The sequence below is a fragment of the Anoxynatronum sibiricum genome (assembly GCF_039414295.1).
Lineage (GTDB): Bacteria > Bacillota > Clostridia > Peptostreptococcales > Tindalliaceae > Anoxynatronum > Anoxynatronum sibiricum.
In genome coordinates this window covers 1-46,488 of sequence record NZ_JBCITM010000025.1, presented here as the reverse complement: position 1 = coordinate 46,488, position 46,488 = coordinate 1, and the positions used below count along the sequence as shown (strand labels likewise).

Annotated in this window: 41 protein-coding genes; 25 read left to right on the top strand and 16 right to left on the bottom strand. The window is 48.4% G+C overall.

The window, feature by feature from the left end; translation table 11 throughout:
* Window positions 1-265: 265 nt before the first annotated feature.
* Window positions 266-1,243, bottom strand: coding sequence for an NAD(P)-dependent oxidoreductase (locus AAIG11_RS16250; RefSeq protein WP_343187287.1), 978 nt, complete (start codon window positions 1,241-1,243; stop codon window positions 266-268).
* 159 nt (window positions 1,244-1,402) lie between these two features.
* On the opposite strand from AAIG11_RS16250, the gene AAIG11_RS16245 reads away from it, so the two are divergent.
* Together AAIG11_RS16245 and AAIG11_RS16240 are read left to right on the top strand one after the other, a co-directional pair.
* Window positions 1,403-2,287, top strand: coding sequence for a LysR family transcriptional regulator (locus AAIG11_RS16245; RefSeq protein ID WP_343187286.1), 885 nt, complete (start codon window positions 1,403-1,405; stop codon window positions 2,285-2,287).
* Window positions 2,288-2,774: 487 nt separating this feature from the next.
* Window positions 2,775-3,938, top strand: coding sequence for a mandelate racemase/muconate lactonizing enzyme family protein (locus tag AAIG11_RS16240; protein WP_343187285.1), 1,164 nt, complete (start codon window positions 2,775-2,777; stop codon window positions 3,936-3,938).
* Between the two features lie 17 nt (window positions 3,939-3,955).
* Here the strand turns inward: AAIG11_RS16240 and AAIG11_RS16235 are convergent, their stop codons facing one another.
* Window positions 3,956-4,855: a LysR family transcriptional regulator gene (locus AAIG11_RS16235; protein ID WP_343187284.1), complete on the bottom strand. Its 900-nt coding sequence runs from the start codon at window positions 4,853-4,855 to the stop codon at window positions 3,956-3,958.
* A gap of 259 nt (window positions 4,856-5,114) precedes the next feature.
* Between AAIG11_RS16235 and AAIG11_RS16230 the strand changes: the two genes are divergently transcribed.
* From AAIG11_RS16230 to AAIG11_RS16175, 12 genes are all read left to right on the top strand, one after another.
* Window positions 5,115-6,254 carry a pyridoxal-phosphate-dependent aminotransferase family protein gene (locus tag AAIG11_RS16230; protein ID WP_343187283.1) on the top strand — a complete coding sequence of 380 codons (1,140 nt, stop codon included), beginning with the start codon at window positions 5,115-5,117 and terminating at the stop codon, window positions 6,252-6,254.
* 52 nt (window positions 6,255-6,306) lie between these two features.
* Window positions 6,307-7,356 (top strand): tripartite tricarboxylate transporter substrate-binding protein, encoded by a 1,050-nt coding sequence (locus AAIG11_RS16225; protein WP_343187282.1) that lies wholly within the window; start codon window positions 6,307-6,309, stop codon window positions 7,354-7,356.
* Window positions 7,357-7,494: 138 nt separating this feature from the next.
* The gene (locus AAIG11_RS16220) at window positions 7,495-7,989 is read left to right on the top strand and encodes a tripartite tricarboxylate transporter TctB family protein (RefSeq protein WP_343187281.1); all 495 of its coding nucleotides are present in this window, start codon (window positions 7,495-7,497) and stop codon (window positions 7,987-7,989) included.
* Between the two features lie 15 nt (window positions 7,990-8,004).
* Window positions 8,005-9,519 (top strand): tripartite tricarboxylate transporter permease, encoded by a 1,515-nt coding sequence (locus AAIG11_RS16215; protein WP_343187280.1) that lies wholly within the window; start codon window positions 8,005-8,007, stop codon window positions 9,517-9,519.
* Window positions 9,520-9,563: 44 nt separating this feature from the next.
* Window positions 9,564-10,652 (top strand): AbrB family transcriptional regulator, encoded by a 1,089-nt coding sequence (locus tag AAIG11_RS16210; protein WP_343187279.1) that lies wholly within the window; start codon window positions 9,564-9,566, stop codon window positions 10,650-10,652.
* 267 nt (window positions 10,653-10,919) lie between these two features.
* Window positions 10,920-12,107, top strand: coding sequence for an NAD(P)-dependent malic enzyme (locus AAIG11_RS16205; protein ID WP_425499433.1), 1,188 nt, complete (start codon window positions 10,920-10,922; stop codon window positions 12,105-12,107).
* Between the two features lie 154 nt (window positions 12,108-12,261).
* The gene (locus tag AAIG11_RS16200) at window positions 12,262-13,863 is read left to right on the top strand and encodes a methyl-accepting chemotaxis protein (RefSeq protein ID WP_343187278.1); all 1,602 of its coding nucleotides are present in this window, start codon (window positions 12,262-12,264) and stop codon (window positions 13,861-13,863) included.
* 257 nt (window positions 13,864-14,120) lie between these two features.
* On the top strand, window positions 14,121-16,100 hold the full coding sequence (locus AAIG11_RS16195) for a sigma 54-interacting transcriptional regulator (protein WP_343187277.1): 1,980 nt from the start codon (window positions 14,121-14,123) through the stop codon (window positions 16,098-16,100).
* Window positions 16,093-18,027 (top strand): sigma-54 interaction domain-containing protein, encoded by a 1,935-nt coding sequence (locus tag AAIG11_RS16190; protein WP_343187276.1) that lies wholly within the window; start codon window positions 16,093-16,095, stop codon window positions 18,025-18,027. The genes AAIG11_RS16195 and AAIG11_RS16190 overlap by 8 nt, the downstream gene beginning before the upstream one ends.
* A 276-nt stretch (window positions 18,028-18,303) precedes the next feature.
* Window positions 18,304-19,644 (top strand): 2-hydroxycarboxylate transporter family protein, encoded by a 1,341-nt coding sequence (locus tag AAIG11_RS16185; protein ID WP_343187275.1) that lies wholly within the window; start codon window positions 18,304-18,306, stop codon window positions 19,642-19,644.
* 99 nt (window positions 19,645-19,743) lie between these two features.
* Entirely contained in the window at window positions 19,744-21,018 is a 1,275-nt protein-coding gene (locus AAIG11_RS16180) for a 3-isopropylmalate dehydratase large subunit (RefSeq protein ID WP_343187274.1), read from the top strand.
* Complete coding sequence (locus AAIG11_RS16175) at window positions 21,015-21,521, top strand: 3-isopropylmalate dehydratase small subunit (RefSeq protein ID WP_343187273.1); 507 nt, start codon at window positions 21,015-21,017, stop codon at window positions 21,519-21,521. The genes AAIG11_RS16180 and AAIG11_RS16175 overlap by 4 nt, the downstream gene beginning before the upstream one ends.
* A gap of 66 nt (window positions 21,522-21,587) precedes the next feature.
* Here AAIG11_RS16175 and AAIG11_RS16170 read toward each other — a convergent pair whose 3' ends face one another.
* The 4 genes from AAIG11_RS16170 to AAIG11_RS16155 are packed head-to-tail and all read right to left on the bottom strand — an operon-like array spanning window position 21,588 to window position 24,323.
* On the bottom strand, window positions 21,588-22,295 hold the full coding sequence (locus AAIG11_RS16170) for an FAD-dependent oxidoreductase (protein ID WP_343187272.1): 708 nt from the start codon (window positions 22,293-22,295) through the stop codon (window positions 21,588-21,590).
* Between the two features lie 16 nt (window positions 22,296-22,311).
* Entirely contained in the window at window positions 22,312-22,986 is a 675-nt protein-coding gene (locus tag AAIG11_RS16165; RefSeq protein WP_343187271.1) for a YidC/Oxa1 family membrane protein insertase, read from the bottom strand.
* Window positions 22,987-23,031: 45 nt separating this feature from the next.
* Window positions 23,032-23,898, bottom strand: a complete 867-nt coding sequence (locus tag AAIG11_RS16160) for an SDR family oxidoreductase (protein ID WP_343187270.1) — start codon at window positions 23,896-23,898, stop codon at window positions 23,032-23,034.
* Complete coding sequence (locus tag AAIG11_RS16155; RefSeq protein WP_343187269.1) at window positions 23,895-24,323, bottom strand: MarR family winged helix-turn-helix transcriptional regulator; 429 nt, start codon at window positions 24,321-24,323, stop codon at window positions 23,895-23,897. Before AAIG11_RS16155 ends, AAIG11_RS16160 begins: the two co-directional genes overlap by 4 nt.
* Before the next feature lie 145 nt (window positions 24,324-24,468).
* Here AAIG11_RS16155 and AAIG11_RS16150 point away from each other — a divergent pair, with 145 nt between their 5' ends.
* Complete coding sequence (locus AAIG11_RS16150) at window positions 24,469-26,124, top strand: NAD(P)/FAD-dependent oxidoreductase (protein ID WP_343187268.1); 1,656 nt, start codon at window positions 24,469-24,471, stop codon at window positions 26,122-26,124.
* Between the two features lie 176 nt (window positions 26,125-26,300).
* Window positions 26,301-26,474, top strand: coding sequence for a hypothetical protein (locus AAIG11_RS16145; RefSeq protein ID WP_343187267.1), 174 nt, complete (start codon window positions 26,301-26,303; stop codon window positions 26,472-26,474).
* A gap of 106 nt (window positions 26,475-26,580) precedes the next feature.
* Here the strand turns inward: AAIG11_RS16145 and rsiV are convergent, their stop codons facing one another.
* From rsiV to AAIG11_RS16130, 3 genes are all read right to left on the bottom strand, one after another.
* Window positions 26,581-27,480 carry an anti-sigma-V factor RsiV gene (gene rsiV, locus AAIG11_RS16140; protein ID WP_343187266.1) on the bottom strand — a complete coding sequence of 300 codons (900 nt, stop codon included), beginning with the start codon at window positions 27,478-27,480 and terminating at the stop codon, window positions 26,581-26,583.
* Window positions 27,480-27,977, bottom strand: a complete 498-nt coding sequence (gene sigV / locus AAIG11_RS16135) for an RNA polymerase sigma factor SigV (RefSeq protein ID WP_343187265.1) — start codon at window positions 27,975-27,977, stop codon at window positions 27,480-27,482. The genes rsiV and sigV overlap by 1 nt, the downstream gene beginning before the upstream one ends.
* A 175-nt stretch (window positions 27,978-28,152) precedes the next feature.
* Window positions 28,153-29,508 carry a DUF2812 domain-containing protein gene (locus tag AAIG11_RS16130; protein WP_343187264.1) on the bottom strand — a complete coding sequence of 452 codons (1,356 nt, stop codon included), beginning with the start codon at window positions 29,506-29,508 and terminating at the stop codon, window positions 28,153-28,155.
* Window positions 29,509-29,859: 351 nt separating this feature from the next.
* On the opposite strand from AAIG11_RS16130, the gene AAIG11_RS16125 reads away from it, so the two are divergent.
* From AAIG11_RS16125 to AAIG11_RS16090, 8 genes are all read left to right on the top strand, one after another.
* Window positions 29,860-30,084, top strand: a complete 225-nt coding sequence (locus AAIG11_RS16125) for a YdbC family protein (RefSeq protein ID WP_343187263.1) — start codon at window positions 29,860-29,862, stop codon at window positions 30,082-30,084.
* A 36-nt stretch (window positions 30,085-30,120) separates the two neighbouring features.
* On the top strand, window positions 30,121-32,067 hold the full coding sequence (locus AAIG11_RS16120; protein WP_343187262.1) for an ABC transporter substrate-binding protein: 1,947 nt from the start codon (window positions 30,121-30,123) through the stop codon (window positions 32,065-32,067).
* A complete protein-coding gene (locus AAIG11_RS16115; protein ID WP_343187261.1) occupies window positions 32,064-32,852 on the top strand; it encodes a Na-translocating system protein MpsC family protein in 789 nt (262 codons plus the stop codon). Before AAIG11_RS16120 ends, AAIG11_RS16115 begins: the two co-directional genes overlap by 4 nt.
* Window positions 32,853-33,225: 373 nt before the next feature.
* On the top strand, window positions 33,226-34,590 hold the full coding sequence (locus AAIG11_RS16110; protein ID WP_343187260.1) for a uracil-xanthine permease family protein: 1,365 nt from the start codon (window positions 33,226-33,228) through the stop codon (window positions 34,588-34,590).
* A 3-nt stretch (window positions 34,591-34,593) separates the two neighbouring features.
* Window positions 34,594-35,433, top strand: coding sequence for an FAD binding domain-containing protein (locus tag AAIG11_RS16105; protein WP_343187259.1), 840 nt, complete (start codon window positions 34,594-34,596; stop codon window positions 35,431-35,433).
* Window positions 35,430-36,005: a (2Fe-2S)-binding protein gene (locus tag AAIG11_RS16100; protein WP_343187258.1), complete on the top strand. Its 576-nt coding sequence runs from the start codon at window positions 35,430-35,432 to the stop codon at window positions 36,003-36,005. The genes AAIG11_RS16105 and AAIG11_RS16100 overlap by 4 nt, the downstream gene beginning before the upstream one ends.
* Window positions 36,002-38,320 (top strand): xanthine dehydrogenase family protein molybdopterin-binding subunit, encoded by a 2,319-nt coding sequence (locus AAIG11_RS16095; protein WP_343187257.1) that lies wholly within the window; start codon window positions 36,002-36,004, stop codon window positions 38,318-38,320. Before AAIG11_RS16100 ends, AAIG11_RS16095 begins: the two co-directional genes overlap by 4 nt.
* Window positions 38,321-38,478: 158 nt before the next feature.
* On the top strand, window positions 38,479-38,940 hold the full coding sequence (locus AAIG11_RS16090; RefSeq protein WP_343187256.1) for a flavodoxin family protein: 462 nt from the start codon (window positions 38,479-38,481) through the stop codon (window positions 38,938-38,940).
* 116 nt (window positions 38,941-39,056) lie between these two features.
* On the opposite strand, the gene AAIG11_RS16085 is transcribed toward AAIG11_RS16090, so the two are convergent.
* The 7 genes from AAIG11_RS16085 to AAIG11_RS16055 form a co-directional block, all read right to left on the bottom strand.
* Window positions 39,057-39,857: an ABC transporter permease gene (locus tag AAIG11_RS16085; RefSeq protein WP_343187255.1), complete on the bottom strand. Its 801-nt coding sequence runs from the start codon at window positions 39,855-39,857 to the stop codon at window positions 39,057-39,059.
* Window positions 39,850-40,500 carry an ABC transporter ATP-binding protein gene (locus AAIG11_RS16080; protein ID WP_343187254.1) on the bottom strand — a complete coding sequence of 217 codons (651 nt, stop codon included), beginning with the start codon at window positions 40,498-40,500 and terminating at the stop codon, window positions 39,850-39,852. Before AAIG11_RS16080 ends, AAIG11_RS16085 begins: the two co-directional genes overlap by 8 nt.
* Window positions 40,487-40,810 carry a PadR family transcriptional regulator gene (locus AAIG11_RS16075; RefSeq protein WP_343187288.1) on the bottom strand — a complete coding sequence of 108 codons (324 nt, stop codon included), beginning with the start codon at window positions 40,808-40,810 and terminating at the stop codon, window positions 40,487-40,489. Before AAIG11_RS16075 ends, AAIG11_RS16080 begins: the two co-directional genes overlap by 14 nt.
* 357 nt (window positions 40,811-41,167) lie before the next feature.
* A complete protein-coding gene (locus AAIG11_RS16070; RefSeq protein ID WP_343187253.1) occupies window positions 41,168-42,019 on the bottom strand; it encodes a methyl-accepting chemotaxis protein in 852 nt (283 codons plus the stop codon).
* Between the two features lie 69 nt (window positions 42,020-42,088).
* Complete coding sequence (locus AAIG11_RS16065) at window positions 42,089-43,384, bottom strand: TRAP transporter large permease (RefSeq protein WP_343187252.1); 1,296 nt, start codon at window positions 43,382-43,384, stop codon at window positions 42,089-42,091.
* Window positions 43,377-43,880 (bottom strand): TRAP transporter small permease, encoded by a 504-nt coding sequence (locus AAIG11_RS16060; RefSeq protein ID WP_343187251.1) that lies wholly within the window; start codon window positions 43,878-43,880, stop codon window positions 43,377-43,379. The genes AAIG11_RS16065 and AAIG11_RS16060 overlap by 8 nt, the downstream gene beginning before the upstream one ends.
* Before the next feature lie 104 nt (window positions 43,881-43,984).
* Window positions 43,985-45,073: a TRAP transporter substrate-binding protein gene (locus AAIG11_RS16055; RefSeq protein ID WP_343187250.1), complete on the bottom strand. Its 1,089-nt coding sequence runs from the start codon at window positions 45,071-45,073 to the stop codon at window positions 43,985-43,987.
* A 479-nt stretch (window positions 45,074-45,552) separates the two neighbouring features.
* Between AAIG11_RS16055 and AAIG11_RS16050 the strand changes: the two genes are divergently transcribed.
* Window positions 45,553-46,242: a TetR/AcrR family transcriptional regulator gene (locus AAIG11_RS16050; protein WP_343187249.1), complete on the top strand. Its 690-nt coding sequence runs from the start codon at window positions 45,553-45,555 to the stop codon at window positions 46,240-46,242.
* The last annotated feature ends 246 nt before the right edge of the window (window positions 46,243-46,488 follow it).

The window sequence follows — 46,488 nt, the reverse complement described above, 5'->3', positions numbered from 1 at the left end:
ATCGCCACTATCCTTGATAATAGAGGATAGGAATACCTTTCTCAAAGCAATATCACCCCTCAAAACTGATTCTAAGCGCAAAAAAGCCATGTTTCATCTCTAAAACATGACTTTTTCGACAACCTCAGGACAGCTCAGTTTGAGCTGTCCTTTATTTTTTTGCGATTATCAATCCATGCCCCGGCCAGTTATGACTGCTGCTTCGTGGTGTATAAAAAGTATCCATTGATAGCATTTGGATGGACATATACTGATTTCCTATTTTCTAATTACGTACCGGACTGGGAGAAATTATCACATTTTCAGGTTTTTCATTGATATAAGCTGTCACATTCCCGATGGCAATTTCTGCCCGCCGAACCATGGATTCCGCTGTGGCAAAAGCGTAATGAGGGGTCAGCAGGGCATTCGTTGCCTTGAGAAGCGGATAATCATTGGGAAGGGGCGGCTCCATGTCAAACACATCAATACCGGCACCGGCGATTTGTCCTTTGTTTAGCGCGTCTGCAAGAGCCTGGTTATCTACAATGGGACCCCGTGCGCAATTAATCAGTAAAGATGTGGGCTTCATTAAAGCAAGTTTCTCGCCAGATAGAACTCCCTTAGTATCGGGGGTCAGCGGTAAATGGAGGGTAACGATGTCGCTTTCAGATATAACCTGATCAAACTCTTTGTACTGAATGCCCATTTGGAGACCTTGCTGTTTAATGGAGGGGTTATATCCCAGAATCGGGCATCCAAAAGCTTGGAAGAGGGCGGCCGTTTGAAGACCAATGCGTCCGGTGCCGATAACACCCACGATTTTACCCCTTAGCTCATTCCCGATCAGCCCAGCAATAGTCCCTGAAGTGCGTGTGGCCATGTTGGCAGCATTGATGTTTCGCAACAGGTTCAGGGTTAGACCCAAAACAAGTTCTGCCACAGAATGGTTGCTGTAACCGGCAGCGTTGCATACAGTGATTCCCCTTTCCCTGATGTCATTAAGGCCACCCAAATGATCAATGCCGGTAAAAGCCACAGAAATCATTTTTAGGTTTTTGGATGCTTCAATAACGCTGGCGGGAAAGGGCTGATTCGCTATCACCAGTATATCGGCATCAGCACATCGAAGTATCAGTTCATCTGTCGAGGCGGCGGCTTGGTCATAAGCAATGACGGTATACCCCTGATTTTGAAGTGGTGTCATCAAACGTTGAAGAGCTTGCGGGTGGATACTCAGTGGTTCAACTATTTTGATCATCATCATGGATCACTCCTTAATATGATTTAGAACTATTCAAACGTGCAATAAATTGAATGTTTGAATAATTTATACGCCTATGATATCATGAAAAGAACCATAATAGAAATACATGTTTGGAATAGATAGCATTCCTAAAAAGAATAGATTGGGGTGTGGATAATGGAACTGCGTCAGCTTGAGTACTTTGTGGAAGTGGTAAAAGAAGAGAGTTTTACTCGTGCCTCGCGGCGTTTGATGGTCAGCCAGCCTGCCATTAGCAAAACAATCAGAAGTATGGAAGAAGAACTGGGAGTGATATTGCTCAATCGGACTTCCAGAAAAATCGATTTGACAGATGCCGGATGTGCCATTTACGAAAAAGCCAGAAATGTACTGATCAGCATGGAACAATTGACGGATAATCTTGATCAAGTTTCACAACTCAAGAAAGGAAGTATTCATATCGGTATTCCTCCGGTGGTGGGTGCAGGGTTTTTCCCAGAGGTGATCAGCCGATTTAAAGACCGGTACCCGGGGATTGAAATACAGCTTATGGAAGTGGGGACCAAAAGTATTGAGCACGGTGTTATTGATGGAACGCTTGATGTTGGCGTTATTTGCAGCCTTCCTGCTGCTGATGATAAGTTTGACAGATTTTTGTTGATGAGTGATCCAATACTGTTGGTTATGCATCGCGACCACCCCCTTGGAAAAGAAAAAAGAAATGTTTCTTTTAGAGAGCTGACAAAAGAATCCTTTGTTATCTATCGCAGGGATTTTTCTCTTCATGATCGGATTCTGAGTCAATGTGAACAGGCTGGGTTTTCTCCCAAGATCGTTTGCGAAAGTTCTCAGCGGGATTTCATGACAGAGATGGTTGCGACCGGACTGGGCATTGCATTTTTACCCAAAAGAGTCTGCGGGAACCTTGACCCACTAAGATTCAAAACGCTTCCCATTGAAGGTGAACCTCTGTCTCTCGACTTATCCCTGATCTGGAAAAGAGACAAGTATGTGTCTCATGCTGCCAGAGAGTGGTTGCGATTTGTCAAAGATTCATTTTGAGTGACTTAATAAACCTGCCATAGCTACGATTTAAGCCACGATCCAATAACTGACAGTTAGTGATGGAAATGTCGAAAGCCAGAGCCCGGTCAAAGACCGGGCTCTGGCTAGTTAATTTATTTTTTAAAACAAGTCATCGAAATAGCGTATTATGCAAATGGATAATGATGGGCTATAGTATCGGTAATGATAATTGTGGTACAGAAACTGACGAGGCAGCAAAAATACAAATCATACCAAAAGAATAAAACGATGATTTTCGATCGGGATGTGTGATGCTTCACAAAAAAAGAAAACGTTTTCCGGTCGCAATAAGCCTGCGTCCTGTCAATAAGCAGGTGGGGATACAAATCGTCAAAGTGCTTGACTGTGAAATGGGTCGTATATTGGAAGTATGGTGATGAAGATCATGATGACTGAATGATTTTCGAAGTTGAGTGAAAGATAAATTTCAGATGAATTTATTTCATACAGAAGGTGGGAGTCGATGATGAAGATTCGCGATGTGCAAACGATTTTTCTTGCAAAACATCTTTATGTTCGTGTCACAACAGATAACGGACTGGAAGGGATTGGTGAATGTGGCACCTGGGGTTTTCTTGAAGCCTCAGCCGGTGCTGTGGAAGTGTTTCGCGAGTACCTGATTGGTAAAGATCCTTTAAAAATTGAATACCATTGGCAGTATCTGTACCAGAGTTTTTGTTTTAGAGGTGCTGCCATCGTAGGAGCCCTGGGGGCCATTGATATTGCCCTGTGGGATATCGCAGGAAAGTACTATGGTGTTCCTGTCTACCGTCTGTTGGGCGGTGGAGATCGTTGTCGTGATAAACTTCGGGCTTATTGTCATGTGAAGTCGCCATCAATTGAGGAGCATATTCGATTGATTCAGGAGGCTAAAAAGAAAGGATTTACGGCGGTGGGGCATCTAAATCCTTATCTCGATCCGCCAAAGGGTGAGGTTGCACCGGTGAAACCATACGCCAAAAGGGTGTCGGAAGCCATCGAACATGTCAGGCAGTTTCGGGAAGTGGCGGGGAATGACATGGATCTTTGCCTGGAAATTCACCGGCGCCTTGATATGGCGGAGGCAGTGGCTTTGGCCAGGGGCGTGGAGGAGTTTCATCCTTTCTTTTTCGAAGATCCTCTTATGCCGGATAACATAGACACCATGGGCATTCTGGCCGGAAAAATACCCATCGCCATTGCAACGGGTGAACGATTTATCAGTATTCAGGATTTTGCCATGTTATTTGTTCGAAATGGTGCGCAGTTTGCCAGGGTATCGGTGTGTGCCATCGGCGGGCTGACACCATCCAAAAAGATCGCATCCATGGCAGAGGCCTTTGGCATTCGCGTTGTGCCCCATAACCCGGGAAACTTGAGTCCGATTAGCACGGCTGCCTGTGTTCAGTTTGCCGCATCCATTCAGAACTTTGCCATTCAGGAGATTCCTGCTGATGATGGAGAGGGCCTGAAAGCGGAAATGGTGCAGACGGATGTTCGGGTGGAGAATGGGTATGTGATGATTCCTGATTCGCCAGGAATTGGAGCCTCACTGAGGAACGGCGTCGCCGACCATCCGAAATATGCTTATGCGGTACGAAAAGCAAAAGCCACCGTGCTGGACGACGGCTCCTGTGGCAATCGATGATGAGGTGACTCTCCAGACTAAGAGCGTGTAATGAACTCTTGGGCGAATGTGGTAAACTTCTGGATTTCACCGAATAGATAACGAGCTTTGTTGTTGATGTGCTTCTCTTTTTTCCAGACCATAAAAACGGTTTGCCGGGGAAGATCTTTTACAGGAATCATCACAAGATCTGGGAAAAGCTTGGCGACGCCATCAAAGACAAAGGCGCCCACCTTGCCACCCTCCACAAGGGTTTGAATCGTGTGGATTTGACTGGAATAAAGGATGATATTGGGTCGAATGCCAGCGTCTTCAAAAATGTTGTCGATGTAGGTATTATGCTTTGAGCCGCTTCGGAACATTACCAGAGGCAGATCCTTCAGCAGTTCAGCGGTAATAACTTTTTCCTGGGCCAGGGGGTGGTGAGGGGAAACGCACAACACAATGTCAACTTCTTGTAGTGGCAGGTAATTCACTTGATTGTTCTCAATGTGAACGGTGTTGGCCAGAATGATGTCATAGCGCTCGTCCACCACGCCCAGCATATTGTTTCGCGAGCCGGACTCAATGATCTGGATATTGGATGAAGGATACCGTTCTACATAAGCCATATACAGTGGAATAAAGGCGAAGGTGCCGGAGATGGGAGGCACGGCAATACGCAGGTGCTTCTGAGTCTGGCCCAGATCCAGCATATTTTGCTCCAGCGCATAGGTTTGGCCCAGAATTTTATTGATATTTTTAAGAAAATACTCTCCCTCGCTGGTGAGAATCAATCGTTGTTTCACCCTGGAAAAAAGACTGACCCCAAATTCATCTTCAAGATCCCGAATGGCAAAGGAAATACTTGATTGAGACACGTGCAACATCTGAGCTGCTTTGGTCACACTATTATGAAGACATACAGCCTGGAAGTATTCCAGTTGAAAAAGTTTCATTCTCTCCACCTCTCCTGGACGAGCTGCCGATGCTGCAGAAAGCAGCGGGGCGCATGTGACAGTTTTCAACGAAAAGGGATACCTGTCAGGGTTAGTATACACAGAGTCATCATTCGAAGCAAGCTCATCACGATGGAAATCGAGACTGATGGCGAATGAAGTTTGTTTGTGGATGAAAGAAATCAAGGAAATGAGCAAAAGCTCACAGGCAGTCATGCTAAGAATATTAAAAACAAAAAATCAACAGGGAGTGTTAATAATGAACAATCGAAAGCTTGTGATGATACCAGGACCTACCCCTGTCGTCCGATCCATTCAGGATCAGATGGGGCGTGAGACGATGGCTTTTGGAGATCCTCGATTTGTGAGTGATTTTAAAGAACTGTTGGCTGATTTAAAAACCATGTGGCATACAACGGGTGAGGTTTTTGTTGTGGCGGGGACGGGAACCATGGCCATGGAAATGGCAGTGGCTAACACACTCAAAAAGGGTGACGATGTGCTGGTTGTCTCGCATGGTTACTTTGGCGACAGATTTATTGAAATCTGTGAGCGAAAGGGGTTTGTCGTGGATGTGCTGGCCAGTGAGTGGGGATCAATTGTACCGGTTTCTGATATTGAAGCGAAGTTGAAAGAAAAGAATTATAAGGCCATCACAGTCAGTCATGTGGATACGTCAACGGGAGTCAAAGCACCGATTGATGAAATAGGAAAGATGATGAAGCAGTATGAAGACACACTTTTCATTGTGGATGGCGTCTGTGCCACCGCGGGAGAAGCGGAGTATGTGGATGAGATGAACATTGACATTTTGTTCACCGGCACCCAGAAAGCTTTTGGGGTTTCACCGGGGCTTGCCATTCTCTGGGCAGGGCCAAAAGCGTTGGCGCGTCGTGAGAGTTTGGGCAGTATACCGGAGTACTATATTGATTTTTATAAATGGCTGCCTGTGATGCATGATCCATCCAAATACTTTGCCACACCAGCGGTGAATCTGATCTGGGCCTTGAAAGAATCAGTGCGGCTCATCAAGGAAGAAGGTTTGGAAACCCGCTATCAACGCCATGAAAAAGTTGGCAAAGCGCTGCAAAAATCTCTTGAAGCCATGGGCTTTAAAGTGCTGGCTGATCGTGAATATCGAGCCTCAACACTTTCAAATCTGATTTATCCAGACGGGATCAACGACGCTGATTTCAGGAGCAAGCTATATGAGGAAGGTGTTATGGTTGCTGGAGGCCTTGGTGCCTATGCCGGTAAGATGTTTCGCCTGGGGCATATGGGGAACATCGATATGCATGACTTGGTTTCTGTTGTTTCAGCAGTTGAAAGAACGATGATTCGATTAGGTGCGGGCGTTGAGCCCGGAAAGGGGGTTGGCATATTAAGCATGGAACTATGATCAATCAAAAGAAGCGCTTAATCTGTTAAACTAATATCGGGGAGGAAAAATAATGAAAAAGAGATTACTAAAATGGATGACTGTCGTACTGATGCTGACCCTTGTTTTAACTGGATGTTCACAGCCTGCACCTGAACCTGCACCACAACAGGAACCGACCGCGGAAACACCTGCAGAAGAGACAACTGAAACTGCTGAAGTAATGGAAGAGTGGCCATTGAACCAGTTGACCATCATCGTACCCTATAGCCCTGGAGGAACCAATGATCGACAGGCGCGGGCACTGGCCCCTTACATTCAGCAGGAATTAGGGGTGCCGGTTATTGTTGAAAACCGTGAAGGCGGCGGCACGACTGTAGCTTACAATACCCATATGCAACAGGACCCAGCTGACGGTTCTCACATTATCTTTGGTCAGTTCAATGCATTTGTAACAGCCATTATTCGGGGAGCTTATGAGTACGATGATTTTCCCAATATGGGGAGCATGTCCAATGGGCATCGAATTATAGCAGTGAACCCCGAGTTTTCGCCTTTCGAAGATTTTGAAGACTTTCTGAAAAAAGTGGAAGCAAACCCCGGCGGTTACACCCAGCCAGTGGGTGCAGGATGGGGACTGGTATTTGATGAAGTACTGAGTGAAGTTGGCTTAACAACTCGCTCAGTGCCCTATGATGGCGGTGGTGCTGCAAGGGTAGCTTTCATGGCAGGAGATATTGATTTTTATGTGACTGATTATGAAAGCATGGTTTCCATCATGGAACCGGGAAGCTTTGAGGCGCTTGCACTGCTTTCAGACACATCGCCTTATGACCATATGCCGATTGCCAATGAACTGCTGGAAGCGTTGGGTTATGATATTCGTTTTCCGAATATGATTTCTCCTCGAAACTTTCAGGTAAAGCGCCAGTTCATGGAGGATTATCCTGATCGATTTGATTTTCTTTCTGAGGCACTGGTACGAGCAGCCAATCACCCGGCTTTTGCTGAGCAAATGAAGAGTGAAGGTTACATTTTTGAGCCGGCCATGCGGGAAGAGTCTGAGCATTTGTTCAGAGAAGTGTATGAAGCAGCACGTCAGTTTGAAGAAGCATTTAAATAATCAGAAGGTTCGTTTGATCAAATGAAGAAGTGGTTGCAGTCTCTGGGTTGGTCAAAGGGAGCTTGGCTGCAACCACTCTTTAAGAGCTGGATGAGGGTTTTCATGAAGAAAGGAATCTGAATGTAAGAGGTGCGACGAATGAAAAAAAAGATCACAGATATGATGGTTCTCGTCATTATAGGCGGCTTTAGCATGGCATACTTCAATGATATCAGCAGATTGGCACAACGGGAAAAATTGGTGGTACAAGGGTTGATGGCGGTTGTTTTAGTGCTTTGGGTGGTGCAGGCAGTTCGCTTGTTCATCGAAATCAGGAAGTCGGTGTCAGACAATAAAAGCCCGCAGACTCAACAAAACAAAGAAACAAAGCAGATTCACAACCAACCAACGATGAAAGAATTGATGGCTAACAAGCAAGTGCTGCTGATTATTCTAGCGGCGATTTACATGATCGTCTTCCCTTTTATTGGATTTTTTGTAACTTCCTTTATCTTTGTTTTGGCAGTGAATCTACTAATGGGAACCAAAAGCAAACTCCAGCTTTTTGCCATACCAACAGGACTTTTGATTTTTGTGTATATCCTTTTTATTCTTATTTTCAAAGTGAGATTGCCTGCAGGCATTTTCATTTAATGGGAGGCGTCGTTCATGAACTTTATTAATTCGGCGGCAATGATGGATGGATTGACCATGATCCTTAACTGGCAAGTACTCGCAGCCATTTTTTTAGGACTGGTAGTCGGAATATGTCTTGGCGGAATCCCGGGAATAAAGGGAACCACCGGCATTGCCATACTATTGCCCTTTGTGTATTTTTTTGACCCCATCATCAGTATTATGTTCCTGTCATCCATTTATACAGGATCTGGATACGGGGGAGGGGTAACGGCGGTTCTTTTGGGGATTCCAGGGTCTTCCGGTGGTGTTGCCACGGTGTTTGATGGCTATGAAATGACGCAAAACGGCAGGCAAAACGAAGCCTTGGGAATTGGACTCATGAGTTCGGCCATCGGATGTCTGGTTAGCTATGTTTTTGTCCTGTTCACCATCCAGTCCATTGGTAAAATTGTCCTGAAATTTGGGCCGGCAGAAATCCTGATGGTCATCTTTTTTGCAATTGCCATCATTGGATTATTGAAAGGCGATTTGTTCAAATCATTACTAATGGGCTCCTTCGGGTTGTTGTTAGGGACAATAGGATCAACAGCTTATGGGTCTCCGCGAGGAACCTTCGGTATTTTTGAACTGTATGAAGGAATATCGTTGGCCCCCATGACTGTTGGCGTATTGGCACTGTCTCAGATTCTGATGATTATCAATAAAAAGAACATTTTTCGTGAAGACGCTATTGTTCAAACAGAGTTCGCTGATATCCTAAAGGGGTTCAAGTTTCCTTTCAGTGATAAAATCAATGCGATACGTTCAGCACTGGCAGGCATTATTATTGGATTGCTGCCAGCAGCAGGTTCAGGGATTGCCGCAACGGTAAGCTATGGATTTGCTCAGAACTACTCGAAGAATAAAGAGAACTTCGGAAAAGGAGAACCTGCCGGTCTTGTGGCGGCAGAAACCAGCAATAACGCTGCTGAAGGAGGAGCCATGGCCACGATGATGGCTTTTGGAATCCCTGGCTCCGGAGCCTCAGCTCTGATCATGGCGGCTTTCCTGATGGTGGGGTTGGTACCTGGGCCATACCTGATGCGGGAAAATATGGATATTGCTTATGCGGTGATCTGGGGAAATATTATTACAGCTTTTTTCCTGGTAGCGGCAGGACTCATTTTCATCAAGTACTTCAGTAAAATTGTTTTTGTTCCGACTCAAATTCTGTCATCCATTGTAATTGTTTTAGCGGTGGTGGGAGCATTCTCCATGCGCCATTTATACATCGACATTTACATTTTGGGAATCTTTACTGTCTTTGCGTTTTTGCTGCGGCTGGCTGATTATTCGGTGTTGGCCCTGGTGCTTGGATTTATCCTGGGCAATGGTATGGACAGAGAAATGACCCGAACCATTACCATGTACAGTGGTCGATATGAGGTGCTGTTGCAGCGCCCGGTGTTTGTTCTTCTGGCATTATTAAACCTTGCTGTGCTCCTGACGCCTCTCTTTAAGTTGGTTTATCGTAAAATAAAGAGTTCTGCAGAGATGACACAGTAACAGTTGAAACATTGCTTGAAAAATTTCAGAAGCGGTGATTGGAAATGACTGACATTCCAGTGTTGATGGGCATATGTTTAATGGGTTATTTAATCGCTTTTATACTGGGTTTGCCAGCTCCAGGTTTGTTTGGGCCGATGTTGACAGTGCTGATGTGCCGAGGGATGGGAGTGGAGACGGCGGTACTTCCCGGAACCACAGTCGTTGCGATGCAAATGCTGCTGGGTGTTTATATTGGTGTCGGCATCAACCGGAAATCGTTAAACCAGTTGAAATCGATGGTTCAACCGGTCATTGCCATCAGTGTCTGGGTTTTTACCACCACTTTTATCATGGGGTTGATTCTTGGGAAGCTTACGGGTGAAGATCTGATGACGACTGTATTGAGTGTAGCACCTGCCGGAGTGTCAGAAATTTCCATGCTTGCCATTTCCATTGATGCCAATACAGCATATGTCGGTTTCTTTCAACTAAGTCGATTCTTACTGACCCTCTGGCTTTATCCGCTGCTTGTCACAAGAATGATCAATGAATCAAAGCATGTGTTTTGTCTGAAGTCATACAGGCGATTCATCCAGCATAAAATCAAACAGGTTTTACGATGGCGATATCTCCTTTTAGGAAAGTGTGTGCCGTTACCAGAGCTGGTGCGCACACTCTTTCCCATTTTTGTGGGGATCATTGGAGGGTGGGGTGCGCTGAAGTTAAAAGTTCCTGCAGGGCCGCTAATTGGTTCTTTTCTGGCTGTTGCTCTGGTATCATTGAAGAGCGAGGGTCTCAACAGACCCCCTATGCAATTACGGTTAATACTTCAAATGGGAATGGGTGCTACCATTGGAAACAGTATGGCAGGAAGCAGTCACCTGGTAAATGCTGAGTTAGCGGTTTTGACGGGATTGTTTTCGATTTTCATCATTTTCAGCTCCATGGGAGTATACCTTGTCCTCAGACGCATCACACAATGGGAAAAAACAACATGTCTTCTGGCAGCCGCGCCTGCAGGCACCATGGTGATGACGCTCTTGGCAGATGAGTTACAGGCGAATGCTCTGATTGTCAGTCTGATGCATCTGGCGAGACAGTTAACCGTGAAAATCATCATTGTACCATTGGTGCTTGTTTTTTTGTTATAATAAAAACATTATGAAACGGCAAGTTTCAAAATGTACACGCGGGGTGTCTGCTATTTCGTGACAAGGGCGGAAAGATCGGAGAATTCCGCCTGCTGTTGACTTGGCATGAGAATTGCTTACTATCCATATGCATGAGGATTTCGCATCGCGTGCTGCGCTGAATGTGAAAGGGTGCTCAGCAGTATAATGTCTTTAGGCGTAACAGACAGTTCAATAAGCAACTGCTGGTGTTGGGGTTATTAGTCAAAAGAGAATGGAGGAATAGACTTGAATTACAATCAATTATCTTTGGAGATGCACGAGAAACTGGTTGGAAAAATTGCGGTTATCAGCAAAACACCCGTCAACACAAAAGAAGATTTGTCAATCGCTTATACACCGGGGGTGGCAGAACCCTGTAAAAGGATTGAAGCTAATCCGGAAGAGGTTTACCGGTATACCGCCAAATCAAACCTGATTGCTGTGGTCAGTAATGGAACAGCGGTACTGGGTCTGGGCAACATCGGGGCTGCAGCCTCCATTCCCGTGATGGAAGGAAAATGTGTGCTGTTCAAGGAGTTTGGTAATGTAGAAGCCTTTCCCATTTGCCTTGATACAGAAGATCCAGAAGAAGTGGTGCGCATTGTGAAGGCCATGGAGCCTGTTTTCGGTGGTATCAACCTGGAAGACATTGCAGCACCCGCCTGCTTCGAAATCGAAGAAAAGCTGAAAAAGGTCCTGAATATCCCGGTGTTCCATGACGATCAGCACGGCACTGCCATTGTCACTGTGGCGGCAGTGGTGAATGCCCTGAAGCTGACTGGTAAAAAGATGAGTGATATCACAGCTGTTATCAACGGATCCGGGGCCGCTGGCAATTCCATTGCCGGTATGCTGACAGAAATGGGCATTGGAGACCTCCTGATGTGCGATCGCAAGGGAATCATTTCACGAAACCGACCAGACCTTGATCCATACAAAAAGAAACTCTCACAGACAACCAATAAAAACAACCTGGAGGGTACGCTTACAGATGCCATGAAGGGCGCCGACATTTTCATTGGCGTGTCTGCTCCCAATGTGGTGACCAAGGACATGGTGCGGTCCATGAATGAGAAGGCTATTGTGTTACCCATGGCCAACCCCATACCAGAAATTATGCCGGAGGAAGCGCGGGAGGCAGGGGCCTACATCATCGGCACCGGCCGGTCCGATTTCCCTAATCAGGTGAATAACGTGCTGGCTTTTCCCGGGGTATTTCGTGGAGCTTTGGATGTTCGTGCATCAGACATCAATGAAGCCATGAAAATTGCCGCCGCCAAAGCCTTGGCAGATGCCGTAGGGGATAAGCTGAGTGTGGATATGATTCTGCCACTTCCCTTTGACACTGGGTATATGGAGCAGGTGGCTCAAGCCGTGAAACAGGCTGCCATAGAGTCTGGTGTGGCGCGCATCAATTTTAACAATCAAGAATGAGGATAATGATCAGATAAAAATCTCTTTCATGCAAACTACGCCGCAGTCACAGAAATGCAATGTCTGCGGTGTAGTTTGTGTGTGAAAATATTCTGTTTATACGTCTATCCATTGATCATCAACGGCAAGGAAAGTTGAAAAGGAGTGTGATACATTGCGTGATTTTATCAATCGTTGGAAATTAATCACTTATACGATGATTGTATTGATTGTAGTTCTATTGGAACAGCTCGTACCAGAGATGACTCGCCTTCGCTTGAATTACCTATTGATTGTGGGGCTGATTATAGGAGTTGAAATATGGGAAGGAAAGAAACAGTCAGCCAAAATGAAGCCTGTGATTGATGCTGTTGAAGGTATTGCAAAAGGCAAACTGACAACCACTCTGAAAATTGGTGATCACACAACAAAAAACCTTCTGGAAATCCAAAAAAGTATGATGAAAATTATCAGTCAATATCAAATGGATAACCGTCATACGCATCAACTAGCGTCTGAAATACAGAAAATACGGAAAAAGTTCAAGGAAATAGCACTAATCTACTATACTGATAGTACCGGTCAACAGCTGTTTTCGTCTTTAGGAGATCAGCTGGTAAACAATGGAGACCGGGACTTTTTCAAAAAGGCTCAGAGTAGTGGACGACCTCAGATTTCTGATATGTTGGTATCAAAGGCGACGGGAAAACTAGCCATAGTCATTGCGGTACCCTATACTAGAAATACTGAATTTGCCGGGATTTTTGGTGCCACCATTGATATTCAGGCTGTTAGCTCAAGGGAAGAAAAGCTTCAAAATGCAATTATTGGAAGCGTTGAGAGTTTAAGAATACTTGTGAACCATGTGGACAAAGCAGTAGAGCATGTGTATCATGCTGCTGAAACGCTCACTACCATTACTCAACAATCAGCCCAGGCATCAGAAAACATTGCTTATTCAACAGTTAAAGTAAACGAAGGAGTAGTGGATCAGAACAACGTCATCAATGATATCTCTGATGTGACCGCTAAACTGGCAGGTGAGATTCATCAAATTCACGAGACGACACTGACTGTTCAAAAAAATAGTCAAGAGATGAGCTGTTATGCAGACCAGGGACAGAAAAAAGTGCAAGTTACAATACAGGGAATGACTGAGTTGGAACACAGCAGCCAGAAATTAACACAAACCCTGAACCATATTTCAAATAATTCCAATCGTATGGACATGATTACCAAAAGTATACAGAGCATATCAGAACAAACAAATTTGCTGGCTCTTAATGCCGCCATAGAAGCTGCAAGAGCAGGAGATGCGGGAAAAGGCTTTGCTGTTGTAGCTCAGGAGGTCAGAAAGCTGTCGGAAGATGTTGGTGAATCAAGCCAACAAGTGAATGAACTAATTCAAAAAATGCAAAGCGATATTGCAGAAGCGCATTCGGTGGTCATATCTGATGGCGAACTGGTAAAGAGTAACCGCGAGCAGATTCATCATATGGGAGAATCTTTGGTACAGATTCTGGAAAAATCAAATCTGGTAAAAGAAAACCTGGTTGCTGTGACTGCATCTATCAGTAAAGAAGTGGACTTCAGCAGACAGGTTGCAAAGTCTGCGTCTATTATCGAAAATAAAAGCCAGGCAATTGTGGAAGAAATACACAGTGTTTCTGCAGCTACACAAGAACAGACTTCATCATTGGAAGAGATTGCCTCTTCAAGTGCACAACTTCGGGAACTGGCAGAAGATTTGAATCAACGCATTTCAACCTTTCAATAATGTGGAACTGAGTGAGTGTCTGATAGCAGATGCTAAAGCACCAAACCTCAGATGTTATTGAGAGGTAAAAATATGTTAGAATACAATCATTATGCTGACGATGTGTCAGTGGAAACTGCAAACAAACCATAGAACAAGTTTTTGATGATACAAGCAATTTAAACTCTCAACGAAGTGGAAGCCTGAACTTTTTCAGTCACTAAGTACTGGAACTCTGATAAGAGATGAAAGTGTGCGAAGAATGGTCGAATGATATAGTGGAATACACTCTATTTTCAAATGAAGAAAGCTGCAAGAAAGTGGTGGCATTCGTGAACAGGAAAATCTATTACCTTGCCCCCTATGAAGAAATGATTTCACTGGCCAAAGAAGTGTTGCGGGAGTATCGGGATATTGAGATTATCCACGGACTTCTCTCCCAAGGACTCCAAAAAGCCATGGAACTGGAACGCAGGGGCATGGCGGATGTGTTTATTGCCAGAGGCGGTACAGCAAACCTTCTAAAATCTCAGGGAATCAAAAGCCCAATTGTGGAGATGCAAATTTCCATTTTTGATGTGATTCGTGCTGCCATGGAAGCGCGCCAAGTTGATCAACGGATTGGCTTGGTGGGCTTTCCTGGCATGTTTTGTCAGCTGGATGTGGTGGAAGCAACTTTGAACGTGACCTTTGAAGTGCTTCCCTTGCAGGTGGAAGAAGACATCGAAGGAGCTTTTGACCTGATTCAGCAAAAGCAAATGAATGTGTTGGTGGGTGGTGTGATTTGCTGTAAGGAAGCTGCTCACAGGGGGATACCCAGCTTTTTAATTAAAACAGGAAAAGAAGCCATTCTTTCAGCTGGGCTTGAAGCCTTGCGTTTATCGGAAATCAAGCGGCGGGAAGAGTCAGAAAACCAGCAGATTCATGCCATCATGGATTGTGCCAATGAAGGGATCATGACGGTGGATCCCCAGGGAAGGGTGGCTATCTGCAATCGGGCTGCTGCAGAGATCATCGGGTTAAAGCCTTATGAGATTATTGGAAGAAGTGCGTCGGAGTTCAGTGATCACAACGTGATTCAGGAAGTCATGAAAAGTAAACAGATGAAGCTTGGCATGATGACTAAAATGAATCAAGCCCAGGTACTAACCAACCATGTTCCCATCCTTTTAGGGGAAGAAGTGGCCGGGGTGGTATCTACCTTTCAGAATGTGACTAAAATTCTGGAATATGAGGAAATGATCCGAGAAGAGCTTAGACCCAGATCCAATGCGGCCAGGTACACTTTTGATGATATCACAGGTAACAGCCAAATCATTCGTCAGACGATGGAAAAGGCCCGAAAATACGCACGCTCGGATGCCAGCGTGCTGATATTGGGAGAAAGCGGCACTGGAAAAGAAATGATGGCACAGGCCATTCACCAGAAAAGTCGCCACCGGGAAGGCCCCTTTGTGGCGGTCAACTGTGCGGCGCTACCGGCAACTCTTCTGGAAAGCGAGCTTTTTGGTTATGAAGAAGGAGCTTTCACAGGTGCGCGAAAAGGCGGGCAAAAGGGTCTTTTTTGCCAGGCTGATGGGGGAACCATCTTTCTCGATGAAATCTCGGAGATACCCCCAAACCTGCAAATGCAGCTTCTACGCGTTCTACAGGAAAAAGAAGTGCGGCCTGTGGGTGGTTCCAGGCTGCAGCCGGTAAAGGTGCGGGTAATCGCTGCAAGCAATCGGGATCTGAAGACAATGGCCAGAGAAGGACACTTCCGCCAGGACCTGTATTACCGCCTGAATGTCCTGCACCTACAACTGCCTCCCCTGCGCCACCGGCTGGAAGACATGAAAGCTCTCCTCACAGCCATGGAGAAAAAACGAAGCAGTCGGACTGTCACAGGTCCATCTCTGACTGAGCGATTGAGTTCGGGAGCCATTCGGCGGTTGAAGGACTACGACTGGCCAGGCAATATCCGTGAGCTGGAGAACATGGTGGAACGGCTGCTCCTTTACGCTCCCCAAGATTCTGAAATAGACGATCAACTGCTGAGCCTGGTGATGGAAACACCCCAGGTCGCTTCGCATGCGTTATCCAGCAGCGAAATGATACAACTCACCGGTACGTTGAAAGACATGGAACGCCAGATTATCTGTACCGTACTGGAACGGGAGGGCGGCAGTGCCACGCAGGCGGCTAAGCGACTGGGTACCAGCCGAACCAATATATGGCGCAGCGTTAAGGAAAATCAGGAGGGCGTACTTCATGAATAGACACCTTGCACTACTGGCCACCAGCCCCGATTTTATGGAACTGATCCGCCAACAGGGTTCGCTGTCGGACATTGGCATCCAGCCGTTCCTAATCCAACAGAAGGGGCAAGTACCCAGAGAGATGATGGAACGCTCGTCAAAATGGGAAGCCATTTTATATGAAGGGCCTGATGCAGAAGAAGTTCAGCGTTTATTTCACATTCCTGTGATTCAGCTGCAGGTGGATGATTGCACCATTATGGAAGAGCTTTACAGGGCCAGCCTTACAGCCGACTCGATTGCCATGTTTTTTGAGCGCAAAAGGCACCTGGCAGTCGACCTGATTGAAGAGCTGCTGGGAATCCGATTTCGAGAAGTGCTTATCAGGAAAGGGCCTAACAACGAATTGATGTTTCGAACATTGGCAGCCCAGCAGATTGAGCTGATTGTGACGGAAGCGTGCTACGCCCATGAGGCTGCAGCATACGGTTTTCAGGTAAGAACCTATCACTGTGGCCTGAAGGCGCTGGAGAGAGGCTTGGAAGAAGCCGCAAAAGCGGTGGAGGTACGGCGAAAGGAACAGTATCAGAAAGAGTATGTGAGTGCCGTGCTGAACTACGCTCAGGAAGGAATTGTTGCCGTAGATGAAAATGGCTGCATCACGGCAGTAAACCCGGTGGCGGCAACGGTTTTTGGTATCGGTGGACAGCAGCTGCTGGGGAAAAAGGCAGTGGATCATCTGCCCAATACCCGTATGAACCAAGTCATTCAAACCGGTGAGCCAGAGCTGGGAAAGCTGCAGGCAATCGGTGGTAACCGAACCATACTCGTCAACCGGGTGCCGATTCTCCATAACAGCACTGTTAAGGGCGCGGTGTCCACTTTCAAAGATATCACCCGCATTCAGGAGCTGGAACAACAGATTCGATCCAGTTTATATCTCAAGGGCCATTATGCCCGGTATGAGCTGAAGGACATCATCGGCCAGTCAGAGCGTATCCGGGAGGTAACTACCAAAATTCGCCTCTATGCAGCCTCCAGGGCCACAGTGCTGATCTCAGGAGAAAGCGGCACCGGTAAAGAACTGGCGGCTCACTGCCTGCATCAGTTGAGTGATCGGGCACAGGGACCATTTGTGGCCGTTAACTGTGCCACCATTCAGGAGAGCCTCATGGAAAGTGAGTTTTTCGGGTATGAAGAAGGTGCCTTCACAGGTGCTGCCAAAGGAGGAAAAAAGGGGCTCTTTGCACTGGCTCATGGGGGAACTATATTTTTGGATGAGATTGACGGCATCAGTGAGCAGATACAGCTGCGGCTGTTGCGCGTACTGCAGGAACGAGAAATCCGACCGGTTGGTTCCGCCAAAATCCTACCTGTGGATGTGCGGGTCATTGCAGCCACCAACTCACATATGAGTCAACGGGTTCGAAAGGGGCAGTTTCGAGGGGACCTGTACTATCGACTCAATACCCTGGAAATTGAGATGCCGCCCCTGCGTGACCGGCGTGAAGATATTCCCCTGCTGGTGGATTTCTTTATGAAGAAACACGGCAACCAGTTCCAGCCCCAGGAGATGCCGCTTAACGAGACGAAAGAACGCACACCCAACAGTTGCAAGATCACTTTGGGAGGGATGGAGTTGCTAAAAAATTTCTGGTGGGAAGGCAATGTGCGTGAGCTGGAAAATACCATGGAGCGCCTGGTAGCGCTGATGCCGGAGGATGGGCACATCGACCGGGAACTGGTGGCGGAAGCCCTGGAAGGGAGAATCGGCTGGGAAAGTGGAAACGGGGTTACGATTCCCCTGGAAGGCACGCTGGCTGATCTGAAACGACAGATTATTAAGGAAACGTTAATGCAGCATCATGGATACCGAAAAAAAACAGCTGAGCAACTGGGGATTTCGCCCGTCCATCTTTCGCGGCTGCTCAAACAGATGAACTGCTAAAGGCAGTTGCCTATTAACAGAATGGAACGGAGGGTTACAAAATGTAGCCCTCTGTTCTGTTTTTGTTGAAGCCGACGGCTGAAGTCCGCCAATGGAGCCAAAGATGAAATTGGCACGGGATTTGCAATTGATAGGTGCGATACAGGGAACGATCAATGATGCCACATAATCAGAAAATCGCAAAGGAAAGGAGGAAGAGGGTTCACGTCTAACTGCAAGACCGGACTTATTATCACTGGAACCAAAGAAAACATATTTTAAAGGAGGATTATGAACATGAATGAACAGGCTGTTATCAATGAAAAAAACATTCAGGAAGCTGCACAACTGGAAAGCAAAGCTTACACCATTATTGGGTTCCCTGTACCCCTCTTTGCAGTGCTGGCTGCCGTGACCCTGGCTGCCATCATGACCGGACGTCTTCCCGGGGGAATGATTGGGGCCTTTGCCTCTATGATCATCTTAGGGGCCATCTTCTTTGAAATTGGTACCCACACCCCTATTGTGAACACCTATCTGGGAGGTGGAGCCATTGTCTGTATCTTTGGCAGTGCCGCATTGGTCCACTACAACATACTGCCTGAAGCAACCGTAGAGACCATGTCAGTCTTTATGCGCGGCGGTGGCTTCCTGGATTTTTACATTGCAGCTCTTATCACCGGCAGTATATTGGGAATGAATCGCAAGCTCCTCATTAAAGCTTCCGTTCGATATTTGCCAGCCATTCTGGGTGGCGTTATTGCCGCCATGGGAGCTGCTGCTGTGGTGGGAGCTGCCATCGGATTTGGAGCAAAAGAAGCCATGCTTTTCATCGCTTTGCCCATCATGGGAGGAGGCATGGGAGCTGGTGCCGTGCCACTATCCCAGATTTTCGCCCAACCGTTGAATCTGGAGCCCGAAGGTGTGTTGTCAATCATGGTGCCAGCACTTGCGATGGGGAATGCAGTTTCCATTGTGGCTGCCGGCTTACTGAACAAACTGGGTAAAAACAAACCCAGTCTATCAGGCGAAGGAGAACTAATGATCGCAAAAAATGATGTGGCAGAAAAAGAAATTGTCCCGGAAAAAGAACTGCCGCTTGATATTAAGCTTATGGGAATGGGAATGCTGATGGCTACTGTGTTCTTCACCTGGGGTAACTTCCTTGGCAAATTTATCCCCGCTGTCCACCCCTACGCACTAATGATTATTACAGTTGCTGTTTTTAAAGCTTTTGGATGGCTTCCCCATAAGTACGAATCTGCTGCCAATCAGTGGTTTCGTTTCATCATGGGCTACACGACGGGTGCTCTTCTAGTGGGTATTGGAATTGCTTTCACAAATCTGGGGCAAATCATTGAAGCCTTCACCATTCAGTACATTATTCTTGTCGTCGTTGTAGTGATTGCCGCTATTCTGGGCTCTGGTTTTGTGGGCCGTCTCATGGGCTTCTATCCCATCGAATCCTCCATTACAGCAGGCCTTTGTATGGCTAATATGGGCGGTACAGGAGACGTGGCCGTGCTGTCAGCAGCAGATCGGATGATACTGATGCCTTTTGCGCAGATTTCATCCCGCATTGGCGGAGCCTTTATGTTGATTCTGGCCAGTTTCCTCATCAACTTGTTCCTCCGCTGATCAGTCCCACAAGCTGTGACCCGGCAAAGGACAAGAGACAATCAAAAGGCCGGGTCTGCATCATTTTTGATATACTGAATCTACCAATGAACTGAGAGGATGAACAACATGCATGCCATTGAAAAAATCATGGCGCGGGCTGCGGGGGAACCCCAGGTCAAAGCCGGAGAGATTGTAACAGTGAAGGTGGATTTCGCCGAAGTCAACGACCTTTACCTTCAGACGATCTACTCTTTCAGGGAAATGGGGGGCACCAGGGTATGGGATCCGGAAAAAATTTGTTTTGTCTTTGATCATTATGCTCCTGCGCCCACCATTCGATCTGCCCAGATTCACAAAGAAATGCGGGAGTTTGTCAGGGAACAGGGTCTCACTCACCACTTCGACATCAATACGGGTGTTTGTCACCAAGTGATGCCAGAGGCCGGCATTGTGCGGCCGGGAATGATTTTGGTGGCTACAGACTCCCATACCACCACCCATGGAGCTTTTGGCGCTTTCGGCACCGGGGTGGGTGCCACAGACATGGCCACCATTCTCATTTCAGGGGAAATGTGGATGCGGGTACCGGAAGTGATGAAAATAGAAATCAACGGCGTGCTGCCACAGGGAACTTTGGCCAAGGATGTGATACTTCATGTCATGGGCCAGCTGGGGGCCAGTGCCGCTGTGTACAAGGCCATTGAGTTTTGCGGCACCTATGTGGAAGGCTTAGGCGTCAGCGATCGGATGGTACTGTGCAACATGGCGGTGGAAATGGGCGCCAAAACCGCTTTTATGGTTCCCAACGAAGCCGTTCTTAGTTATGTGAGCCAGCGCTATGGCACTGACTTTAAAGTGCCTGTCACCGATGACGACTTTGAATACCCGGTAAGCCATGTGTTTGATGTGAATGGTCTGTCGCCTCAACTGGCAGTGCCTCACCGGGTGGATCATGTAATGCCCATTGACCAGGTGGAAGAAGTGCCAGTTCACCAGGCTTTCATAGGCTCCTGTACCGGTGGAAGGCTGGAAGACATTGCTGTTGCAGCTGATTTACTTCGTGGCAAAAAGATTCATCCCGACTGCCGTCTGGTACTGATTCCTGCTTCCAGCGAAGTGTTCCTTGAAGCCAATAGGAAGGGCTACATTGAAGATTTGATGAGAGCCGGGGCCACCATTTCCACTCCAGGCTGCGGGCCTTGTCTGGGAGCGCATGAAGGGGTTATTGCCGAGGGAGAAGTGTGCATCTCTGCCACCAATCGGAACTTTCCTGGCCGCATGGGCAGCACCGGCGGTGCCATTTACCTGGGATCACCTGCGGTAGCAGCTGTTTCAGCCCTTATGGGGAAACTGACAGATCCGCGAAAACATTGGGGAGGTGAATCTGCATGAAGCTTGACAAAGGCACCGTTCACATCGTGGGTGACCACATAGACACAGACCAGATATATCCGGGGCGGTACATTGAAATCACCAACCCGGCAGAGATTTCAGACCACTGCCTGGAAGGGGTGGACCCCTCTCTGCGAGGGCGCATGAAACCTGGAGACTTTGTAGTGGCCGGTCAGAACTTTGGCTGTGGTTCCAGCCGGGAGCATGCGGCCATCACTTTGCTTCATTCAGGCGTGGGGGCAGTGGTGGCGGAATCATTCGCTCGGATTTTTTACCGAAACGCCATTAATCTGGGGCTGCCGGCTATTGTTTGTCCGGGTGTTTCTCAAAAGGTGACTGATGGGGATGAAATATCACTGGACGTTGCCGAAGGCCTGCTGATTAATCACAGTACCGGAGAAACGCTGAAATGTGAACAGCTTTCAACGTATGTGATGGAGATATTATCAAACGGTGGAATCAAACCGCTTTTTCGAAAAAGACTGTTGGAAAAAAATGACTGATACTCAGATGAAAAAGAAGAGCAGCCAGTGATCACCACTGGCTGTTCCTTTTTCTTTCATAGTTGTTCAATAGCCTATAAAGACATCTTTCTTAATGTGAATTCGTTTGACACCACCTTTTTTAAGAGCTGTTTCAATGGCGGTGACCATCGATTTAGGGCCCACAAGATAGTAATCAGCGTTATTGCCATGGGTTGATACAAATGTCTGAATCTCGTGAAGCATATTCTCTCTTTCAGTTGGATATGCGATCGTGAGAGAAGAGTTTTGAATGATGTCCTCCACTTCTTTGCGATATAGAAAATCTTGCTTACTGTCCATGTGTATCAAATGGTTTACGTATGACAACGGTTCCATCTGTGAAGCCAGTTCTATAATCATTGGCCTGTATGGTGTGATTCCAATTCCGCCAGCAATAAACAAATGAGGTATTTGATTATGGATATAGAGCGATCCGATGGGACCTCTCATTATTAGTGACATCCCTGGTTCGAAATCAAAAAGCACTTTTTTGAATTCGCTTGGATGACTGGTAATGTGCATGGAAATCTTAATATGTCCTTCTGATGGAGCTGAAGCAATACTGAAGGCTCGGGTGGGTTTTCTGATACGTTTATGTTTTATCGTAAAAATCCCATGTTGACCAGCTTTCCAAAAAATCTCGTTTCTGGTTTCGAAAACAAATGTATAGATATCACCCGATTCCTTATATTTCTCCTTCAAAAATAGCTGATGTTTAGTGAACATGGGCAAAAAGTCGCTTAATTTAATCATGGTCCTTAACCTCCATTCATGGGTGGCTGGCAGTTTTAGTTTGCGTGAAGATGAAGTGGTTTAAAACTCTTTGCTGGAAAAGCTGAAATATATTGCCGGTGACCCAGTATAAAGTTAAACCTGCTGGAAAGCTGCGACTCCACCAGAAAATCATAAATGACATCATAACTGGAAGGATGGAAAGCATTGAGCGATCTTTTGATGTTGATGTTGAAGAGGCTGATTGGCTTGAAAAAAAGGTGGTTAGTCCGGCTAATATGGGAAAAATCCACGGGTCAGGCAAGAATAAATCCCGCACCCACAGAAAGTGGGTCTGAAGCAAGGTAGAAACTGATGTTGCAGAAAACACATATATTTCGGGGCTTCGCAAAACAGTAAACAGCCCCAGAACAATGGGCATTTGAATAATGAGGGGCAAACATCCGCTAAATGGATTAATGTGTTGTTCTTTGTATAACTCCATTGTTTTTTGACTGAGAATTTCCTGATCATGTTTGTATTTTTCCTGAATCATTTTCATTTTTGGTTGTAATAACTTTGTTTCTTGTGTTGACTTTGATTGAAGAAAGGCCAACGGAACCATAAGAAGTTTCATCAAAAGCGTAAAAAGAATGATCGCAACACCATAATTTCCAACAAGGTGATAGATTACACGAAGCAACTGACCCAATAATTGTCCCAAGTAATTCAATGAAAGACCTCCTGAAATCCATTTCGAGTAGATGCATTTAACGCATCAAGTATTAACTCTTTCAAATATGTCCTGATTTGACTGTGCAAACTCCCGAAATGTGCGGGGCTGCTGATTGGTTAACCGAAAGAAGTCATCAGTTATATGCTTTGCTGTTCCCAAACGAGTCATTAAATAAAGTGCAACTGTCACATGAACATACGCTTTCGGAATATTGCGTTGTTGAATATAATGATTGCGATACTTCAAAATACTTGGCTTGACATACTTGATGGTTCTTCCTGACACTTGGCTGAGGATTTCGGCTATTTCATAGTAGCTTAGCGATTCACTTCCGGTGATGGTATGGGTTGTGTTCTGATATTGATTATATTGTTGCAGAAGAGTTGCGGCACTAAGACCTATATCTTCTGCATCAATGAAGCTGGTTCGACTATTTCCTGCCGGAACAAATATTTCATTTTTCTCCTGAATCTCTTTGGAATGAATACCACTTAGATTTTGCATGAAAAAGCCTGGCCGCAGATGTGCAAAAGGAAGTCCGACATGTTCAATATACTTCTCAATCTTGTGATGTGGTGGCAGGGGATTGCTTTCAACTCCCATGAGGGAAAGGAAGCAGACCATCTGAATGTTTTCTTTTTTCATTGCATCAATAAAAGGATACAGGTCTTCAGGTTTACCCAAATGTGGCGGTCGCATCAGAAAAACTCTGTTAATGCCTTTCAAAGCTTCTGAAAAAGTATGTTGATCCTGAAAGTCCAGCATGACAAAATCGACTTTTCCCCCGAACTCAGTTTTCAGACGCTTAATATTTGTGCCAGCGGCCACTGTGGGCAGTCCCATTTGAAGCAGTGATTTTACGACATACTTGCCAACATTGCCGGATGCACCTGTCACCAGTATCTTCATTTTGATCTCTCCATACTGAGAACTTGATTTGATCTCTCCAGAAGTTCTATGAGACAAGCAAAATCGATTTCACCAAGCTCATCTCGAAGCAGTTCGATCATGCGAAAATATTCCTTATGAGTCTTGTCTACCAGATCTGAGCCTTTGTTGGTTAACGAAATAAAATAACTTCTTCGATCTTCATGAGAGATATTTTTTGTCAAATACTCTTTTTTGACGAGTTCGTTAATAATAGTGGTGACAGAGGGTTTGGCCATTTGAAAGAAATGGCTGACCATCAAGGGGGTCACTGGATGATCTTGTTGATGAACAAAAATTAAGACGCCCATCTCGCTTGAGCGAATAGGAAGATTTTTCTTTAAAACCATCTGCAGTCTGCAAAATAGAGCGATTGTATCGGCAGCAATTCTAATTTCATTCTTCATGTAGACGCACTCCTTATTTATTTAGTTAGCTTAACTAACTATATAATATCACGGAATTATTATTTGTCAATAGCAATCCAATAATGTTTCCCTTGACTGTCGACATAAAACACTTACAATAAAAGCAGTAGTCACTGGACAATGAGTGGATACAACGCGTACAGATAACCCGCACCACGCCGCTCTGGAAAGGAATGAAACCATGCTGCGCATTCAAAACCTAAAAATCCCGGCGAAGCAGCCCCAGGATCTGAAAGAGGCTATCCTGAAGTTGCTCCGCCTTTCTGAAAAAGACCTGATCAGCTGGCGAATCCACAAGCGTTCGGTGGATGCCCGGCGTAAAGACCGTATTCAACTGGTGTACCAGGTGGATATCCAAGTGACCGATGAAAAAAAGGTGTTAAAGCGGTCGCCCAAATCCACTGTCATCCCCTGCCCACCGTCACCTGAGCTGGCGGTGGTGAAGGGAAGTCACCGGTTGGATCACCCGCCGGTGGTGATTGGGGCCGGCCCTGCCGGACTTTTCGCTGCTCTTATGCTGGCACAACAGGGCTATCAGCCCCTGGTGCTGGAAAAAGGGCAGTCTGTGCCGGAGCGGGTACAAGAGGTGTACCGTTTCTGGAAAGAGGGAGTTCTCAACCCAGAGTCCAATGTTCAGTTTGGCGAGGGGGGAGCCGGCACCTTTTCCGACGGCAAGCTCACCACCCGCATCAACGATCCCCGGTGTCACTGGGTGCTGCAGGCCCTGGCAGCAAACGGGGCACCTGAAGAGATTCTCTATGACAGCAAGCCCCACATTGGCACCGACCAGCTGCGGCAGGTGGTGGTGAACATTCGGAAAAACATCGAAAACCTGGGGGGGAGGGTACTTTTTGACCATGAGGTGGATGGCCTGCTAATGAAATCCGGCAGGGTCACAGGCATCACTCTTAAAAAGAGGGAACCACTGGAAGCTACGGTGGTTATTGCTGCCATGGGACACAGTGCCCGCGACCTGTTCCAGCGTTTTCACCAACAGGGAGTTCCCATGGAAGCCAAACCCTTTTCCATCGGCGTGCGCATTGAACATCCCCAGGCCTTCATCAACGCCATTCAGTATGGGCCGGAAGCCGCCAGCCTGCCGGTTCTGGGAGCGGCAGACTACCGGTTGTCTTGGCATCACCCCCAGGGAAGAGGAGCTTACAGTTTTTGCATGTGTCCCGGCGGCCAGGTGGTGGCCTCCGCCTCCGAAATCGGCGGCGTGGTCACCAATGGCATGAGCGCCCATGGGCGAAAAGGCAAGAATGCCAACAGCGCTTTGCTGGTATCGGTGACTCCTGCCGATTTTCATGAAGCGCATCCCTTGGCAGGCATTGCCTTTCAGAGATACTGGGAAACCAAAGCCTTTGAAATGGGAGGCGGCACCTATCAGGCGCCGGCTCAGCGGGTGGAAGATTTTCTGGCAGGCCGAATCTCCCGGGAACCGGGGAGTGTGCGCCCCACTTACCGCCCGGGTGTAGTGATGGCTGATTTGAACCAGTGCCTGCCAGACTATGTAACCACAGTACTTCAGGAAGCCCTGAAGGCCTGGGATCGCTCCATGAAAGGCTTTGCTCTGGCAGATGCTCTGCTCACCGGTGTTGAAACTCGAAGTTCTTCCCCTGTCCGTGTGTTACGGGGCGAAGACCACGAAAGTGCAGTGGGGGGCCTCTACCCTGCGGGAGAAGGCTGTGGCTACGCCGGGGGTATTATGTCGGCGGCGGTGGATGGTCTGAAAACTGCAGAAGCTGTCATGAAGCGATATCATATGTCAATTGAATGAGCATTTTTCCGTTGAGAGGGTATGAATCAATTATTAGTAAATCGCGGAGGTGAAAACCCATGAATCTGGTCATTTCTGACAAACTGGCAGCCTATATAAAAAAGAAGCATATCAATGCCCTGACGGTACAGCAGGTGGAAGTGAAGAATTGCTGACTGGCGCCCAATCTTCCCTCGGTGAGTGAAGGCGAACCCCAGGATTCATCCAAATTCAACAAGTTCGATGTCGACGGAATCACTGTCTACTTTAATCGCAACATTGTCTTCAACAAAGAAACTGTCAAATTGGATATACGCCGCTACCTGTTCACCCATGAAATCTTTGTGGAAGGTGTGGACATTGCCTATTAGAAAGGACTATCAGAAAAGGAACTGTTTCAATTGTTTTAGAAACAGTCCCTTTTTCGATTGCTTAGTGTCAGTTCTCAAGAAAGATGATCATTGGTTTCGACGTGTTTTACCTGACGTATACATCGCTTACCAATAGATTTTGCAAAAGTTCTGAAGGAATGGTGAACTCAATCATCCCCATATACCCAGGGGCTACTTCATACTTATCGAAGGAAATCACCAGTTGATGATCTTCGGTCAGGTAGAAATTTTGATTGGGGTCGATGGTTTCAAAGAGCTGCATGGAAGGTTCTTCCCCAATTCCTTCCACCCAGTAGATCATATCGGGATCTGCCTCATGTGCTGCGATCATTTGGGACTTGATGGACTCGCTGATGACGTGAACATAGTCATCACCAGTGAAAAGGCTGGGCAACGTGATGAAGGTTTCTTCGATTTTATCGATGTTGTCATAACGATAAACAGTGGAAGAAGATCCAACGATAATCTCCACATAGCGACCAATGGTGAGAAGACGCTCTGTGTCGGTTTTCACCTCATATCCGCTGGTCACTCCCAGGTGACCACCCCCGTTTTCCTCGATTTCTTTCATGCCTTCCACAAATTCCATATAGAGGGTCTTAAGCTCCGTGGCATACTTGTCGTTTAAGGCTAGTTCCAGGTCTTTATTGTTGAGTCCCTCAATTTCGGGAGCTGAAAGCGCTGCATGATAGCCATTTTCTTCGAAGTGGTACTCGCGCAAGGTCAACACCCGGACAACATGACGCACCACTGGCACTTCTGAAAGGGCACTGGCAAAGGCTGGGCTGGTGTTTAAGGTGAGGGTCAGCAGCAGTAATAAAGAAGCGGCAACGCCGATGGTCCTTTGAAGTTGGATACGCAAACGTTTTTGCTGCTGTTGCTTACGGGCATCAGAAAGCCCATTTCTAACGCTCCATTCCAGTTCATCAGGAATGGGAGTGTCAAGATAAGCTTGTCTAAGGTCATCGATAGTGTTGTTTTTCATTATTGAACCTCCTCGGCGTCGATTTCCAATCGAAGCAGTTTCAGCGATCGGTATAAACGTGTTTTAATGGTGCTGACATTTTCTTGAAGCACCTCAGCAATTTCTGCCAGCTTCAAATCCTCAAAGAACCGGAGAACAATTACACTTCGGTACTCCTCGGGCAACTGTTCCAGGGCCTGATTGACATCAAAATTGGAATAGTGATCAACGGCACCCGTGTCAAGTTGGCAGAGCAACTGTTCATCCATGACCACCATTCGCTTTCGCTTTCGCAGAAAGTCCAGCGAGGTGTTGATGATAATGCGACAGTACCAGGATTTAACTTGAGCAGTGTCCCGCAGGGAATCCACTGACAACAGTGCCTTGCAGGCAGATTCCTGGATAATATCCAGAGCATCCTCCTGATTTTTTACATAGCTGAATGCCAGTCGGTAGTGCATCTGTCGGTCCTCCAGCAGATAAGTTTCAATCATTTTATCCTTGGTTTTATTAGCCATTCCAGGTGATGACTCCCTTCATAAGCGTTGGTGTACACCGTATTGTCAGACATCTTACAGACGTGGTTCTCTGGCGAATAGTTTGGTGCATTGATAAAAAACATACAAAAGCGCAGAAACAGGTCGGATGTTTCTGCGCTGAGCTATTCAGTGGTGATCTGGTGATAAGCTTGAATCAGGAGAGTGTTTCCAAATACGCTTTTAAAAGTTCATGAACATGTGGATCCCTTACATCCATGTTCAATGTCAACTGAACCACATAAGTTCCCTGGTGAATGATGAGGGTGCCCCCTGTAGACCCGTCGGGGGCATGATATACAGGGATCATATAGGTGGCATGGCAGGCTTCGGGAAAATCCGCCTCGGCAGATGCCAGTTGGGGGTTAAAGATGCGGTCATCATTAAGTGTCATTCGGTAAAGCTGTGATGCGATTCTGGAACTTCGGGCCTCAGACACAGCCAGGCGCATGTTCAGCTGCGGGCTGGTTTCATGATATTCTTGTTGATGAGGCACCAGCAGGCTTGATTGCCGGTGATAGTCAGCATGAGTGACGGTGGAGGTGACCCCAAAATCTTCCAAAGTGAGCAGGGTTAGATCTTCCGGGGGCGGCGTCGGTGAGTCGGCAGGCAACGAACGACGAAGGGTCACATGGGAAGTGGCTGTGACCACCAGAAAAACAGTGAGAACAACCAGGACCGTTTTGACTGCCGCATCCATTTTTTTGCCGGCAAAATACCGGCGCACCCCTAAAGCGGCTCCCATGGCAAGGAACAAGGGAAGCAACCCAAAGAGAATCTGGCGGCCGTCTTCCTGAAGTACCTGCACCAAAAGAGTTGCCGTAACCGATAAAACCACCAGGGAGGCCAGCAGGTAAGCAGTATTTTGAAGGAGTACCATCACTGGTGACCGCCGCCGGGGGTAGGATGCCACTGATGATCCCTGTCGAATGCGACGAAGGATGAGCAGGTTGGCTGTGATCTTGGCAGCAAAAAACAGCAGGAACAGGGGAAACCATACCATGATCAACAGACCGGCATTGGTGCGTAAAATCCAGGAGGACAGGGGCAGCATGCGAGAGCCGTTAAACAGGTTCAACAGAAGCAGTGCCCCAAAGCTGAAGGTTTCCAGCTTCAGCTGGGAAGCAATATTGCCCATTTGAAAAGAACGGCAGAGGGAATCTGTAGCCGGTGGGTCTATTTTGTTGGAGACTGAGTCGGGCATGGCTGCTTCTTCAGCCTGTCGGTAAAAAACCTGCAAGTTATATTTGGAGACCGCCAATTGCCAGCCGCTCATCTCCGCCTGTTGGATGTATGCTTGGGTTTTGCGTTTATCAAACCCTTCAAAAACCAATGATTCAGGGTATACAGCTATGCCAAAGGTAAGTTTTCGGGGAGGAACTCTTTTGTAAATGGCAATGCCGCCTATCATTCGGTGAATCATCCACCCATGGCGGGCCATATGGGCGAATCGATCTTCCATTTCTGCCCAATCAGCGGCGTTGAGAGTAAACAGGTGCAATTTTGTGTCCATCAAATGCTCCTTCCGGGATGTCAAAGAATCACTGGGATTAAGAAGTTTCAACAGAGAAAGACAATTGAAGCCTATCACTTTTCCATCCATCATGCAACCGTCGAAAAGTCTTTAAAATGAAGGCTTGCACATCAAAAGACTAAATGATCAGCCGGGGTTGAAGGAGTTTACTCTTTTTTGTCGAATGAGTGAATGGTGGTGCGTAATCCTCAACGGTTATTCACAATGGGAGATGGGCCTGCAGGCAATTAGTGACATGAATGACAGCCGCAGGCATCACACGAAGCAGATTCAAAAGAAATCAATCAACACCTTGTGTGAATGGAACTATCCAAGAAGGAGGCGAAATCAATGGCAGAAATCAAATATGAGATTACGGAACATCTGGGACTGATCGGAGAGGGCAGCAAAGGCTGGACAAAAGAATTGAATTTGGTGAGCTGGAATGACCGATCCCCCAAGTATGACCTGCGGGACTGGGCCCCTGAGCATGCCAAAATGGGCAAAGGCATCACCCTGACACAAGAGGAACTGAAATCACTGCGGGAGTTGCTGAACCAACTGGAGCTGGATTAACAGGCCTGCCGCTTACGAAATGGAGGCAGAGAATTCATGCGCTCAAAACCAACCATTTTAGCAGTTGCTATTTCCCTGGTGTGCCTGCTGAACATAACGATGATCAATGCATCTGCCACTGGGGGAACACTGCCGCAGGCGGCCCCTCTCAGGCCGGTCACCCTGCAGCTGCGCTGGGAGCCCCAGTTTCAGTTTGCGGGATATTACGCTGCTTTGTGGCAGGGGTATTACGCTGATGCCGGGCTGGATGTTACCATACGCTCTGCCTTTGATGAAAATGGAGAAGTGCGGCAGGCCACTGAAGAAGTGCAGTCCGGCAGGGCAGATTTTGGTGTGGGAGCGGTGGACATTTTGATGGCCAATGAACAGGGGGAAGCTCTTTCGGTGGTGGCAGCCATTTTTCAGCGGAGTGCCGTGGCCTATTATCGGCTGGAAGAAACCCGCATGACCACACTGGTGGATTTACTGGATCTCACCGTCGCCCGCCGACACCACGACCTGCTGGATGTGGAGCTGCAGGCCATGCTCATTGCTGAAGGCATCGATCCCGGACAACTCCCATACACGGAAAAAAGCGGCAGCTTTACCTTGGAAGACCTCACCACCGGTCGTTATGAGGTGGTACCCGTATACCTGGGCAGTCTTCTGATGGAAGCCCGCAGAGCCGGTGTCCCTGTGGCAGCACTGCGTCCGCTGGATTACGGCATCGATTTTTATGGTGACTCGCTTTTTGCCACCACCCGGCTCACCCGGGACGATCCAGAGCTGGTGGAGGCTTTTCGCCAGGCCACTCTGAAAGGATGGCGGCATGCCCTGAATAATCCTGAAGAAATGGCAAAAGCCATGACGGATGTTTTCCAGAACTCCCTGGCTGGCAATGGTGATGAGGCTGGCGACCATCGGTTTTTTCATGCCAGTGAACTGTTGTCCTACAACCGGTTTCAGGCCCAACAGGTGCTGGAACTCACCTATTATCCGGTGGTGGAAGTGGGCAACCTTCATCCCTTTCGATGGGAACAGACCCATCAGGCCCTCACTAGGCTGGGGCTCCTCTCAGAACCCCTTGACCTGTCTCAGTTTATCTTCGATTACAGCCGTCTGCAACAGGAAAAACAGGAACATCAGCAACAATTGCTCCGGGTACTCACACTGGTGGGGTTTCTGGTACTCACCGGATTTTTGCTGGTGACCATCACTTCCCGCAGTGCCGCCCGACGTCTTGAGAAGTTGTTCCAACAGGAACGGGAGGAAAATCAGCGAAAAGAAGCCTTTATGCTCTACCAGGCCCGCATGGCTGCCATGGGAGAAATGGTGACACACATTGCTCACCAGTGGCGGCAGCCGCTGAACAACCTGGGGCTGGTGCTGGGCAATCTGGAAGATGCTTTCTGGCACGGCGAACTGGATGAAAGTCACATGATTCAATCCATGGATAAAAGCCGTAAACTCATTGGCCGCATGTCCGGCACCATTGACGATTTTATGCAATTTGCCAATCCCACCACACAGGGGGAGGCATTTCGGGTGATGGAAGCAGTGGAGGAAGTGCTTGATCTGATGGAAGACCGTTTCCTGCTTCACAAAATTCAGGTGACCACAGAGGCCGATGAAAATCTACGTGCCTGGGGATACCGCAATCAGTTTTCCCAGGCGGCGTTCAACCTCATTGCCAATGCGGTGGATGCTTTGGTGGAAAAACAGATCTCTCAGCGAAAAATCCACATCACCATTGACAACGATACCCCCTGGGTGGCCGTGAGTATTGCCGACACTGGCGGCGGCATTCCAGCAACCATCGCCGACCGTATTTTTGAGCCCTACTTCAGTACCAAGCCTCAAAAGCAGGGAACCGGTCTGGGTCTCTACATGACCAAAACCATTGTGGAGAACAGCCTCAAAGGCACCCTCCGCTGGGAAAACAGCACCCAGGGAGCCGTCATGACCATCCGGATTCCTGAAGAGAAGGGAGCAGTTAACGCATGACAACTGAGAAATCAGCCTCACCGGCAGCCTTAAACCGGCTCCATGTGCTCTATGTGGAAGACGACAGTGATACCCGCCAGGAACTGGCCCTCTACCTGAAACGGCGAGTGGGCCGTCTTCGACTGGCTGCCAATGGTTTGGAAGCCTTAAAGGCGGTGGAAGAGCAGCCGCCACAACTGATCATCACCGACCTAAAAATGCCTGAAATGGATGGGCTGTCCATGGTGCGGCGGTTGCGCCAGACGGGACTGGAGATTCCGGTGATCATCACCTCAGCCCTTTCCGACAGCGACACCATCATTGAAGCCGTCGGTGTGGGCATTGTCCGGTACGTGGTGAAACCCATTCAGCTGGAAGAACTGCTGGAGCAGATGCATCAGGTGGCTCGGGAGATCATCAAAAAGGAAAAATGCCTGGTGGTGCTGGGGGAAAGGTGTCTGGCCAACGGTGACGAGCTGGCAGAAATGGAGATGAAAATCAAAGGGGAAATGGCCCGGTTCATGAAACAAAACACCGGCAAAGGCCCCCGGGATCTTCACGTTTCTCTGACCGCCGGCAGTATTGAGATTCGTGCCAGGGGATGTCTCACCCGTCTGGAAGAGGGAATCTTGGTGAATCGACGGCATCACAGCCTGGTGGACTATCACCGGCGCCTTTTTTACACCGAAAATCAGCAGACGCTGGTGAAGAACTTGTCCCAGGTGGCGGGCTGTTCCCTGCGCCTTGACGAAGTGGTCTGCGACAGCCGAAAAGACCAGGAAAAACTGGTTTTTGCCATCCTGTAGCCAGCGAATTTCGTAAAAGTAGATGTGTAGATTTTTTTAGAGCAGGAGACACTGTTGTTAATATTGCATCATGGTTTGGGTTATGATAAAATGTATTTGGAAACTTAAGAAAATTCACCCCGGCAGGACGCCAAGCCTGCTGCGGGCAATGAATCTCCCAAGCAGTTACAACTGAACATGCGGACGGCAGTGACCGGAGATCAGAAAACATGACGCTCCAGGTGGCCGGCACGAGGAGGGGAAACCCTCGTTTTGTGCTGGCCTTTTTATTTGCCTGGATTCCAGCGCTTGAGGCGGCACAAGCCAGCAGTCATGGAAGAAGGAAAGAAGCGACGCGTGAAAAAACATGCATGAAAAAAAGGAGGAGCAACAAATGGAAAAAGCCGTCAACAACGCAGCGCCCCGCAGCACCTCTGTTTTTGATCTGAACGGTGTCCCTGCTTTGGGAAAAGCCGTTCCCCTGGGTCTTCAGCACGTACTGGCCATGATTGTGGGTAACGTGACCCCGGCCATCATCATTGCCGGTGTGGTGGGTCTGAATTCTGCCGACCGCACGCTGCTGGTGCAGTGTGCCATGTTCATTGCGGGTATTGCCACCCTGCTGCAGCTGTACCCCATTGGTAAAGTGGGTTCAGGTCTTCCGGTGATCATGGGCGTCAGCTTTGCCTACGTGCCCACCATCATCGCCATTGGTTCCCAGTACGGCATTGCCGGTATTTTTGGTGCCCAGCTGGTGGGTGGATGTGTCGCCGTTCTGGTGGGAATCTTCATCAAGCATGTGCGCAAATATTTTCCTCCCCTGGTGGCGGGAACTGTGGTGTTCACCATTGGCCTGTCCCTCTACCCCATCGCCATCAACTACATCGCCGGAGGCGTGGGATCCCCCACTTATGGCTCATACACCAATTGGGCAGTGGCCATCATCACCCTGTCAGTGGTACTGTTTTGCAATCAGTTTGCAAAAGGATATTTCAAATTGGCTTCCATTTTGGTAGGCATCGCTGTAGGCTATGTCATCGCCATCTTACTGAATCTGGTGAGCTTTGCTCCTGTGGCAGAAGCCGCCTGGTTTGCCCTTCCCCGACCCCTTCACTTTGGCATCGAATTTTATCCGCCGGCCATTCTCAGCATGGTCATCATGTACATTGTTAACTCAGTTCAGGCCGTGGGCGATCTTTCAGCCACCACGGTGGGTGGTATGGGTCGGGAAGTCACTGACAGAGAACTTTCCGGCGGGATTGTGGGTAACGGGGTTTCCAGCATTGTGGCTTCTTTCTTTGGGGGGCTGCCCACTGCCACCTACAGCCAGAACGTGGGCATTGTGGCCATGACGAAAGTGGTCAGTCGTTTCGTACTGGGCATTGCCGCTGCCTTCATTCTGTTGGCAGGTTTTGTGCCCAAATTTGGAGCCGTGATGACCACCATTCCCCAGAGTGTGCTGGGAGGTGCCACCATCACCGTTTTTGCCATGATCACCATGACAGGTATCAAACTGATTATTCAGGATGAACTTTCTGGACGCAACATGGCCATTGTGGGCCTGGCAGTGGCCATGGGCATTGGTATCACCCAGGTGCCCCAGTCACTGGAACTCTTCCCTGACTGGGTGATGATGGTCTTTGGGCGTTCAGCCGTGGTCATCGCCACCATCGTGGCCTTTACCCTGAACCTGATTTTGCCCCAAAAAACCCTGGCAGACGAACAACAGGAAAGAAAAGAGATGGAACAGGAGGGATAGTGTATGATCACCGTTAAAAACGTGATAACCCCCTCAACAACGGCTGAAGCCTTTGAAGCCCTGCAGCAGAACCGCTTCGCCACGCTGCTGGGGGGCGGTGCCTTTCTGCGGATGGGCAGCAAGAACATCACCACCCTCATTGACCTCTCCCGGTGTGGGCTTCACTGCATCACAGAACATGATGACCACTGGGAAATCGGTGCCGCGGTGACTTTGGGTGAACTGGAACAGCACCGGGAGCTGAACCGGCTGTACGCCGGCCTCCCGGCCGCCGCCGTCAGGGAAATTGTGGGAGTGCAGCTGCGCAATGTGGTGACGGTGGGTGCCAGTGTCTACGCCCGGTACGGATTTTCCGATCTGATCACCGGCCTCTTGGCTCTGCCGGTGAAGGTGCGGCTGCATCAGGCAGGGGAAATGCCGCTGGAGACTTTTTTAGAGCAGGGAGCCGGCGGGAAAGATGTGCTGGAAGCCATTACTATTGAAAAAGAAAGCTGTCGAAGCGGATTTGCTTCGCTGCGCAAAACTGCTGGCGATTACGCCCTTCTCAATGCGGCGGCAGCGGTGGTCAATGGAAAGCTGCGCATCAGTGTGGGAGCCCGGCCCCGCCGGGCAGCGCTGGCTCACAGTGCCATGGCCTTTCTGAAAGAGACAGCGGCGACCCTCAATGAATCTTCACAGATGATCTGGACTGAAGAAGTCATTCAGCAGGCCGCAGAAACCGCCGCCGGGGAGTTGGTTTTCGGTACCAACAGCCGGAGCACCAGTGAATACCGGCAGCATCTTTGCCGGGTACTGGTAGCCCGGGTGCTTAGGGCTTGCAATGAAGGAGGTGGTCGGTCATGAAATTGAATACCACCATCAACGGTGTTGCCAAAATCCTTGAAATCTCCCCCGATGCCTATCTGGTGGATGTGCTAAGGGAAAACGGCTGCCTGGGAGTGCGCCAGGCCTGTGACACCGGCAACTGCGGTGTCTGTACCGTTCATCTGGATGGCCGGGCGGTGCTCTCCTGTGTGCTGCTGGCGGTGAAAGCTGAAGGGCGGGAAATCACCACCATAGAAGGTGTGCCCGAGGCAGCCGTTGCCATTGCCAGCTGTTTTGTGGCAGAAGGGGCAGACCAGTGCGGTTATTGCACCAGTGGCACTGTGATGAACATCCTCTATCTGGAATCCCTGGTGGCACAGCCCACAGAAGCAGAGATCATGCACCATCTAAAAGGAAATTTATGCCGCTGTACCGGCTACGCCAGCCAGCTGCGGGCCATCAAGGCCTACTTCGCAGCCAAAGCCGGCAGGGAAAACCTGCTGCCAGATGAAGCCGGTGCCAAACATGCTGAAAACACCTGCGCTGTGGCTGCTGACAATGTGCCAGGGGCAGCACGCCCGATTTCTGGAGAAGGGAAGGTGACCCCATGACGCTGAAAATTGTAAAACAAAGCCTGCCAAAAATGGACGGCATGAGCCTGGTCACCGGCAAAGGCGTGTATACCGACGACCTGACTCCCCGGGATGCACTGGTGGTGCGGGTGCTGCGCAGCCCCCATGCCCATGCCCGCATTTCCCGCATCGATAAAACCCGGGCAGAAAAAGTGCCGGGGGTGGTCTGTGTCCTCACCCACGAAGACGTGATTCGAAAGCCCTTTACCCGGGCAGGGCAAAGCTACCCGGAACTGTCGCCCCACGATAAGTTTTTGTTGGATGCCACCGTGCGTCACGTGGGAGACGATGTGGCCATCGTGGCAGCGGAGACTCTCCAGGCGGCGGAAAAAGCCATGAAGCTCATCAAAGTCACCTACGAGCCACTGCCCCTGGTGCTGGACATGGAAACCGCCGACAGCCAGCCACCCATCCACCCCGAACCGGAAATATTGGCAAAAGCCAGCTTCGGGTTTGACCCCCGGCGAAACATCGCCGGCACCGTTGCCTTTGAACTGGGACAGGTGGATGAAGTGATGCCGGACTGTGACCTGGTGACCACCCATACCTACCGCACTCAGGGACAGGCCCAGGCCATGATGGAAACCCAGCGCACTTTCACCTATCTGGATGTTTACGGGCGTCTGGTGGTGGTCAGCTCCACCCAAATTCCCTTCCATGTGCGGCGCATACTGGCCAATGCCCTGGACCTACCCGCCTCCCGCATACGGGTGATCAAGCCCCGAATTGGCGGCGGCTTTGGCTCCAAACAAACGGTCCATTCAGAGTTTTACCCTGCCCTCATCACCATGAAAACCGGCCGGCCGGCAAAAATCGTCTACACCCGCCGGGAAGTATTTCGGGGAACCACCTCACGCCACGCCATGACGTTTACCATCACCCTGGGAGCCTCCCGGGATGGCACTCTTAAGGCCATTGACATGAACGGCATCTGGGATACAGGTGCCTATGGGGAGCATGCGGCCACCACCCTGGGCAGTGCGGGAAAGAAAGTTCTCACTCTCTACAACCGGGTGGAAGCCTGCCGGTTTCAGGGCAAGGCGGTCTACACCAACCATGTGCCCGGCGGTGCCCTGCGGGGTTACGGTGTCACCCAGGGCATCTTTGCTCTGGAATCGGCCATCAACGAGCTGGCCCATGAACTGGGGCTTGATCCGGCGGTGGTACGGGAGAAAAATATGATTCGCCAGGGGGAAACCACCCCCCTTTACAACATGGTCACCAAAGGCGCCGGCGAGGCACCCATGCTCATGGACAGCTGCCTGCTGGAAGCCTGTGTGGCCCGGGGCAAAGAGCTCATTGAATGGGAAAGCACCTATCCCCGGCAACAGATGAGCAGTACCCGGGTGCGAGGCGTGGGCATGGCCATCTCTCAGCAGGGTTCAGGGCTTCCCAATATTGATATGGCGGCTGCCAGCTTGAAACTCAATGACGACGGTTTTTTCAGCCTGACCCTGGGATCCACCGACATTGGTACCGGTGCCGACACCATACTCACCCAGATAGCTGCAGAAGCACTGGGAGTTCCCATGGATCGCATCGTTCTCTACACCGCCGATACCGACCTGACCCCTTTTGACAGTGGGGCCTATGCTTCCAGCACCACCTATACCACCGGCAATGCCATTCTGGACGCCGCCGCCAAAATGCTGGCAGCCATTCAGAAAACCGGTGCCGCCTATTTTGATACGGTGGAAGAAAACATTGATTTCGATGGTGAACAGGTGATTCGCCGCCAGCCTTATGAAACCATCAGCCTGGCTGAATTTTCCCAAAAAATTACCTACAGCGTCATCCATGAACAACTGTCTGTTACCGGCTCCTATGTGCCTAAGAAAGCGGCACCGCCCTTCATGGCCGGCTTCGCTCAGGTGGAAGTGGATCTGGAGACCGGCCAGGTCACACTGGAAGACTTTGTGGGCGTGGTGGACTGCGGCACTCCCATCAATCCCATGCTGGCAAAAGTGCAGGCAGAAGGCGGCATTGCCCAGGGCATCGGGCTGGCCCTTTATGAGGAAGCCGCCTATACCACCAGTGGCAAACTGATTCAGGATACCTTCATGCAATACAAACTGCCGGGACGCACCGATGTGGGCACCATTCGGGTGGAGCTCCTGGACGGCTTTGACGACACTGGTCCCTATGGTGCCAAATCCATTGGTGAAGTGGTCGTGAACACCGTGGCACCTGCCATCACCGACGCCATTTACAATGCCTGCGGTGTGCGAATCCGGGAACTGCCCGCCACACCGGAAAAGGTCTTTCTTCAACTGAAAGTCATCAAAAGTAATTAATGTTCTTGCTTTCAAAACTGCCGAACCAGTTTTACAACAATGGCTATTTTCACAACATCAAAGTAGAAAAGTTACAGACTTTTAACAATGGCTAACGTCATGTCAAGTACAGTGTTAAATGATCCGTTGATGAAGTGAAGAAAGGTGGCAGATGAAGCATGAAAATTGGTATCATAGTGTACTCTCAAACCGGCCATACCCTGTCGGTGGCGGAAAAAATCAGGGAGAAACTGGGAGAAGCTGGCCACGAAGCCGTCCTGGAGCAGGTGACTGTTACCGGTGAACCGGCAGAAGGGAAGTTTCAGCTGGCAGAAACGCCGGCGGTGGACGGCTATGAAGGCCTGATCTTCGGGTCACCGGTGCAGGCCTTTTCTCTCAGCGCGGTAATGAAAGCCTATCTGGAACAGCTGCCCTCACTGGCAGGTAAAAAGACGGCTGTCATGGTCACCAAACAGATTCCTTTTGCCTGGACAGGCGGCAATCGGGCTCTGAATACCATGAAACAAATCTGCAAAGACAAGAACGCTCAGGTGGCCGGCAGTGCCGTGGCTTTCTGGGCAGCATCAAAGCAGGAACAAAGTGTGGCCGCATGTGTGGATTCAATGGTGCGATGTTTTTAAAGGATGAAAATCAATAAGGCTGTCCTCAGACGATCTTCCGTCGGGGACAGCCTTATTATTTTCCCGAAGCAGCAAAAAGAGATCACTGAAAGACCTTCTTATGTCAGCGGGATAATTTAGGAACGGGGCGGTTCAGCGGGCAGCTCCAGTTGTTGATGCTGGTTGAAAAAACTTCGTGAGCCATAAAAAACCATGAGAAACACTGTCAGCGTGACACTGCCGGTGATTCCCAGCATAATGGCAATCTGGTATTCAATGGCGGTTACGGGAGAAACGCCTGAAAGAATCTGACCAGTCATCATTCCGGGTAGAAAGACGATTCCCATCCCCAGCATGGAGTTGATGGTGGGTAGAATGGCAGCGTCAAAGGCGCTGTTGGCAAGAGGGCGGACAGCTGCGGCGGGGGTGGCTCCCAGCATCAAGGCACCTTCCACCAACTGGCGCTGTTGGTGAACACCGTCGATAAGCTTTCCGGCTCCCAGTGCAATTCCAGTCATGGAACTGCCAATGATCATCCCCCCCAGAGGAATGAAATACTGGGGGTGGTACCAGGGAACCAGGCGAATTACCACCAGAATAAAGAAGAAGAGGCTGACACCTGTTCCCAGAATCATGGCAAGGGCAATGATCCTTTTAAGGGCCGGTGTCAAGGGCGATTTAATCCGCTGGTAAATGTTGAAGACGGCAAAAGCCTGCATCACCATCAATGTGAGTAGTGTGGTGGCGGGGTGAGGGTTGTCGAAAATCAGCACCAGCACGTAACCGGTTGCAATGAGCTGCAGCGTCATACGGACACTGGCCAGAAAAATTTCTTTTTCTCTGGGAATACCCCTGGCTTTGACCAGCAGAATGAGCAGTACCACAAAAAGATAGGCGGCAGCCAGCTGCCATAATTGAAGCTGAATGATCTCATTCATGGGAAATACCTCCTGTGACATCCTTGGGCGTGCCATGGGCAAAAGCAAGATGCTTTTCGCCCATGGAGGCCGCCAGGGTTTTTGAATGGGTGACCAGCAACAATGTTTTCTGATGCTGACGCACACGCTCCACCACACGCTGCAAAACGAAGCTTTCTGTTTCATCGTCAAGGGATGAAGAAGGTTCATCCAGCAGCAAAACATTGGGGTTCATCAGCAGCACCCGGCCAAGGGCCAGGCGCTGCTTTTCACCGCCGGAGAGTTTGAAGGGATCTTTATCCAGTGGTTGCTGCAGCTTGACAAACCGAAGCATCTCAGCCAGTTCCATTACCGAGGCATCCGGTTTTTCTGAAAAGCGCAGGCCCACCTGCAGATTATCGGCAATGTTACCGGGAAAAAGCAATGGCTCCTGAGACATCATCACCACCTGGCGGCGCAGGGTGACCGGATCAATTTCTTCAAGGGGGGTTCCCTGATAGTTGATTGTTCCAGTATCAGGAGAGATCATTCGATTCAGCAGACGCAAAAAAGTACTCTTTCCGCTGCCGCTTTCGCCGGTGATACAGGTGATGGTTTGTGGTTCAATGGTCAGGGCAGGAATATCCAATATAGAACCAACGCGCAGCTGATTAATCTGAAACATGCTTTCCCTCCGTTTCCCGAACCAGTTCCAGGGCCTTTTCCCTGGCAGCCGCCAGCAAGGCATCGCCTTTGGGAGTGGTTCGATAGTACTTTCTCATTCGACCATCGTCCACCCGTGTTTCATGAACAAGATGTCCCTCTTTTTCAAGGGAGTGAAATATCGGGTAAAGGGTTCCGGGGCTGATTTCGTAGCCGTGGTGACGCAGTTCATCCATCATCCATGAGCCGTAGATGGGCTCCTTGGAAGCATGATGCAGCAAATGGATCTGAATAAAACCAAGAAACAGTTTTCGGAGTACCCGGTCTTCCATCATCACATCCTCCTTTAGTATAATCGAAATACGATATCGGAAATCGTTAATGACAATATACTACAGTTTTCAAGACATTACAAGTCGGCAAGCGTTGATTGAATGCTGCCGGTCAATGCAAGCGACATTATAGAACAGACAAAGAGCCTCCTGCATAGACAAAGAAGCCTTCTGCACAGATGACAGAAGACTTCTTTGTTTGAATCAAATTGTTAGAGAAGAGGTCAATGGAATATCAGAACAAATAAAGAGAGTGGACACGACGCTTGATAAAATTCCAGGGGACAGGTGTCCACTCGAATTGACTGATAGAAGCAATGAAAAATCCGTTCAGGGAACAATCATTAAAGAATGCCATCACATGATTTTGGCAGCTTTTTCCATGTCAGAAACAGAACTTGAAAGCTGCTGCAATGCAACACTGATTTCTTCGGATGAGGCTGCCTGGGCCAGGGCAATTTCAGAGACGCGTTGTGTTGATTGACTAATGGTGGCAACCTTTTGCTTTAATTGATCGGTAATTCGCTTGATTTCAGAGATAGCACTTGTGCTTTGATCGGCCATTTTTCGAATCTCTCCTGCCACAACGGCAAACCCTTTGCCCTGAGATCCTGCCCGGGCTGCTTCAATGGAAGCATTAAGGCCCAGCATGTTGGAGCTGGAAGCAATCTTTTCGATCATTCCCAGAATGGCATCAGTATCTTCAACCTGGCGAATCATTTCCTGCTGCATCTCATTGAGAAGCGTCATTTCGCCGGATAATTCCTGGGCAGAAGCGGTTAAGGCTTCAGTGGTGGAGACGATTTCTTCTGAATTGCTGAAAAAAGACTGCAATGCCTCGTTCAGGAGCTCCTGCTGTTCGAGACTGATGGCAATGCTCATACATCCAATGACAAGACCACTTTCATCGGTCACCGGTACTGAAATGGCATTAAAGGGGACGCCATAGACTTCCTTTGGCACCTGAGCTTTCGTCACCTTGCCGGTTTGCATGGCCTTTTCAATGGAACTGCCTTTTTTAACATTGAGCCCTTCACTGTCCGCGGTGAAGGTACTTGTCTGAACATTTTTAAGAATCGTGTTCCTGTCAGTAACGGCCAACATACAGTCGAAGGGAAATAATTGCTGAATCATGGGTGCCAGGTGCAAAAGCGTATTGATAATTTCCTGGGACTCAAGGGGCTTGGGTTGAGCGTTGTCTGTGTTCATCTAATCCCTCCATCGACAGAGCATACGTTCAAATAGAGTGAGCCGAGGATCAATAGGATGGCGATCTGACTACCGCATCATTAAGTTTGGCAGATAGGTCGCAATGCTTGGGAAAAGGATAATGATAAAGGTGGATACAATCAAAGCTATCCAGAAAGGGATCACGCCTTTAAACACTGTTTCCAGTTTGATTTTTGAAATACTTGCCGTAATGACACTGACAACACCTACCGGTGGTGTGAGGAATCCGATTAAGATCATGAGGATGGTGACAACCCCGTACCAGATCCCATTGTAGCCGGCGGCCAGCACCATTGGATAGAATAGACCGGTGAAAATTACAAGAATGGCCATGGCATCCATGAAAAATCCGGCAACAAAATAGCAAAGGAAAATCGTTGTCATGAGAATCAATGGCGGCAAATCGCTCATGTGCCTGGTTAAAAACAGCGGGATTCTGCTAATGGATAAAAAGTTGCCAAACATGACACCTCCAACCAGCATAATCATCAGCATTGCCACTACTTTTGCTGTTTCAGTGAGAGAGGCTGTAAACCCTTGCCACTTTATCCTTCTGCCGACGAGGCAGAAAATCAAAGACATGAACGCGCCGATGGCACCACCCTCGGTGGGTGTAAAGACACCGCGGTAGATACCACCCATGGTGATGATGAAAATCATGGGGATGGGCCAAACAAGTTTCAAGGAGTTCATACGGTCGCTGAAGGTTGATTTGACCACCCCCGGAGCAAGTGACGGATTAATTCTAACCATAATATAGGCAGTCAGAGCCAGCAAAAATGCCGTCATCAGACCAGGCAGAATACCGGCAATCAAGAGCTGTCCAATGGATTCCTCTGTCAACACACCGTAAATAATAAGCACAGAACTGGGTGGAATCAAAATTCCAAGGGTGCTCCCCGAGGCCACACATCCTGCGATCAGGCTGTCTTTATATTTCATTGCACGCATTTCGGGCACCGCAACGGTAGCGATGGTTGCCGTTGTTGCAATCACTGAGCCTGATACGGCAGCAAAAGCAGCACAGGTGACCACTGTTGCGATTGACAAACCGCCGCGAATATGGCCAAGCCAGGCGTTAAAAGCCCGAAACAGATCTCTTCCCAACCCAGACTGACCGATAAACATACCCATCAGTGTAAACATGGGGATCACGCTGAGGGAATAGCTGTGTGCATTATTAAAGAGGTCTGCCCCCAACTTGGCGAGTGCAGCTGCCGGACTCATCAGCACCGCATAGCCCAATGCACCCACAATGATCATGGAAAATCCAATAGGAATTTTGATCAAGATCAGGACAAAGAGTAGTACAATTCCCAGTAAGCCAATCATCTCGTTACTCATCGCCTGCATTCCCTCCCTTTAGCGCCTGAATGGTTTCTATAAAATCAATGATTAACACCAGCACCAGAACAAAAACACCTGCCGCTCCGGCTAATATCCATGGGTGAACAGGCATTCTTAATACGCTGGTAATGAGACCGGAGGCCTGAATGCGCTGAGCATGCTTGATCATTTGCCAAAACACGATGGAAAATAAAACCAGACTTACCACTGCAATCAAAACATCAAGGACTTTGCGAACAGTCAGGCCAAGGCGGTCATACACAATGGTAATTCCGATGTTTTCCTTTTCAAGCTGAGCAACTCCCAGTGCGGGGAAAACGATCATGGCTAAGCCAATGCGGGTTAGCTCAAACGTGCCGGCAATTGGTTTGTTAAAAATAAACCTCCCCAAAACATCAAAGACAGTAAGCATCATCGTTCCAAAAATGACAATGATACTAATCAGCGTTGCCGCTTTGGTGAGGGTGGTAACTGCTTTTTTGACGGATTGCATGTGACCACCTCCGTGGTATTGTAGAATCACCTTTCCCCCAGGAGCTGACTCCGGAAGGAAAGGTGAATGGTTCGTGCTTTAGTCAATCGCTGAGTTGTCCGTATTTATTGTTCGTATTCACTGGCCTTCTGCACTGCCAAATCATAGGCTTCTTGCCCTGGCAAACCGGCAGCTTCCATTGCAGCGATCCATTTTTCAACAAGTGGATCTACGATTTCATGAAACTTTGCCAGTTCTGCGTCAGAGAATGTGGAAACATTGATTCCCACTTCGTGAGCGTGGTCCATGGCATGTTCAATTTCATAATCATATTGATTGCCAACGATTTCCGGGAATTCTTGCAGCAGTTCTTCAATAGCAGCCTGGTCTTGTGGGGAAATGGAATCCCACTTTGCCTGATTCATGGCCATGATAAATGGTGTGATATATAAATCCAGCTCCACCACATCAGTGACAACTTCCGACAGACGGAATGAAATCAGCCCTGAAGGAGCCATGAAAGTGCCATCAACAATGCCGCGGTCAATGGAATCATACAAATCACTTACCGGAGTTGTGACTGGAACGGCTCCCAGTGCTTCAATAACGTCATTATACACAGGGCCTGGGGATCTTAACCTCAGGCCTGCCATGTCATCGACGGTTTCCACAGAACCGGACAAAAGAAGGTGTCCTAAGTCAGAGCCGCCGAACCATAACAGTTTGGAGCCTTTATAGTCATGTTCCTGTAGAAAGGGCCATAATTCCCTGGCTGTCAGATTGCCCTGCAAAGAGGACGAAAACATGAAAGGAAATTCCAGAATGGTGGAGAGTGGGAAACGACCTGGTGTGTAGGCTGGCAGAGTGAATGCCATATCGATAATTCCCTGCTCCATGGCATCATATGTTTCACCTGGTGCAGCCAGCGCATTACCTGCATGAATAAAAATTTCGACTCGTCCTTCTGTTTTTTCAAAGACATCAGCAGCGAATGGCTCCAGCACATTCACATGCATTGGATGAACGGCAGGCATAAAGTGATTCATGACCAACTCAACTTTTTGGCCGCCGGTGCTTTCGCTGCCGGCATTATCACTGCTTCCACCATCTCCGCCACTACTGCCGTTACCACCGTTACCACATCCTGCAACCACAAGTGAAAGGATTAAAAGAACCAGCATAAGGATAGTGACATTACTCTTTTTTCTCAACATAAACGTTTTCCCCCTAACGTATTCTTGGCACAGCCCTATTTCATATTTACGCGGTAATGGATGATCAGGTGACGAGTGTGAGTCAGATATTTCCATACTGCCACTGTTAAACATGAAAAATTTTTTTCCAAGGGACGGTTATCAAGAGACAGTTGTAGACGAGAGGCGGTTGCTCATCGATAAAACAATCACCCTTTCTGGATCATATGGCCGAGGGACATTTCGTTTGGTTGGTGGATTAGGCTGAGTTGTTTCCTGAGCAGAAAATACATGGGACGGTAAAAATGAACATATTCAGTGAACAAATTCAGTATAAAATGAGAATGCCCCTGATGTCAATAGAAAAAGATTAAAAATATTGCAAACAAAGCGAAATAAACGAATTATCAAAATTTGCCATGGCGCTCAGAGACTCATTTGACAAGGTTTTTGACTGAATAAACTTGATGAATGTGTTCATTAAGTTTGACATTATCTGGGTGCGATTGTATAATCAGCTAAATAGAATTCTCAACAAAGTGAAATATGGGCATTTAGCAAAAGGAGAAGGGAATGTGGAGACGAAGCAGCGATTGACCAAAAGGCAGATCCAGGCAAATGATACCAGAAACCGCGTCTATAAAACGGCTCTCGAGTTGATGGAAATCAAAGGACTCAATAACACCTCGATTGAAGAAATAAGCAAAAAAGCTGGCGTTTCGGTAGGCACCTTCTACAATTACTTCAAGTCAAAAGACGATATTCTGGTGGATATTTACCGCAAAGCTGATGATTACTTTCAGGAAGTGGTGGAAAAAGAACTCATTGAAAACGGATCTGATGCTTTTGGGCAGTTGCTCATCTTTTTTCGCTACTACGCAAAGTATACGAAAGACAGGGGACTGGATAATGCCTGTCAGCTTTACAGTTCTAAAAACAAGCTGTTTATTGCAAAAGACCGCTACATGCCGAAAATGTTGATTAGAATCATTGGCGAAGGTCAAAGGACTGGTCAGATTGTTGAAACCATGACGGCGGAAGAGCTTGCAGATTTTTGCATGATTGCTGCCAGAGGTGTGGTGTTTAACTGGTGTTTGCATGACGGCATTTTTGATTTGGAGGTCAAAATAGAGGACTATATGGAAAAACTGTTATCTGGCGTGCTGATGAGGAAAACAACGAAAGCATAGGGAAATTACTGTGCCAACGATACGCTTAAGCTTCCTATGTTGGCCGCAGATGATGCGGGCACTACTGGATCATTCCTAAAATGCTTTGCTTTCAACAAAAAAGAGCGTGCAGCGCTCTTTTGAGGTTGTCGAAAAAGTCATGTTTTAGAGATGAAACATGGCTTTTTTGCGCTTAGAATCAGTTTTGAGGGGTGATATTGCTTTGAGAAAGGGTATTCCTATCCTCTATTATCAAGGATAGTGGCG

What these genes read in the sequence shown, in the direction of transcription:
- AAIG11_RS16055 (WP_343187250.1), bottom strand. Translation starts at nt 45,073, where the DNA reads ATGTTGAGAAAAAAGAGTAATGTCACTATCCTTATGCTGGTTCTTTTA.
- AAIG11_RS16085 (WP_343187255.1), bottom strand. Translation starts at nt 39,857, where the DNA reads ATGAATGAGATCATTCAGCTTCAATTATGGCAGCTGGCTGCCGCCTAT.
- sigV (WP_343187265.1), bottom strand. Translation starts at nt 27,977, where the DNA reads ATGGCTAATAAAACCAAGGATAAAATGATTGAAACTTATCTGCTGGAG.
- AAIG11_RS16235 (WP_343187284.1), bottom strand. Translation starts at nt 4,855, where the DNA reads ATGAAACTTTTTCAACTGGAATACTTCCAGGCTGTATGTCTTCATAAT.
- AAIG11_RS16115 (WP_343187261.1), top strand. Translation starts at nt 32,064, where the DNA reads ATGACAACTGAGAAATCAGCCTCACCGGCAGCCTTAAACCGGCTCCAT.
- AAIG11_RS16130 (WP_343187264.1), bottom strand. Translation starts at nt 29,508, where the DNA reads ATGGACACAAAATTGCACCTGTTTACTCTCAACGCCGCTGATTGGGCA.
- AAIG11_RS16170 (WP_343187272.1), bottom strand. Translation starts at nt 22,295, where the DNA reads ATGATTAAATTAAGCGACTTTTTGCCCATGTTCACTAAACATCAGCTA.
- AAIG11_RS16070 (WP_343187253.1), bottom strand. Translation starts at nt 42,019, where the DNA reads ATGAACACAGACAACGCTCAACCCAAGCCCCTTGAGTCCCAGGAAATT.
- AAIG11_RS16190 (WP_343187276.1), top strand. Translation starts at nt 16,093, where the DNA reads ATGAATAGACACCTTGCACTACTGGCCACCAGCCCCGATTTTATGGAA.
- AAIG11_RS16245 (WP_343187286.1), top strand. Translation starts at nt 1,403, where the DNA reads ATGGAACTGCGTCAGCTTGAGTACTTTGTGGAAGTGGTAAAAGAAGAG.
- AAIG11_RS16210 (WP_343187279.1), top strand. Translation starts at nt 9,564, where the DNA reads ATGACTGACATTCCAGTGTTGATGGGCATATGTTTAATGGGTTATTTA.
- AAIG11_RS16240 (WP_343187285.1), top strand. Translation starts at nt 2,775, where the DNA reads ATGATGAAGATTCGCGATGTGCAAACGATTTTTCTTGCAAAACATCTT.
- AAIG11_RS16220 (WP_343187281.1), top strand. Translation starts at nt 7,495, where the DNA reads ATGAAAAAAAAGATCACAGATATGATGGTTCTCGTCATTATAGGCGGC.
- AAIG11_RS16160 (WP_343187270.1), bottom strand. Translation starts at nt 23,898, where the DNA reads ATGAAGATACTGGTGACAGGTGCATCCGGCAATGTTGGCAAGTATGTC.
- AAIG11_RS16185 (WP_343187275.1), top strand. Translation starts at nt 18,304, where the DNA reads ATGAATGAACAGGCTGTTATCAATGAAAAAAACATTCAGGAAGCTGCA.
- AAIG11_RS16065 (WP_343187252.1), bottom strand. Translation starts at nt 43,384, where the DNA reads ATGAGTAACGAGATGATTGGCTTACTGGGAATTGTACTACTCTTTGTC.
- rsiV (WP_343187266.1), bottom strand. Translation starts at nt 27,480, where the DNA reads ATGAAAAACAACACTATCGATGACCTTAGACAAGCTTATCTTGACACT.
- AAIG11_RS16215 (WP_343187280.1), top strand. Translation starts at nt 8,005, where the DNA reads ATGAACTTTATTAATTCGGCGGCAATGATGGATGGATTGACCATGATC.
- AAIG11_RS16080 (WP_343187254.1), bottom strand. Translation starts at nt 40,500, where the DNA reads ATGTTTCAGATTAATCAGCTGCGCGTTGGTTCTATATTGGATATTCCT.
- AAIG11_RS16175 (WP_343187273.1), top strand. Translation starts at nt 21,015, where the DNA reads ATGAAGCTTGACAAAGGCACCGTTCACATCGTGGGTGACCACATAGAC.
- AAIG11_RS16090 (WP_343187256.1), top strand. Translation starts at nt 38,479, where the DNA reads ATGAAAATTGGTATCATAGTGTACTCTCAAACCGGCCATACCCTGTCG.
- AAIG11_RS16225 (WP_343187282.1), top strand. Translation starts at nt 6,307, where the DNA reads ATGAAAAAGAGATTACTAAAATGGATGACTGTCGTACTGATGCTGACC.
- AAIG11_RS16095 (WP_343187257.1), top strand. Translation starts at nt 36,002, where the DNA reads ATGACGCTGAAAATTGTAAAACAAAGCCTGCCAAAAATGGACGGCATG.
- AAIG11_RS16250 (WP_343187287.1), bottom strand. Translation starts at nt 1,243, where the DNA reads ATGATGATCAAAATAGTTGAACCACTGAGTATCCACCCGCAAGCTCTT.
- AAIG11_RS16125 (WP_343187263.1), top strand. Translation starts at nt 29,860, where the DNA reads ATGGCAGAAATCAAATATGAGATTACGGAACATCTGGGACTGATCGGA.
- AAIG11_RS16100 (WP_343187258.1), top strand. Translation starts at nt 35,430, where the DNA reads ATGAAATTGAATACCACCATCAACGGTGTTGCCAAAATCCTTGAAATC.
- AAIG11_RS16180 (WP_343187274.1), top strand. Translation starts at nt 19,744, where the DNA reads ATGAACAACATGCATGCCATTGAAAAAATCATGGCGCGGGCTGCGGGG.
- AAIG11_RS16105 (WP_343187259.1), top strand. Translation starts at nt 34,594, where the DNA reads ATGATCACCGTTAAAAACGTGATAACCCCCTCAACAACGGCTGAAGCC.
- AAIG11_RS16060 (WP_343187251.1), bottom strand. Translation starts at nt 43,880, where the DNA reads ATGCAATCCGTCAAAAAAGCAGTTACCACCCTCACCAAAGCGGCAACG.
- AAIG11_RS16155 (WP_343187269.1), bottom strand. Translation starts at nt 24,323, where the DNA reads ATGAAGAATGAAATTAGAATTGCTGCCGATACAATCGCTCTATTTTGC.
- AAIG11_RS16110 (WP_343187260.1), top strand. Translation starts at nt 33,226, where the DNA reads ATGGAAAAAGCCGTCAACAACGCAGCGCCCCGCAGCACCTCTGTTTTT.
- AAIG11_RS16230 (WP_343187283.1), top strand. Translation starts at nt 5,115, where the DNA reads ATGAACAATCGAAAGCTTGTGATGATACCAGGACCTACCCCTGTCGTC.
- AAIG11_RS16120 (WP_343187262.1), top strand. Translation starts at nt 30,121, where the DNA reads ATGCGCTCAAAACCAACCATTTTAGCAGTTGCTATTTCCCTGGTGTGC.
- AAIG11_RS16075 (WP_343187288.1), bottom strand. Translation starts at nt 40,810, where the DNA reads ATGGAAGACCGGGTACTCCGAAAACTGTTTCTTGGTTTTATTCAGATC.